The sequence below is a fragment of the Erythrobacter donghaensis genome (genome assembly GCF_001557325.1).
GTDB classification, from domain to species: domain Bacteria; phylum Pseudomonadota; class Alphaproteobacteria; order Sphingomonadales; family Sphingomonadaceae; genus Erythrobacter; species Erythrobacter donghaensis_B.
In genome coordinates, this window is record NZ_LSJS01000096.1 from 1 (window position 1) to 47,573 (window position 47,573).

Consider the following 47,573-nt stretch of genomic DNA (forward strand, 5'->3'; position numbering starts at 1 on the left):
GCTCGGCCCGCAAGAAGAGTCGCGGACAGAGCGCCGCCATGATCTATCCGATCGCACTCGAAGCCGTGCAGCGCCTCGACGCCCTGTTCGACATCGAGCGCGGCATCAATGGCAAGAGCCCGGCCGAGCGGCTCGCGGTCCGGCAAGAACTCAGCGCGCCGCTGATGGCCGAGCTCCACACCTGGCTCACCGAGCAGGTCGCCAAGCTGTCGCGCGGCCATGACCTCACCAAGGCCTGCTTCTACATGCTCAAGCGCTGGGACGCGTTCACGCTCTTCCTCGACGACGGCCGCATCTGCCTCACGAACAACGCCGCCGAGCGCGCGCTCCGCTGCATCCCGCTCGGCCGCAAGGCGTGGCTGTTCTGCGGATCAGATCGCGGTGGACAGCGTGCTGCCGTCATCTACACGCTCATACAGACCGCCAAGCTCAACGATGTCGATCCGCAAGCCTGGCTCGCCGATGTCCTCGCGCGCATCGCCGATCATCCCGTCACCACGCTCGATCAGCTGCTGCCCTGGAACTGGGCGCCGCGCTCCGAAGCAATCGCCGCCTAAACCGGGCTACGCGCCGACCAGCATCACACCGCGGCCTTCACCGGACGGATACCTCCCGGCGATCTGTGACATATGAGGAGAGATAGCGTCTGGCAAGGCGATTTCCGGTTGGAGAGAAGCCTATTTGGAAGGTTAACGAGCCACTTATAAGGAACGGAATATTCATGCGAAATAATCAATGCAAAAACTTTGCGATGAATTGTTCAAATATTTCCGAAATTTTGTTTCATGGATAAAATAGATTTATGTATCTATTAAAAATTGATGTTTCTCGTAAAAAATTTTTTCCTTATTTTACATATTACAATAATTATTTAAGTTTGTAAGGCAATAGGTCACAGATCATTGCATTCTGATTGGCAAGGATAGGTTCAATTTCGTCCTCGTCCGGCAGAAACCGGCGGATCAGGACGATTCCGGTATCGCTCGGAGACTCGATCATGATTGCGCCCTCTCTCTCTTGCACTTGTCGGCCTGCCGCGAAGATCACGACATCAAAACTGGGCGATCGCAGATCACGGTCGTTTAGAACGAATATGTTGTCAGAATTGTGCTGGAAGACAGACAGCGACCAATAGCGCGGGCTTGTCGTCACGCCGGTCAGCCGCACGGCACTTTGAGAAACATCGTAGGCCATTGTGGTCGGCAGAATATCAGGGTTCGGACGCCGGATCCTTCCGACCGTGGGGGTTGGATCGCGCCTGTGGACGCAAGTGTTTGCGCCGCCACCCGCCTGTCTCACCCTGCTCTCTATGTGTGTCATCACTTCGCGCGGTGTCTCATGAAGGATGTGCGAGCGCGTCGCGATGAACGCCACAGCAGAGGTGGCCGTAAAGGCCAATGCCGGCAAGATCCAAGATCTGCGCGTCAACACGATATGCGATCGAGTCTAGGCAGATTGATCTGGGGCAATTGAGCTCGAAGTCCATCGGATGGATTATAAAGGCGCAACAGAACCTCCGCATAGCCTTCATCATGCTCATGCAGCGGCAACCACGTCGGCTCTGCGCTAGGCGCGCCCGACAGCCAAATTTCCCAGTTCCCCTCTTCATCTTGCGGGACCTGCGTACTGTTCCAGCCGACCTTGCCCATCGGCTTGCCATCGTGTCCCGGAATGAAGTCCTTAGTAGTATCGTCATACACTGTGATCGACCACCACCGGGTGTCGAGCGCGGTCCCGCGGAGCCGGTAACGGCAGCGCGACGATATTCTCTCTCCCTCGCTGTCGACACTTGTAGCGAAATAAACGGTCTCGCTCGCCTGCAAGCCAAGCGGGCCAGCAAGCGCGAGCCGGGCGCGCTCCAGAGGCGTCATACTGCTTGACCCGACCGTTTGCGAGAACGCCCAATTGCGATGAAAGGCAAGGAACGCATCGGCATTGGGCCTATCAGGCGCAATTGTGCGGCTTGTGTGGATGACGCCAGCGCTTGTGCCAACAGCCAATCCTGCAAGCGCGCCCATCGCGGCGAATATCCAGTGCTTACTGCCAGCCACGTTCTTGACCTCGTCGTGCTTGCCAAGCCCTAAATCGCGACCCGATTCGCAAAAACGGACCCTACCATCTGAAACCAAGCTCGACACCGATCAGGCGGGGCTGGCTATAACGGTTGATCGTCGCTGTCCTAGCGACACGATAGACCTGATCGAAGACGTTGTTGGCGAACGCGGTGATCCTGACCGGACCGGTCTCCACGCCAGCGCGGATATTGACCTGCTCGAAGTCATCAAGATCGAACGATGTCGCGGTCAATTCCTGTGTGCCGCCCCATTGACCGCTAAACAAGATATTGCTGGTTAGAGTAACGGCATTTGAGACTGGGTAGCGGACATTAAGATTGGCGGAAGCCAGCCAATCCGGCACCTGAGCAAGATCAAGTCCGTCAAACCCTCCTGACGTGACTTCGCCATCCTGACGCGATCCACTCAATGCTAATCGCGCAGTCCCGCGCCCGATCGTGAACCGCTTATTTAACTCGGCTTCAATACCATAGCTTCTCGCGTCGCCCGCATTGGTGAGAAAGCTGACCGGATTGACCGGACAGACCGGACTGCCAATGAAGCATCCGTCGTCGACTTGCGCTATCAGGTCATCCTGCTGGGTGTAATAACCGGCGACGGCAAAATAGAAGCCCGTCCCGGGGGAGCCTTTGATACCAAGCTCGTAACTTGTCGAAGTTTCATTATCGAACAGCTCCTGTGCGGGCATCGGCGCGCGCTCATCGCTTAAGCGGGTATTGAAGCCTCCTGCGCGATAGCTGGTGCCAACCTTACCATAGGTGAGAACTTCGGGTGTGACTTCAAATGCGAGGGTTGCGTTGAAAGACAGGTTGTCGGAGTTGATTGAAGCATCGATGATCCGGCTTGGGCCGCCAAATGGCAGCCCTGTGCCAAGATCGAACGCCCTTGAGGATATGCTGCGATCGTCGTGAGTGAAGCGCAGTTCGCCCGTGAAGTTAAGGCGTTCTGTAATGTCGAAGCCTAGAGAGCCGTATGCGGCGTAGCTTTCGAATTCGAGCGAGGATGCGACGATATTGCCGATCGATGGGTTGGGTACGGTCGGCGTTCGGGTCGTTGTCACCGAAAAGTTGCTGTCGAGAATAAGCAAATCGACACCCAACAGCCAAGTCAACCGCTCATCTACCGCAGTGCCGGTAAGGTGCAGATCCTGGTTGAAGTTCGTGGTCTCGTCCACAATAAACGACCCACTTTCCGGATCGATTGGTGCTGTGACCAATCCGAGTCCGCGTATCCGAGCCAGTTCCGGAGCGGAAACGCCATCATTGTCGAAATCAAATTCCGAGTCTCGAACCCGATAGAGCGATGTCGATTTAAGCAACGCGCCGCCGAGATCGAGCTCGGCAATGGCCTGAAAAGAGTCGATATCCTGAATTGCACGAGGTGCAGTGCTCCACGGATAGGTGAACTGTTCCTGGGTATAGCCGCCGGGGAATCCGGGGCGACCCGCAGGAATGTCGACCTGGAAGTGGATATTGGGCGTAGTCAGGTCCTGCGTTTCCGCGAGCAATACAAGATCGAGTGGCCCGCGGTCGAAGCGAAGTTGACCGCGGATACCATAGCCATCTTGCTGATCGAAAAAGACATCGTTCACCGGATTGAAGAAGAAACCGCCGTTCTGTTCCACGACGTCGCCGGAAAAGCGCACGGCGACGCCATCGCTGAGCGGCAGGTTTATGGCACCCTGCGCCTGGAAGCTGTTATTTTCGAAACCGTAGCGCACGTTTGTAAAGCCGGAGAGTTCGAATTCCGGTCGGGCAGAAATGATGTTGATGGCGCCGCCCACGGCGTTGCGTCCATAAAGCGCCCCTTGCGTCCCGCGCAGAACCTCCACCCGATCGATGTCGACCAGATCGAGCCGAGAGAAATTTCGGCCTCCAAAGCCACCCCCGCCGACGTAAGATCCGTTGCGATACAGCCCGACACTCGGATCGCCATTGGTCGCCCGCGCCGTGGAAGAAGCACGGATCGAAACCTCCGATGTTATCGATGAATTCAGGTTGTTGAACCGGACACTCGGCTGGTCAGCGAGCAGTTCACCAGTCGTGAAGGCTCCGCCGCGATCCTCAAGTGACCCGATGCCAATGACCGAAGCAGCCGTCGGTACATCGGACAGGCGTTCTTCGCGACGCCGCGCGGTCACGATGATTTCGCCTTCTTCTTGCGCTTCATCGCTATCGCTTTGAACGGGTTCTGCGGTGTCCTGGGCGCTCAGCGAAGTTGGAAGCACAGCAATCCCTGCGGCTGCGGCTAGCAGCATTTTCCTCGTCACAATCATGTCATCCTCCCCTGATCCCAATTCTCATTATTATTGATAATTTCATTATTATCGATAATTCTCACGCAGCGCGAAGGATGTCAAGGCGGCCGATGGCCAACCGGTGAGTCCGAAACTGTCAAAAATGCGTTAGAGTCTCTTCGACCAGCGCGCGAAATCCGCGCGCGGCATCGCCAAGAGCGGATGGGCTGATTGTGCGCATATCGTCGCTCGCGACGTGATGGAATCGATGTGCGCCGAACACACCGGCAACCGAGGTATAGCCGGCCGCAATGATCTCAGCCAATTCTCCGGCTGCGCCAGATTCGAGCGAATAGGGGACTTCAAGGCCAGGCTGCCCGGTGAATATCCGCCTTGCCGACTCGATCACGTTGTCGGAAACCAGCAAGAAGCGTTGCGGATCGGCGCTTGGCAGAGGAAACAGGTCGCCGGGTACTTCGTGCCAGTCTCGCGTTGCTACATTGGCACCCAGATGCAGCCAGAACGCGGTTTCGCTCGGTGATGGTGCATGATCTCCAAGCACATGGCTCGCGCCAAGGTTTTCGTATTCATGCCCACTGTTGCACACAAAAAACAGATTGTGCCGCGTGCAGGCGCGCGCAGCCCATTCAGCCAATGCCAGCCAAATCACGATCCCGGGTCCGCGCTCGCCAACGCAGGCTGTCCATCCTGAGCGCGGGGTAGATACGGCCAGCCACGGGAGGCCTTCGGCGCGCTCAAGGCGCGCGATGATGTTGAACGCCGGTCGGCTGGCACGATGCGCATCAATCTGCAAACGCGCCGTTTCACCGCGTCTTGCGCCGTCGCGGACCGGATCGGCATTCTTTGGAGCCAGAATCGCAACCGGCCCCGCGAACATCGGGTCCCCGGCTGGAACATTAAGCGCGATCGCCTGTCCGGTTGGCCCGTTGGTGATAAGGATCGCTGCCGCACAGCCTTCGGAAAATGCCGCCCGCACTGGCTCGCGGATTGCGGGGATGTCAGCCTTGGACCAGCGCCGGTGAGGCAAATCAATTACGGCCAGCGCCCCTGGCCGTACGTCAGGCTCCCCGAGTTCCCGGAGTGGCCCCGCGATCCCCTCGCGCGGCGTAGTTAGTGAAAGCGCTAGAGGCAGAACCGGGATCTCTCGCGGGCCAATCTTGATTGCGCTGCGAGCGACCTCGAAATGAGGCACACGGAACATCTGGCGTTCGACCGCGTAACCGCTCCGCATCACGCGCTCAGTGAGCCAGTCACCCACCAGCGAATCTCCCGACCCTCCGGCTCGCTTGTCGCCGGCTTCATGATAGGTAGCCATATCGGCCATGAGGTCTGCCTCGGCAGCTTTGATGCCCGATGCGGTCTGACGATTGCTGACTGCGGAGACGGAGGCATTGGCAATCAAGGAGGCACCAAGCCCCACTCTCAGAATATTGCGGCGACTTGCCTTGACCATGGTCATTTTCGCTTCTTGCGGTCGGTGTTGCGTTTGGTCTGGGCGTGGGTGCGGTGATATTCGTCCAGAGCTCCTGCAAACATGGTTTGCGATACCCCGATCAGGTCGCGCGCCGCCTGTTCAGCGGCATCGGCGTCCCGCTCGACCAACTTCAAGCACAGCTCTTCGAAGATGTCGGCTGATCGCAGGCCAGCCGCGTTGTCCTGCCGGTCGATATATTGGTGCGTGAACACATTGTGTTGCCAACGGGCAAGCAGCGCCAGCCGATCGATCAATTCTAGCGCGAGTTCTCCGCCGCACCTCTTGGCGATGTATCGGCCAATCCGGTTTGAAACCTTGAGGTGTTCGAAAGTGTCGTTGGTGTTCTCCACGACCGCGCGGTATTGCTTGATTCGGTGCAGCAATTCGCGACCGTCTGGTTCGCTCATTTCCATGCTCGCAAGCCGACAGACTACGCCGAACAGAGCTTTCCACAGTTCGTAGACCTCGTTCGCAGCGTGCTGATTGATCTCGATGACATGAGCGCCCCGCCAAGGGACAATCCGGATGAGGCCAATCCGCGCGACATGGCGAAATGCCTCGCGCACCGGTGCGTGCGAGACGTCGAACCGCAAGGCGATTTCGCGCTCCCGGATCCAGGTGCCGGGCGGTATCCGCCATGCCACGATGTCGTCGATCAACATTCTGGCGATGTTCATATCCTGCGTCGAGGTTTCGGCAGGTGCCGGCGGGGTAGGAGCCATGAAGTCGATTTTCCCGAATTCCAGAAAGCTCTGGCCTGAGCTCGCTCGTTGTGTATTATTATCGATAATTCTTGAGAAGGCAATTGGGGTCCAGGGACATGATCGCAGCGGCAAATCGGTTACTGGCAATGCGATGCGGCGCAGCAGGTGCCCTGACGCTCCTGATTGCACCAGTAGCCAAGTCTCTTGCCGCGGACGCTGATGCTGCCGACGATTGTGCCGAGGCAGTAGCCTATTCGGACGAACATCGCGGCTTGTCGGTCCTTGTCCTTAAAGATGGCGAAATTGTGTGCCAGTCCGGCGGCGATACAATTGAGCGGCCCCATGAATTGTGGTCCGGCACCAAGAGTTTCGTGGGTGTGATGTTTGCTGCAGCGGTGCAAGAGGGGCTGCTCGCGCTTGACGAGAATGTTTCGGATACGATCGTCGAATGGCGCAATGATGAGAAGAAACGAGGCATCACAATTCGTCACCTTCTCTCGATGACCAGTGGTCATGAGAGCCGGATTGGCCGACCTCAAGGCTATCGCGCATCGCTTGGCGAGCCAGTGATCACCGCACCTGGTGCAAGTTTCCAATACAGCCCGACCCCGATGCAGATCGCAGGTGAGTTGCTGAGCCGCAAGCTGGAGGCGGCAGGCGAACCGTCGAACCCTATTGTTTATCTTAGGGACCGCATCCTCGGTCCGCTTGACATCAAAGTAGCTCAATGGCGTAGCGGCCCTGATGGTAATCCATTGATGCCGCAAGGCGCGGTGCTCTCGGCGCGGGATTGGGCCAAATTTGGAGAATTCATTCGCAGAGAAGGGAAAATTGCAGGTCGCCGTGTAGTCGATCCAGAAGCCTTCGCAGCCCTATTTCGCGGCAGTGACGCCAATCCTGCCTACGGACTTACATGGTGGCTGCCGCGAACGCCGCTGAGCCCTGATCGCATTACAGAGACCATCGATCTCACCCTACATACCGGATCAGTCCCAGCGGACGCCGTCATTGCAGCAGGTTTTGATGGTCAGAGGCTCTACGTGATCCCCTCCAAGGGACTGACGATCGTGCGTCAGGCAAGCATCGATCCTGCAGCGCTACGTCGCAGGAACAACGATAGCGAGGACAATGGTTGGTCTGACACAAAGTTTCTCAGCTTTTTCGTTGAGCCCTAGCGCCTTAGACAACCGGTGCTCAGCCAAGAGCGGTAACCTCGTCCACCACAGTGACTTCCCTGACCACTTTGTCCTTATCAAGTATTACCGAGCGCCTTAGAGAGGTCGGGATCGAGCCCTTGGTGGGCATCCATATGTACGACGAAGCCAGTGCCTTGGCCGAGACCACCAGTGAGGTTGACAAGGACGATTTGATTCACCGCCGCACGCCCTAGTGCTCGTCTGACACTATCGAATACGACACTCTCGAATGGCTCGACTGGTTCAACGAGAGGTGACCGCTGACGCATATTAACAACATCTGGCCTGAAGAGGCGGCAGCACGACGCTGTGCCATGCTAGACGAACGTCCAATGGCGGCACAATTCACGCCAAAGAGCCTCCAACAATTCGCGGACGGTTCATTTCGCTGATCAACTTGTGCGAGAGATTCTTCCTGCTGCAGCGGGCCCCGCAGAATTTCGTCCGATTGCTTCTAACTCTTATTCTCGGCGACGGATCGAACCCACTCGTTGATCTCCGTTTCTACCCAGACCGAGCATTTGGGCCCCAGGGTTCGGCATTTGGGAAAACGACCCTCGCTCATGCGCTGATAGATCGCCGAGCGGCGAAGTCCGACGCGGTCCATGACCTCAGGCAGACGCAGTAGACGCGGCGGTGGCGCGCACCCGCACCTGCCTCGCATCCGGAACAAGCGGAACACCCCGCGCCTTCGCCGGTCGCCGAGCTCAACGCCCGCACAGCGCGCCGCCAGAAGCTGCTTATGGGCGCAATCGGTGCTCTCGTTCTCGTGGGCGGCAGCTGGTTCATTCTTGGCGGCGACGACAAACCCGCCGGCAGTGATCCTGACGCTGCACAGACCATCGATACGGCCGGCGTCGTCAACCGCGACCTCGCCAACCGCGAGTTCGTTGCGACCTACAGCAACCGGATCGATGCAGTGACCCGCGAGCAGAAGGCGCTGCGCGATGCGAGCGTACCGCGCAGCGAGATCGAAGAGCAGCTGGCGGCGCTCAAGGCCGAGAACCAGGCGATGCGTACCGACGGTCAGGCGGCGATCGATGCAATCTCGGCCGAGAATGCCGAGCTCAGAACCCGGCTTGCCAGTCAGCCGCCTGCCCCGCTCCCTGCTGCTCCGCCGCCGGCCTACAGGCGGCGAACTCCAGAACATCGTAGCGACGCGGGACGTCACCACCAGTCGCGATGAAAGCCGCTGCGCCACCTTCGCAGCGGATGCCAGCTGCCGCGAGGCCACCGAGGCCTGCTCTGACAGCGATCCGGTCATCCGGATCATCGACGGTGTTGCCGTGACACAGCCCTGCTGGGCTTGGGAGCGGCAGTTCACCTGCGCACAATATGTCGAAGCACAGGACTGCCAAACCCTCGAGACGACCCCGGGCTGCGCGCTGGTCGGCGAGGAATGCCTCTCAGGCGAGCCCTGTCGCACCTGGGAGCGGGTCTATGACTGTCCGGTTCCCGATCAGCCCGGCAGCCCAAACCAGTTCATCTGTGACGGCGACGTCTATTGCATCGATGGCTCATGCGAGACGATCGAGCGCGAGGCGAACGACGAGTTCAAGGATGCCGTCGTCGCATTGAATGCGATGGACCAGGCGCGCCGCGAGCTCGACCCCGACACGCTCACCCTGTTCAAGGGCACCCGCAACACCTGCTCCTCCAAGGTCTTCGGCGTCCTCAATTGCTGCAAGGGCAAGGGCTTTCCGCTGATCCCCGGGATCCAGCTCCTTGTGAGCCTTGGCTGCAGCCGCGAGGAGATGCTGCTGCATGAACGCGATGCCAAGGGCCTGTCTTTTGGAGGCAGTCTTAGGCGAGCGGATCGGCGTTGCGGACGAAGAGTTGGAAGTGATCGGGCCGCTGTTGCCACCTGTCGGGTCAAGTCCTGCCGGTGACTGCCGACGGCCAGAGCCCCCTGCCATAGAGTTCCCGCCTCGCCAGGGTCCGCTCTGGCGAGGGAAAACCAAAGAGTTTGCGCTGCACAGCCCAGCTCGTGGGCACGTTGGAATTGAGCAGCGCCTTGCGGTCGAGGTCCGCTGGCTGCGTGCCATCAATGATCGCAGTTGCGATATCGGGCGCGAGATAGTTCAACCTTATCAGACGAGCAAAATGCGTCGGTCTGCATCCTTGCATCTTTGCGAGATCCTCGATCCCCAGTGCGCGATGTTCATCGACGAGCATCTGCGCGCGCCTTGCTTCTCTGATAAGTCCGACCAGCTTCGGGTCGGGGTTCCCTTGGCAGTCTCCTGAACGCGGATTGATGTGCAGCGAAGGCCATCGTTCGGCGGTAATGGCCCGGACATCTACCTCGAGAACGTAGCGGGCATCGCTGCACGGCCAGTCCGACGGCCTTCCTTTGAATGCCGTTTTGCAGTCCCATCCCATGAGTCGGCGCAGTTCAAGCGACCGAAAGGTGATCGCGACAGTCTCTTCAGCGACCTCAACGCGGTGCAAGAGAGCAGAAAACATACCTGGCAGCCATTCCGGACGTGCATTCTCGATCATCCTTGCGACCGCCTTCCCGCGATGGGCCAACTGGTCGAGGTCATCTCCGAAAATGCCGAGACCCTTGAATGCTGCCCTGAGCTTGGCCCTGTCACTGAGGAAATCGCCAACCGCAGCCAGAACAGTCCGGTCAAGATTATCCGCATTGCAACGATACGCACGGCGGAACTCGACCTGCGACCAGGCCGCATTGCTCGACACATAGGCACAATAGGTCCGGCCGCGCTGCCAGTTGAGATCGAGCAGCATGTGCCTGCCAAGATCATCCCACAGCAAGCCGGCAAGAAAGTGATGGGTCTCCTTGGCATGAGGCGAGCGCTTCTTGCGCTCCTCGCTCAATGCTTGGGCCGCCGCCCATGTTTCCTGGCTTATCAGCGGATCATGGACGCCCTGGTAGGTTGTGCTGTGGCCGCGGATCTGGCCGACATAAATCGGATTGCGAAGGATGCCGTATACGGTTCCGGGCGACATCGGGGTGCCGCCGCGCGCGAGACCCCCACGCGACAGCTTGACCGAGCTGCAATAGCCTGCCTCGCGCACGGCCGTCATCACCGAAGTGTATCGCCGGGTCCTCAGGAACTCGGCGAAGATGAAGCGCACGATCCTGGCCTCAGCTTCATCCACACGAAGGCCGTCCTTGCCAGCGACATAGCCAAATGGCGGCAGGCCGCCGTGGATGCGTCCATGACGTTTTCGGGTACGGATGCTGTCGCGGACCCGCTCGGCAATCAGTTCGCGCTCGAACTGCGAAAAGGTGAGCAACACGTTGAGAATCATCCGGCCCATGCTGTCGGAGGTGTCAAAAGCTTGGGAGATTGACACGAGCGTGATCGATTGCCGGTCGAACAATTCGACCAGACGGACGAAATCGAGCAGACTACGGGTAAGTCGGTCTATCTTGTAGACGACCACCGCGTCGACTTCCCCCGCCTCGACGTCCTGCATCAGACGGGATAGCGCCGGGCGCTCAAGTCCGCTACCGGAGTGTCCGCCATCGTCATAGTGCTGTGGCAGTTCAACCCAGCCTTTGTATTGCTGGCTCTTGATGTAGGCGCTGCAGATCTCTCGCTGGGTGACCAGCGAATTGACATCGTGCGCGAGACGTTGCGTTGTGCTCTTGCGGGTGTAGATCGCGCAGCGCTTGATCGGCAGGCTTTGCTCGGTGAGCATCTTCAGGTCTCCTGGTGCGTCAGGTCCCTGATGAACCCGCAGCGGCGTCGCGTCTAACCAAGAGATGATGGTAAAATCGCGGCAAGCCTAACGCGATTTTAAGCCCTTTGCGGCCATCACCCGTCCCGGACACCGGGACGAAGACCGCATGAACGCTCCTTTCGATGCCACAGCGGCGCTCGGGCGCAAGGCCCTCGCGCATCCCGCGCCCGATCATCAGGTCGCGGTGATTGGCCTCGGCTATATCGGCCTGCCCACCGCCGCGTTGCTCGCTTCCTACGGGTGGAGCGTGTGCGGGGTCGACGTGTCGCAGCGCGTGGTCGACACGGTCAACGCGGGCGGCGTCCATATCGAGGAGCGCGATCTCGACAAGCTGGTGCACGATGCGATCACCGCGCGGACGCTGGTCGCATCGACCGAGGTGCCGACCGCGAGCTTCTACATGATCGCCGTGCCCACCCCGCTGGGCGAAAACAACGCCCCCGACATCACCTATGTCGAGGCCGCCGCGCGCGCGATCGCGCCCAGGATCCTGCCCGGCGCCTGCGTGATCGTCGAGAGCACCTCGCCGGTCGGCACCACCGAGAGGGTGGCGCAGATCATCAGCGAAATGCGTCCCGATCTGGTCGTGCCCCAAGACGGCGGCGACGATGAGGCGGACATCGCGCTCGCCTATTGCCCCGAACGCGTGTTGCCCGGGCGGATCGTCAACGAACTCGTCCACAACGACCGCGTGATCGGCGGCGTCACCCCGGCCTGCGCCGAGCGCGCGGCGGTGCTCTATACCAGCTTCGTCAAGGGCGACTGCCTCTACACCACCGCCCGCGTCGCCGAGACGGTGAAGCTGGTCGAGAACTCGTTCCGCGACGTGAACATTGCGTTCGCGAACGAGCTTTCGATGATCGCCGACGTGATCGGGGTCGACGTGTGGGAGGTGATCCGCCTCGCCAACCGCCACCCGCGCGTCAACATCCTCCAGCCCGGCCCCGGCGTGGGCGGGCATTGCATCGCGGTCGACCCGTGGTTCCTCGTGGCGGGCGCGCCCTCGGCCGCGCGGCTGGTGCGCACCGCGCGCGAGGTCAATGACCACAAGGCGGTCCACACCGAAGGCAAGATCCGCGCATTGCTCGATGCGGTGCCAGGAGGCACGGTCGCGCTGCTCGGACTGGCGTTCAAGCCCGACATCGACGATTTCCGCGAAAGCCCCGCGCTGGAGATCGCCGAAGCGCTTTCCCATACCCACGGGGAGCGCATCCTGGTGGTCGAGCCCTTCACCGAAGAACTGCCCAAGGCGCTCGAAGGCACGGGAGCGCGGCTGGTCACCCTTGACGCAGGCCTGAGGCAGGCCGAGATTGTGGTGGTGCTGGTCGATCACACCGCCTTCAAGCATCTCGGCCACGAAGACCTGGTCGGCAAGCTCGTGTTCGACACGCGAGGCATGCTGCGGTTGTGAGCAGCGAGCGAACGCCGGGCGGGGGCAGGCCTCGCATCGTGGTCACCTTCGGCACCCGGCCCGAGGCGATCAAGATGTTCCCGGTGGTCTTCGCGCTGCGCGAGACCGGCCTGTTCGATGTCAAGGTGGTGGTCACCGCCCAGCACCGCGAGCTGCTCGATTCCGTGCTGGCGCTGTCCGGGATCACGCCCGACGTCGATCTCGACCTGATGCAGCCCGACCAGTCGCTCGACGGTCTGGCAAGCCGCATTCTGACGCGTTTTGGGGAGGTATTGGACGGGTTGTTGCCTGATCGTGTGCTGGTACATGGCGACACATTGACCACAATGATGGCAAGTCTTGCGTGCTATTTCCGGCGCATTCCGGTCGGCCATGTCGAGGCGGGCCTGCGCAGCGGTGACATCTATTCGCCCTGGCCCGAGGAGGTGAACCGCAAGGTCACCGGCGTGATCGCCGATTGCCACTTCGCCCCGACCGAAACCGCCGCTGCGGCCTTGCGCGCCGAGAACGTGCCCCAGAGCGCGATCCATGTCACCGGCAACACGGTGATCGACGCGCTGCTGTTCGCGCAGGCAAGGATCTCCGCAGACCCCTCGCTCGCCCCGATGATCGCACCCCTGAAGGAACGTTTCGCGGGCAAGCGGATCGTCGCGGTCACGGCGCACCGGCGCGAGAACTTCGGCGCCGGGATGCAGCAGATCGCGCAGGGACTTCAATCGCTTGCGACGCGGCCCGATGTCGCGATCATCTGCCCGGTACACCCCAATCCCAACGTCGGCGAGGTGCTCCGCCGGGCGCTGTCCGGGTTCGACAACATCGCGCTGATCGACCCGCTGAACTATCTCGATTTCGTTGCGATGATGGCCGCGAGCGACGTCGTCCTCACGGATTCGGGCGGGATCCAGGAGGAGGCCCCGAGCCTCGGCAAGCCGGTTCTGGTGATGCGCGACACGACCGAGCGCCCCGAGGGGGTTGCGGCAGGAACCGCGCGATTGGTGGGCGCGAATGCTGCTGTAATTGCAGCGGAAACCTCACGTCTTCTGGACGACCAAAGCGCTTATGATGCCATGGCCCGCGCGCACAACCCCTATGGCGATGGCATGGCAAGTGCACGGATTGCCGAACTTGTTGTCACCATGCACTTATGAGACAAAGCTTCGCGCGCGGATTACAGTGGTTACGCGATCTTCAGCCCTTCTGCCTTGCGAAAAGGTATCAGAAACTGAGCTGGTCTTTCACAGGCCTCAATCGTTTATGGCTCAATTGTCCTCCATAGGGGACCAATCAAAACGCGATTCGAGAACGCGATTCTCTTCTGAGTCATAATACGGGAAATTCGATATAAGCTCTTCGAATATGGCCTCTTTTTCTTGACGCCGATTATACTTAAATTCGATTTCTGCAAGAAAACTCCACATATGTATTCGCGAAACTTGCCTTGCTGAACGGAGCATACGGCGGACTGTCGACCAGTAGGCCTCGATATGGTTGGTGGAGTGGCCCCTAAAGTCATGAAAGGCGACGGAATGGTTGACTTGGACGTGATCAAAACCATGCTGGCCCAGCGTCCGGTAGCCTGGCAGCATGTCGGTCACGACCTTTGAACCGGGCATGACACGGGCGACAATGTTCGGAATGAGGGTTCCTGACGTTCGGTCTGGCACTATTGCCGACAAAACCTTACCCTCGCATGCCAATCCAAAAACGATAACGGCATCGTTCGGCTTCCCTGCAGTACTAGCAATGTAGCGGAGATGCACCTCATCAATATGGACGGTCTTGCCCTCGCCCCCAAGCTTATCTGGTCGCGCCATAGCTGCCATGTGCACCCTGATCATCCTGCAGAGCCGATGCGAGCTGTTGTGACCGATCCCAAGTTGCCTTCGGATAAATCCTGCGCGCATTCCGGTCGACGTGTTGGAGAACAGAAAAAAGGCATAAAACCATGCCATAAGCGATAGGTTGGACCGATACATAACGGTGCCCTTGAGCGGCGAAACGTGTTTTCCGCAGGCATGCCGCCATTTCTTGGTACCCTTGATCCGCGACCAGTGACCATGCTTTCCGCAGCCCGGGCAAGGCGGATGGGTCCCAAATCTAGCGTCGAAAATGTGCTGCAGACACGATTCTTCGTTCGGAAACCGCTCGAAGAACTGCGCAATTCCGAGGGGCTTTGACTTCCCTGCCATTTCAGTTCTCCCGGGTTGCTTGGGTGCCAAGCGGCAGGCCATACCCTATGGTCAAATCAGGGAAGGCGCTAATCATGTCCCAATAGGTCTGCGCCGACCGATTTCGACGATTGTAGCGGAACAGAAATTCACCGAGGTAGAGCCATAGATGCGTACGCGATGCATACTTGTGGTGCGTCTGGAAGGGCCAGAGGAAATAGGATAGGAAGCCCTTGATCGCATCTGACTCTTGAGGATGGTCCGTGAAGTAGCACGGGAGCATGGTTGCTCGCGGTGGCCGGGAACCATAATCGGAAAACAGCCGGTGCGTGCGGTAGCAGGTCGTGCGCAAATCGCCGTGACCAGGCACCATTTTCGCAACAGCCTGGAGCGCAAATCTCTGACGGGAAGAACCGATTACCTGACAATCGACCTTGCCGTCCCGTGCGGCGAACAGGATATTGGCACGATTTTGGCCGGAGGTGCCTGAGCGTACACGGCGCAGGTTCTCCACCCTCACTTCGATATCCTGTCCTGGCGAAGCAATTGGTGTCATGCGTCCCAACTCGGACATATGCCATCGGATCTTATGAGCCATGAGGAAGGCCGCGCGATAGCTAATCCCGAGATGGCGCTCGAGAAAACCTGCATTCACACCCTCGTGCGAATTGGCAAAGTGCAGCATCGCATAGAACCAGAGCCGAAGGGGCAGCCTGGTGCGATGAAAAACAGTGCCTGCAAGCGGCGAAACAAGTGCACCGCAGCAATCCAGTACATATTGCTTGCTCTTTCGGCGGTGCCAGCTCCTGACGCCGCCACACTTGTGACAAGGGAGGCCCTGGCCGAACCGTGTGTGCATCACATGTTCAAGACAAGCATCTTCTGAGCCGAAACGCAGTGCAACCTCCTGAAGACTGGTGCCATCGTAGCCTGGGCGTGAAAGGCGCGATCGAACCGGCGCGTATCCTAGATCAAATGGCATTGAGGGGATCCTCCACTGACTTTTCGATGGGCTCGCGCACCTGCTGCACCGGCCCGCTTCAAGAACCCGCGCGTACGCATCGCCTGAATCTGCTATGAGCCTTTTCTGCCATCTTTACATAGTCGTTAGGTGCCGTTCGTTCATTCATTAAGCCGCTTCATCAAGGGTGTAGGCGGTGCTGCACCTCCCGGGATTCGCCGCGCCCACAAGATCGCTCGCACGGCATCGATGCTGGTCACGCGCCTGCCCGGTCCAACTGCACCACCTTTGTACCGAGTGTCGGCGCTTTCACGCCAAACGCATCGCCGGTGCTCCTCGTGGGTGCACGCACTTTAGGGCCTCAAACAGGCTTCCGCGACGAACCCGCCCAGGCACTTCCCGCGCGAACAGCCTCAAGTGCTGTTCCAAGCCGACGAGAAGCCTCACCATCGGCAGACAAAGGCAAAATTGCTTGCCGCACGGACAGTAGGCTATAGCTGAAAGCCGATGCGCAGTCTGATAGAGATCGAACGGCTTTACGCCGATAGGTTACACTTTTCGCCCAAGGCCGAAGCCGAGGCGAAGAGTCCGTTGATGCTCGATTCGGTAAGCAAGAACTCATCGATGATGCAGTGTTCGGCCCGCAAAGGGCGCCACGCAGCGCAGCAGCCTTTTGCGATGCTGCACTTTAAAGACAGCCGGGATTTGACCGACCTGCTCGCCACCGGATCCGAACGTCAGGGCCGCGCGATCGACAAGGGGCAGTGGGCGAGCATGGAAGACAAGAAGCAGGAAGGTTACTTCTGATGAACACCCCCTCCAGCTTCCAGACCGACGCGCTGATCGCCGAGGACATCGACGCCTATCTCGACCAGCACCAGCACAAAAGTTTGCTGCGCTTCATCACTTGCGGCAGCGTGGATGATGGCAAATCGACGCTGATCGGCCGGCTGCTCTATGATTCCAAGATGATCTTCGAGGACCAGCTTGCCGCGCTCGAAAGCGACAGCAAGCGGCACGGCACCCAGGGCGAGGAAATCGATTTCGCGCTGCTGGTCGACGGCCTCGCCGCCGAACGCGAGCAGGGCATCACCATCGATGTCGCCTATCGCTTCTTCACGACGGAAAAGCGCAAGTTCATCGTCGCCGACACGCCCGGGCACGAACAATACACCCGCAACATGGTGACCGGCGCCTCGACCGCCGACCTCGCGGTGATCCTGATCGATGCGAGGAAGGGCGTGCTGCAGCAGACGCGGCGGCATTCCTACCTCGTCCACCTGCTCGGCATCCGCCATGTGGTGCTGGCGGTGAACAAGATGGACCTGGTGGACTACGACCAGTCCACCTTCGAACACATCGTCGCCGACTATCGCAGCTTCGCCAAGAGCATCGGGATCGCCGATTTCACCGCGATCCCGATCTCGGGCTTCAAGGGCGACAACATCACCACCGCGCCCTCGGCCAACACGCCGTGGTATGACGGACCGGCGCTGATCGAGCATCTCGAGACCGTCGAGGTCGATGCGGCAGCCGCGCAAGCCCAGCCGTTCCGCATGCCGGTGCAGTGGGTCAACCGCCCCAATCTCGACTTCCGCGGGTTCGCCGGGCAGATCGCCAGCGGCACGATCCGTCCGGGCGACGCGGTGCGGATCGTGCCTTCGGGCAAGACCAGCACGGTCGCGCGGATCGTGACCTTCGACGGCGATCTCGACGAGGCGGTGGCGGGCCAGTCAGTCACGCTGACGCTCGCCGACGAGGTCGATTGCAGCCGCGGCGACCTGATCGCGGCCGCGGGCGATCCGCCGCAGGCCTCCGACCAGTTCTGCGCGACCTTCGTGTGGATGGACGAGGAGGCGCTGAAGCCGGGCCGCGGCTACTGGCTGAAGCTCGGCACGCAGACGGTTACGGCCACGGTCCAGCCGCCCAAATACGAGATCGACGTCAACAGCCTCGAGCACCTGGCGGCCAAGACGCTGGGCCTCAACGCCATCGGGGTGGCCGAGTTCGCCACCGACCGGCCGATCGCCTTCGAATCTTACACCGCCAACCGGCAGCTCGGCGGGTTCATCCTGATCGACAAGTTCACCAACGCGACGGTCGCCGCCGGGATGATCGAGTTCAACCTGCGCCGCGCGGACAATGTTCACTGGCAGCCGGTCGCGATCACCCGCGAGGATCACGCGGGCATGAAGAACCAGACCCCGCGGGTGCTGTGGTTCACCGGGCTTTCGGGCAGCGGCAAGTCGACCATCGCCAACGAGGTCGAAAAGCAGCTGTTCCTTATGAACCGCCACACCTTCCTGCTCGATGGCGACAATGTCCGCCACGGGCTCAACCGCGACCTCGGCTTCACCGAGGCCGACCGGATCGAGAACATCCGCCGCGTGGGCGAGGTGGCGAAGCTGATGACCGATGCCGGTCTGATCGTGCTGACCGCCTTCATCAGCCCCTTCCGCGCCGAACGCGAGATGGTGCGCGCGATGCTTCCGCAAGGCGAGTTCATCGAGATCTTCGTCGACACCCCGCTGGAGGTTGCCGAGGCGCGCGACGTCAAGGGCCTCTATAAGAAAGCGCGTTCGGGCCAGCTCAAGAACTTCACCGGGATCGACAGTCCTTACGAAGCGCCGGAGAACCCGGAGATCAGGGTCAACACCGTCGACATGGCGCCAGAAGAGGCGGCGCAATTCATCATCCGGCAGATCCTGCCGTTGAAGTAGGCGCGGCAAAGGGGGCGGCGATGTTTTTGTTCAGTGGACGCGAAGCGCATAGTCGCTCGATCGCAAAGGCGGTCAGCTGGCGCGTGCTCGGCAGTATCGATACGTTTCTGCTCAGCTGGCTGTTTACCAGCTCCGCCAAGGCCGCCGGCGCGATCGCGCTGACAGAGGTGCTGACCAAGATGGTGCTCTATTACTTCCACGAACGGGCCTGGAGCGGCATCCACTGGGGCACTGATGTCAAACGCGGGCAGACGGCAGCGCCCGGAGGAATGAGTGAATGACCGATAGTGAACTGGCCGCGCGGCTCGCCGAAGCCGCTGGGCGAATCCTTCTCGACGTGCGCGCCAGCGAAATGTTCGATGGTAGGGTGCTCGGCGCTGCGGGCGACGCAACCGCCAACCAGTTCCTGTGCCACGCCATCCGGCACCTGCGCCCGGAGGACGGTCTGCTCTCGGAGGAGGAGAAGGACAACCCGGCGCGTCTCGGCAAGTCACGGGTGTGGATCGTCGATCCGGTCGATGGCACGCGCGAATATGGCGAGGCGCGGGACGACTGGGCGGTGCACGTCGCGCTCGCGATCGACGGCGTCGCCGCTGTCGGCGCGGTCGCGCTGCCGGGGCTGGGTGGCGGGGTCGTGCTGCGTTCCGACCGGCCGCAGGCGCTCCCCGCGATGGCCGGGCCGCCGCGCTTTCTCGTCAGCCGGTCGCGGCCCGCGCGCGAGGCCGAAGCAGTTGCCGCCGCGCTCGGGGGAGCGCTGGTGCCGATGGGCAGCGCCGGCGCCAAGGCGATGGCCGTGGTGCGGGGCGAGGCGGAAGTCTATCTCCACTCCGGAGGGCAATACGAATGGGACAGCTGCGCGCCGGTCGCGGTGGCGCTGGCGCACGGCCTCCACGCCTCGCGCATCGATGGCAGCCCGCTGGTCTACAATCAGGCAGACACCTACATGCCCGACCTGCTGATCTGCCGCCCCGAATGGGCCGCGCGGGTGCTGGCCGAGGTGGCCCATCTCATCGACTCCACCGATCAGGGTTTTGAGGCGTAGGCGAGCTGCTGCGAGAATTGGGAAGCTCTCGAGCTTATGGTTGGCCTGTGCGCAACGGGATGCCGGCGAAGCGCAATCAAGGAACGTGAACCGCGCGAGGATATGAGGAGGCCAATTGCCGACTATGCTCGCGAAGTCCCAGCGCTGCCCTAACGCAATTCGATTGCGCCCCTTTTTTGATCCGGCTAGGAACGCCTCCTAGATATTCGAAGATAACTTCCTAGACTGGCGCGATATGGGATGGCAGCATGGACGACGCACGCAAGGCTCTCGACGAGTTAATCAAGAAGCGTGGGTGCAACTATTCTGAGATCTCGCGGCTGCTCGGGCGCAACGCTGCCTACATTCAGCAGTTCATCCGGCGCGGTAGCCCTAAGCAGCTGGACGAACAGGACCGCACGGTCCTCGCCCGCTTTTTTGGGGTGGAGGAAAAGGTACTCGGCGGCCCGGCGCGCCGCTCAAGTCCTGACGTCGACCTCGTGCACATTCCCATCCTCGATGTGGAAGCATCAGCGGGATATGGTGCGCTCGCCGGGTCGGAAGGCAACTCTGCCCAATTTGGTTTCGATGAGAAATGGCTGCGCCGCCTCACAGCCAGCAAGGCCTCCAACCTGTCGATTATCGGGGTCCTGGGGGACTCGATGGAGCCAACCTTGCACGATGGGGATGAAGTGATGGTTGACCTGGGTGACGGTCAGGCGCGCCTGCGCGACGGGATCTATGTACTGCGCATGGACGACATGCTGAGCGTCAAACGGATCGCGATCGAGCCGCAGGGCAAGCGGGTACGCCTCGCCGTTCTGGATGACCTACAATCAGGCCAAATCGCTCGGCGCGCAGGTCCGCAAGGGCGAGAAGTCGACCATTGCAATCTTCTACAAGAGCTACACCAAGGAGGTTGAAGCGCCCGATACCGGCGAGAAGACCGACGAAGCGCGCAGAGTGCTCAAGGACTATCCGGTCAGCCTTGCGCTGTGCGGGTCGGCATAGAGGACATCGAAACCGTCCAGTGGATGCTCGTAAACGACCCGGATCGGGAATTCGGGCTGGGCCGGATTCTGCTGAAGAAAGTTCAACCTGGCCCCAGGAATTTCGCTTTTCAAATTCGCCGCAATGGCGGTGAAATCCGGTGCGCCATCGACGTCTGCTGGCTCCACCTGCATTTCCGGATGCATGGCCTGTTGAAGCTCGTAGCGGAATGTCAGAACTGTCCCGGACAGGGCGACGAGTATGAATACCGCGGCGAAAGCGATTCCGCTCCATCGATGAAACCACAGGAAGAAGGCGTTGGCGGAGCGGAGCATGGTGAGGACCGATCAATCGGGGAAACGGGCGGTGCTGAGCACCGCTGATCGCATTCTGATAATAACACTGATTTGCAATAACAACCCTGAATTCGTCCTGCAAAGCACGATTATTCATCCGCCAAGCCGGGAGCCCGACCCTTGGCGCAAGCTCCCGATGACTGGCAGGCGAACGTCCGCAATCCACCCGATTGTGTTGAAAAACCCGGCGCTGAGATCGGGGCTGACGCGAGCCTGAGCGTCGCGCGGAGGCTTCGCCCCCGCTTATGTGGGGGCTGGGGTGGCTGGCATTGGGATCAGTTTGGCCATCTTGCGGAGGTTTTGGGCGGTAGCGGCGAGGAGGAACTCGTCTCTTGCGCCGTTTGGACCTCGCAGGCGCACCTTCTTCCTGGTAGTCTCGGACCTTCTCAATAAACGCGGGGAACTCAACAAGTGGCAAGCGGCTCATGTGCTTTACCCTTGGCCGTGGCTTCAGGGCGCCGCGGAGATTTGCTGTCGGATCACTGGAGGCCAACCCGCAAGCAATGGCAAACTGAAAGACCTGACCCACCCCCTGCTTAGCACGCCGGCTGATATCGAGCGCGCCGCGTGACTCTATCCGGCGTATCATCTCCAGAACCTCTGGCGCGGTGATCTCCTGAATCGGTCTTTGGCCGATGTAGGGGAACACATCCCGCTCCATTCGGGACCAGACACGATCGGCATGCGCCGGATCCAGTGCAGTCTTTCGGTTCTCATGCCAGCGGTTCGCGACGGCGAAGAAGGTGTCCCCTCCCTCCGATATTACTTGGCCCTTGGCCAACATCGGGTCTCTGCCTTCCGCGAGGAGGGCTTTAGCCGCCCGACGCTTTTCTCTGGCAGCTGCGATCCCCAATGCCGGGTAGGCTCCGAAGGAGAGCAGCTTCTCCTTGCCTGCAAAGCGGTACTTCATCCGCCAGAGCTTCGCGCCATTCGGCTGGACGAGCAGAAACAGGCCTTCGCTGTCGGCTAGCTTGTAAGCGCGCTCCAGCGGCTTGGCGTTCTTCGCTTGGTTCTCTGTGAGAGGCATGGGGGTATCGCTCCTTTCCGATACTCCGCGAAAATACCCCCAAAATACCCCCACACCAAATTTGGCTGCATGTGGAAGGCCATGGACGCATGCGGACGCGAATCACCCGCAACCCTCTACTTTTTCAGCGATTTTCGGATGAATTCGGAAGCATCTGGAAGCTTCCGGAAAGGCCTATGGTAGCGGAGGAGGGATTCACACGAAAAACATAAGATACTGATTTATAACAACGTTCTTGATCGTCGTGCCGATAATTCCGCTCAATCCACCCCCAATTTTACCCCTTCGCGACAGGCCGTGCCGAAATATCGACAGGCCGACATGCGCGATCCCTGCTACGCCCGAGAACGCGGCTGTTTACAGTGTGATCGCAGAAAGGACCGCAGACTATCGACAAACACCACGGTTGCACGGCCGACCTTGGCTGCCTCGATGTCGCCGGAAGCGATGAGCTGGTAGATCTTGGATTTGCTGAGCCCCGTCATCCGTACTGCGTCGGGAATGCGAACGCTTATCGGCCCAATCGGGGGCGCGTCGTCGCCATTCGTTGCAGGCTGCCGGGCCGACATCGGACTATTTCTTACGTGCCCGGCTGAACGAGCGGTCGCTCGCCAGGAAGCCGCTAAGCATGAATGGAATGAGGTCCGGTACGGACTCGCGTCGGCCGTAGGCCGCCTCATAGGCCTCGGCGTAGTCGTTCAGCGCTTCGATGAGATCCGGCATGACGTTGATCGTGATCTTAGCCGGCGTCCGATCGGGCAGCCTTGGCAGCTTCAAATCAGCCATGACGGCCTCCCCAGGGTCCGGGCAATATGATGTCTTTGTGCACGACCACCCGTAGCGGCCAGCCGGGACGCACGCGCAAGGTCGGCTGGATATTGAGATTGCGCGTGACGAGCTGATCGCCGGCGCGCGCGCCGCTCTGCTGCGCTGACTCGCGGATCGCCCGGACAAGGTCGCTTTCGGTGCTGCCGAAGCTCAATTCAGTGCCGACGCCCAGCAGTGTCGACAGGGCGACGCCCTTCAGAAGTTGCCAAGTATGCCGGTCGATCCGGTCGGACAGACCCGCATAGCCCTGCGTATCGGTCGCCGGCACATTGTCGATACGAATCGACGAGCCGTCGGGCAGGATAATCCGCTGCCAGACGACCAGCGCACGGCTCTGCCCAAACGCTACAACGCTGTCGTAGCTGCCGATCAGCCGCGATCCTTGCGGAATGAGCAGACCGCGCCCGGTCACACTGTCATAGACGTTCTCCGTGATCTGCGCGGTGACGAGCCCGGGAAGATCCGAGTTGAGCCCGGTTATGAGGCTCGCGGCAATGATGCTGCCGGCCTGCAAGGTCCAAGGCGATACGGACTGCGCCAGCGCGTGCGGATTGATGTCGTCGTCGCGATTGGCGTGGCCGACCAATTCGTTCTTGCGCCCCTGGGCGTTAGGATCTCGGTCAGGGTCGAGGAGCGGCTTGGCAGTCTCGGCCGATGCTGGCGGAACACTTGCATCGGTAGTCACCGGTGCAGGGGCGGCGGCGCGACCGCCGCCCGCCAATTGCAGCATGACGCCAGACTCGCGTGCGGCCTTCTGCTCAGCGGCGATGCGCTGGCGCTCGGCTTCGGCTTCCTGCGCGGCCCGGCTCACCGCATCGGCAGCGGGGTCAGGGGGAACCATCCCGCCAAGCTGCCGCTGGCGCTCGAGGATCGGCCGCCCGAGATCACCGGGAAGCGGTAGCCCGAGCTTCGGCACGTCGCCATAGCTCGTCGGCGCGCCCGCGAGCGCATCAGGCGGCGCCTTCGCGCCAACCAGCTTTTCATCGCTTCGTGCGATCAGGCTCAGGGTCGCGGGCTTGAGCGCCAGCCAGGCGACGCCGATGATCGCGGTCGAGCCGGCGGCAGCGATGGCGACGATCGCACCGCGGCGAAAACGGGTGACGCGGCCCGGCGCCGCGCGCAGAACGAGCGTTTCGGGGTCGGCTTTGGGCGCCGCGATCGGCGCGGAAGAAGCGGTTGGATCGGTCACGCGCCCCTCCCGGCCTTGCGCTGCCGGCTCTTCGGCTGGGCGGCGGTGATACGGACAATCTGCTGTTTCTTGTCGCCAAGGCGCAGCTCGGCGACACCGAACAGGCGGTCGACCACATAATAGCGGCCGGCGACGCGATAGTTGACGAGCTGGGCCTCGCCATCCTCGCCAATCACGAACAGCGGGGGCGCCTCACCCACGGCGATCGCAGGCGAGAACTCGATGTAGGTCTGCCGCCCATCGTCGAACGCGCGCAGCGGCCGCCAGGCCGGCTTGTCGCCCGAGATCGCATAGTTGAAGTTGAGGCTTTCGACCGAGAGGCCCGACGCGATCGGCGTCGCCGCCACGGCTGCATCGCGCTGACGCCGGAGCGCGATCAGCTCGTCATGTGGATAGGTCCAGGAGATCGCCGCCATCGCGGTCGCGGGCGTGCTTTCGAGCTGGAGATGGTAGGTCCGGCGATCGGTAGCAATGACAAGGTTTGTGCGTAGGCCCGCCGAAAACGGCTTGACGAGGATGTGCACGCGCTTGCTTTCGCCGATGCCGCTGGTGGTATCGCCGACAGTCCAGCGCACGGTGTCGCCGGCGGCGACGGACACAATCGTTTCGCCCGGCTGCAAGGCAATGTCGGTGATGCGCTCGGGCGCGGCATAGAGCCGGTAGAGCACGCCTTCCGCCCAGGGATAGACCTGGACGGCATATATATATCCCGCGCTCGACGGCTCGCGCAGTGCCGCCCGGTTGGCGGCAGTGACGCGCGCGGTGGGTGACGCGGGTTCGCGGCTCTGCGCAGCGACGCCCATGGCAAGCGCCATCGCGCTCGCCGCCAGGATGAGGGCACGGATCATTGGTCGGTCCTTTCGGGGGATGGTGCGGCTGCGGGTTGAGCAAGGGTCGGATCGAGCGGCGAGCCCAGCGGAATGTCGGTGGGCGGCGCGACCGGGAGTGATTGTGCGGGATCGGGCACGGCCGATGGTTGCGGCGAAGGCGGCCGGTCCTGAGGCGTTTCCAGTTCGCGGCTCCAGTCGATCGCGTCAACATAGAGACCGAGCGGGTTTTTTCGGAGCACATCGGCCAAGCGCGGCGGCTTGATCTTCACCGTGAGCATCGCCGTCCAGCGTGACGTGCTGGCGAGGCTTCCCCGCTCATATTGCTGCTCGGTCCATTTGACCTGGAAGCTCGTATCCGACGCGCGGACGACGCTCGTCACCTGCACCGAAACCGTCTTGCGCCCGACATCGGCGAACGGATTGGAGGTGCGGGCATATTCGCCGAGGAACAGTGACGCACGTTCGGTCGCGAAATCATAGGCTGATAGCCAGTTTTCACGCATCAATACCGGATCGAGCGAGCGCGCTCGAACGCCGGTGATGAACCGGCCGAGGAACCATGCGATCTGCGGATCGGTCGGCCGATAGTCCTTGGCGGCAGGCGCGACGGCCTGTGCTTGCCCGAGTGCATCGACCTCGACCACATAGGGCACGACGCGGCTTTGCATCGATTGCCAGACCAGCGCGCCCGACAGACCAGTGGTCAGGAACAGGCCGCCGAAGGCCATCAGCCGCCAGTTCTTCGCCTGTGCGCGAGCCGAGCCGATACGCTCATCCCAAAGCTGGCCCGCTCGTTGGTAGGGTGTCTCGGGTTCGGGCGTTCGCCCATAGCGCTGCAATGCGCGTCGAAATTTCATCGCTCAGTCCCTTTCCTTGATGTCTGGAGTGGCGCCAGCGCCGCCGCGGTCGCCGCCCTGGATTGCGTGGATCGCCATCTGGCGGCGGTGGCGAGCATTCTGGCTGGCATGAAGCTTCTGCGCCCAGGCGGGTGTTCCTTCAGCTGCGCCTATCGGCGCGGCTGCGGGGGCGGCGCCGCCGGCACGGGTGCTTCCTGCTTCCCATGCGGCGCGCTGCCCACGATCGGCGGCAGCGCTAACGCCGAGACCGCCGCTCATCCGGTTGGCAGCCGCGCCGCGCATGGCGGTCGCAACGCCGCCGAGGCCCGCGCCGACGCTGGTCGAGCCCGAGGTTTCCTGCCCGAGCTTGTAGGCAGTGGATGCGGCAGACCCCATCGATGTACCGGCGCGGATCGCGCCGAGACCGGCCCCCGCGAGACCGCGTGCCGCGCCGACGGCGCCAGCGCCTGCCATCGCAAGACCTCCGCCGGCAAGCACGGTAGTGGCGATCACCGATCCGGCGCCGAGCTGCGGCGCGCCGGCGACGAGGCCGGATGCGATTCCCGGGCCGAAGATGGAGAGGCCAAAGATCGCGAGGCTCGCGAGCATCAGCGACACGGCCTGTTCGATCGACACCTCGTCGCCGGTGATCGCACTGGTGAAGTCGGCGAAATAGTTAGAGCCGATGCCGACGATGACCGCGAGCACCATGACCTTGATGCCCGAACTGACGACGTTCCCGAGCACCCGTTCGGCGAGGAACGACGTGCGGTTCCACAGCGCAAAGGGCACGAGCACGAAGCCGGCGAGCGAAGTAAGCTTGAATTCGAGGATTGTGATGAAAAGCTGGATCGCGAGGATGAAAAAGGCGGCGATGACGACGACCCAGGCGATCACCAGCACGGCGATCTCGATGAAATTGTCGAAGAAGGCGATCGGGCCAACCAACTCCTTCGCCTGCTCGAGGAGCGGCCATGCTGCCTCGAAGCCGGTCCCGGCCAGCTTGCCGGGTCGCAATAAATCGTCAGCCGTAATCGCGCTGCCCCCTGCGGTGAGGCCGAGGCCGGCGAAGCTGCGAAAGATGATATCGGACAGTGTCGAGAAGCTGTTGAGGATCAGGGCGAAGACGCCGACATAGAGGATCTTTTTGAGGAACTTGGCGATGACGTCGTCTTCGCCGCCGAGCGCCCAGAACAGCCCGGCGAGCGTGATGTCGATGCCGATCAGGATCGTGGTCAGGAAACCGACGTCACCGCCCAACAGGCCGAACCCGCTGTCGATGTAGGAGGCGAAGGCCTCCATGAACTGATCGATGACATTCAGGTCATCCATATGGGCGGGTTCCTGCTTGAAGTTGAAAGGTGTCGCGGGGACCGGCGGCCATGAGAGGGGCAAGCCCTACGGCCCCCGCGACGAGACAGGTTCGGACCCGGGGGGAGCTGGGGGCGCGGTCCTCGCCTGCCTCAGCTCATTGGCGTGGCGTGTAAGCCTTGCCGTCGCCGAGGAAGCGGCGCGTCGACTCGCGTGCCTCGCGCGCGATCTGGCCCCGCTGCGCCTGCTCGACCGATTCCGCCCGGAACTGCGCCGCCATCATTTGCTGAAGCTGGAGCTGCTGCTTGGCGGTGAGCGCGAGAAGCTGGTTCGTGGCCTGCTGCGCCTGAAGCGAGCCTTCCGCGCCCTGGCTGCGCGCGACGATGTCGGCGAGCGCCTGCGTGTCGCTCCGTACGTTGTCGACGATGCGGTTCTGGACCCCCATCGTCTGGCGAAACGCGGACATCGCGGTATCGAGTTGATCGCGTGCGCGAGCCACACGCTGATCGCGGCGGAACACCTGATCGAACTCCTGCGGGTAGAGCTGGCGGAAGCGCTCGTCGAGCTGATCGATGCGGAAGTCGACGCCCTGCGCCTGGCCCATGAGCTGGTCGATCTGCTGGAGGCGCTGGCGAAGCTCCTGAAGTTGCGGGAAATCGATCCGGGACAGGTTCTTGCCCTGGTTGATCAGCATCTGCGCTTCGTTCTGGAGACTCTGGATCTGGTTGTTGATCTGGGCAAGCGTGCGCGCGGCGGTGAGCAGGTTTTGCGAATAGTTCGATGGATCGAACACACTGAGCTGGGCCGCGACGGGCGTCGAGGTCAACGCGATGCCGATACCGAGCGAGCCGACGGCGCCGAGCGCGAGAGCGGAGAGGCACGCATATTTGCGGATAGGGATACGGGGCACGGGAAATTACTCCTTGTCTTCTGGGGGGCGGGCGGCAGGGTGACGCCCAAGCAGGTCGGCCGCCCAATCGAGGCCGGCTTGGGAGAGAAAGGTCGCGGCGAAGTCGGCCTGGCCCTTTTCGGCCAGCACCGCGTCTATGCGCTTCTGGCTGTCGGGATCGGACGCGCCGCACAACGCCAGCGCGATCGGGCCTAGCCCAAGCTCGAACAGCCGGTTGCCGCGCGCTGATTGCAGATAATATTGCCGCTTGGGCGTCGCGCGGCTGACCAGTTCGATCTGGCGCGCGTTGAGACCGAAGCGGACGTAGACCGTCTGGCCCTGCGGCTCGATCGCCCGATCATTGGGCAGCAAGATGCGCTGCGGACAGCTTTCGATGATGGCCGGCGCGATCGTGCTGTCGGCGATATCGGCTAGGCTCTGTGTCGCGAACACGACGCTGACGTTCTTCTTGCGCAGCACCTTCAGCCACTCACGGATGCGCGCGGCGAACAGCGGGTGGTCGAGGAACACCCAGGCTTCATCCAGTACGAGAAGCGTCGGCCGCCCGGTGAAGCGCTCCTCGAGACGATGGAACAGGTAGGTCAGCACGGGCGCAACGACGCCCGCCTGCCCCATCAGCGCTTCAGTCTCGAAGCACTGCACGTCGGCGATCGCTAGATCGTCTTCGGCGGCGTCGAGCAGGCGGCCGAACGATCCTTCGAGCGTATAGGGCGCGAGCGCCGATCGCAGCGGTGCCGATTGCAGCAGCAGCGACAGGCCGGTGAGCGTGCGTTCCTCGATCGGGGCGGTCGCGAGATTGGTGAGCGCCGACCAGACGGCCTCCTTGATCTCGGGTGTGACCAGTACTTTCTCATGGGCGAGCAGCGCGCCGATCCATTCGGTCGCCCAGGCGCGTGCGTTGGAGCGATCGATGTGGCGCAGCGGCTGGAAGGCGATCGTTCGCCCGCCCACGTCATCGGCATGACCGCTCTCACCGCCAAGCCCGAGCGCGTGATGCGCGCCGCCCATCGCCAGCACGGCCGCGCGCGCCGAAAATCCCTTGTCGAAGACATAGACCTGGGAGTCTGGATATCGCCGGAACTGAAGCGCGAGCATTGCGAGCAGCACCGACTTTCCGGCCCCGGTGGGTCCGACGATCAGCATATGACCGACGTCGCCGACATGCGTGCTGAGACGGAACGGCGTCGAGCCGCTGGTTTCCGCATAAAGCAGCGGCGGACCGTCGAGGTGCGGATTACGCGCCGGTCCTGCCCATACCGAGGACAGCGGCATGAGATGCGCGAGATTCAGGGTGTGGACGATCGGTTGCCGGACGTTCGCATAGACATGGCCCGGCAGGCTCGACAGCCACGCCTCGACCACATTCATGCCCTCGCGGATGCAGGTGAAGCCGAGCCCGTTGACGATGCGCTCGACCGCGCGGACCTTTTCCTCGACGCGGGCGCGGTCGATATCGGCAACGGTGATCGTCGTCGTCAGATAGCCGAACGCGACATGATCGCCGCCGAGCGCCTGCAAGGCGAGGTCGGCATCGACCACCTTGTTGTCGGCATCGCTGTCGAGAAGCTGGACCGGCTGGTTGTAGATGACTTCGCGCAGCAGCGCGGTGATCGACTTGCGCTTGTTGAACCACTGCCGCCGCAGGCGAGTGAGCGCTTTGGTTGCGTCGGTCTTGTCGAGCGCAATGAAGCGCGTCACCCAGCGATAGCCAAAATCCTCATGGTTGAGTCCGTCGAGGATGCCGGGACGGCTCGCGTTCGGAAATCCGAGGATGGTGAGCGTCCGCAGATGCTCGTCGCCGAGCATCGGTTCGAGCCCGCCGGTCAGCGGCGTGTCGGCGAGCAGCCCGTCCAGATAGATGGGCGTTTCGGGCACGGCGACGACATGGCGGCGCGCGGAGATCGCACCGTGGAGAAAGGTCAGCATTTCGCTGTCGCCGAGCGCGCGCACCTCGGGCATGAAGCCTCTGAACAGGTCAAGCGCACGATCCGTCTCGGCGATGAAGCCGGCAAGCGCTTGTCGCCAGTCGCGGCCCTTCGCGTCGTCGCTGCGCTCGATCAGCGCTCGGCCCGCCGTGTCCGCCTGATCGGGCGGAGGCAGGAGGGTGAGCGTCAGATAATAGCGGCTCTCGAAATGCGCGCCCGCGCTTTCGAACGCCGCGCGCCGTTCCTCATCGACCAGCCACGACGCCGCATCGGGAAAGCTGCTGTCGGGATAACCCAGCGCTTCGCGCCGCTCGGCCTCGAAATGGAGTGCCCAGCCCGAGCCGAAGCGCTTCAGGACATTGTTCGCCCGCGCGCAGGCGGCGACAAGCTCGGCTTCGGTGGCGGATTCTAGATCGGGGCCGCGGAACCTGAGGACGCGCAAAAAGCTGCCGTCCTTGTTGAGCACCACGCCGGGCGCGACAAGCGCCGCCCATGGAAGATGATCGGCGAGCCGGTCGGCCTTCTGACGGTATTCGCGCAGATTCAGCATGACAGATGCCCCTTCTGGCGAAGGTGGCGGACAAGGACCGGGGCGAAGTCGGGATCGCGCTTGGCGGCGAACACCGCGAGAGTGTGCCCGAACGCCCACATGGCCAGCCCGGCGATCCACTGCTGGAGACCGAGTCCGAGCGCGGCCGCGATCGTACCATTGACGATCGCGATCGCTCGCGGCGCCCCGCCAAGCAGGATCGGCTCGGCAAGCGCGCGGTGCATCGGCGCCTCGAACCCCTCGATATGGCTGGCGCCATAGGAATTTGGCGCGTTCACGAGATGAGCGCCCCGCCGCCGAAGCTGAAGAAGCTGAGGAAGAAGCTCGACGCCGCAAACGCGATCGACAGGCCGAAGATGATCTGGATGAGGCGCCGGAACCCGCCTGCCGTCTCGCCGAACGCGAGCGTCAAACCGGTGACGATGATGATGATCACCGCGACGATCTTGGCGACAGGACCCTGGACCGATTCGAGGACCTGCTGAAGCGGTTCCTCCCACGGCATGCCCGAGCCGGCGGCCTGCGCGGTGGCGGCGAGCGCAAGCCCGAGGCCGATGGCGGCGCCGGTGAGGAAGATGCTCCGACGATCGGGAATACGGGCAGGAATACGGGACAAGCGCATGGTCATTCTCCTTGGGGTTCGAGGGCGTGGTCGGGAGTAAGGTCGAGGACGGCGTAGCCGCCGTCGGGATCGAGGCCGGCGACGCGCGCGATCGTGTCGACGCGGCGCGCGAGGCCGCGCCCGGCGATGAACACGATCATGTCGATGGCGTCGGCGATCAGCCGGCGCGGAACGGTGACGACGCTTTCCTGCACGAGCTGCTCGAGCCGGTAGAGCGCCGACACTGCCGAATTGGCGTGGACGGTTGCGATGCCGCCCGGATGCCCGGTGTTCCAGGCTTTGAGCATGTCGAGCGCTTCGCGCCCGCGCACCTCGCCAACGACGATGCGATCGGGGCGGAGCCGCAATGTCGAGCGGACAAGATCAGCCATCGTGACGCCGCCGGCTCCGGCAGTGCCAATCGTACGCGTGCGCAGCCCCACCACGTCGGGCGCGGCGCATTGCAACTCACGCGTGTCTTCAATGATGATGACGCGTTCGTCGAGGTGCGCCATCTCGGCGAGCAGCGCGTTGGCAAGCGTCGTCTTGCCCGAACTGGTGCCACCCGCGACCAGGATGTTCTTGCGCTCGACCACGGCCATCGACAGCAGTCGCGCCGTGTCGGCGGGCATGATGCCGTCCCGCACATAGTCGAGCAAAGTGTAGATGCGCGCCGCGGGCTTGCGGATCGAGAAGCACGGCGCGAGGCTGACCGGCGGCAGGATACCCTCGAACCGCTCGCCCGCGCCTTCGCCGTGCGGTGGCAGCTCGGCTGACACGATCGGCGCATTGCCATGAACCTCTGTCCGTGCGTGGCTGGCAACCAGGCGGATGATCCGCTCGACCTGCGCGGGCTCATATTTGGTGCCGGTATCGATCCGGCCTTCGCCGAGTCGATCAAGGCGCAACACGCCGTCCGGGTTCACCATGATCTCGATGACCACCGGATCGGCCAGCGCTGCGGCGATGGTCGGCCCCATCGCGGTGCGCAGCATCGCGCGCCGACGCCCTGCGGAATTATCGGAGCCGAAAAGCGTGTCGCTCATCGCCCACCTCCATTGTCTTTCGCGGAGGCAGCAAGCGTGCGCTGGCCGCTGGCGAGCGCTTCGCCGACGCGGGCAATGAACGCCTCGAAGCGGTCTCGGCCGATCGCACGCGCCGCTTCGTCGGCTTCGGCCAAAGGGGCCTGCACCATCAGTTCATAGCGGATGAACAGCGCCAGGCTCTCGAGCAGCACATGCCCGTCACGCTCGACACGCCCCAGCGCGAGCGACATGCGATCGAGCCGCTGGCTGAACTTGTTCTCCAGCTCGCTCGCCGCCTGCCGGTTGAGCCAGGCGGTGAGCGCGTCGGTGAGGATCGCCGATTTGGACGCGCCGGGCTGGCTCGCCAGCGCCTCGAAGCGGTGGCTCAGATCTTCGGGCAGGAAGAGCTGGTAGCGGACGCGGTTGGGTTTGATCGCGGCCATTGTCAGAAGTCCGGCAGCATGTCGGCGCTGCGACCCTGATTGATCGCGTGAGCGCGGATCAGCGTGCCGGTGGCGCCGGCGCGGTCCATCGCGTGCTTGTCGGCGATCGTGTCGGTGTCGTCGCTGTCCAGGCCGAGCAGGTCGAGCTGCTTTGGCGGCTCGGGTTTTTTGGCGGGTTCTTCGCCGAGGCCGGGGTGGCGCTGCTGTTGCAAGCCGCCGTCCTCATCCGCCTTCGCATCGTCATCGGGCTTGCCGAGCCGGGTATCGGGCGCGCGGACCAGTCCGCTCCAGTCGTTGGGGCGTGCCTGCGGCCGGTCGGGATAGTCTCCGGGCGCGGGCTGCGGCGGCGGTGCGATCCGCTCGCGGAAATTGCGGTCCTCGTAATAGCGCAGCTTCCTCGCGCGGATCGGGGCCATGCCGGAGACAAGGACAAGCTCATCCTTGGGCGGGAGCTGCATCACCTCGCCGGTGGTCAGGAGTGGCCGGGCGGTCTCCTGCCGGCTGACCATGACGTGCGCCAGCCAGGGCGCGAGCCGGTGGCCGGCATAGTTGCGCATCGCGCGCTGTTCGGTGGCGATGCCGAGCGCGTCCGAAATCCGCCGCGCCGTGCGCTCGTCGTTGGTCGCAAACGCGACGCGGACATGGCAGTTGTCGAGGATCGAGTTGTGCTCGCCATAAGCCTTCTCGATCTGGTTCAAGGACTGCGCGATCAGGAAGGCGCGCACTCCATAGCCCGCGAGAAAGGCAAGACTGGTCTCGAAGAAGTCGAGCCGCCCCAATGCCGGGAACTCGTCGAGCATCATCAGGAGCTTGTGCTTGCCCGCCCTGGCGGGATCGGCATCGAGCTTTTCGGTGAGGCGGCGGCCGATCTGGTTGAGCACCAACCGCACCAGCGGCTTGGTGCGGCTGATGTCCGATGGCGGGATGACAAGGTAGAGCGAGACCGGATGGCCGGCCTCGACGAGATCGGCGATCCGCCAGTCGCAGCGCGATGTCACCGCGGCGACGGTCGGGTCGCGATAGAGCCCGAGAAACGACATTGCGGTGGAGAGGACGCCGCTGCGCTCGTTCTCGCTCTTGTTGAGCACCTCGCGCGCCGCCGAGGCGACGACGGGATGGATCTGCGGCGCATCCTTCGTGCCGAGGTGATTGGTGGTCATCATCCGCCGGAGCGTGGCGGTGAACGGCCGCTGCGGGTCCGACAGGAATGTGGCTACCCGTGCGAGCGTCTTTTCTTCCTCCGCATAAAGGACGTGGAGGATCGCGCCGACCAGGAGCGAATGGGAGGTTTTCTCCCAGTGGTTGCGCCGTTCGAGCGCGCCTTCGGGATCGACCAGGATGTCGGCGATGTTCTGGACGTCGCGGACCTCATGCTCGCCGCGCCGGACCTCCAGCAGCGGGTTGTATTTGGCGGAAGCGGGATCGGTCGGATTGAACAGCAGGACGTGGGAGAAGCGCGCGCGCCAGCCGGCGGTGAGCTGCCAGTTCTCGCCCTTGATGTCGTGAACCACGGCGCTGCCGGTCCAGCCAAGCAGTGTCGGTATGACCAGCCCGACGCCCTTGCCCGAACGGGTTGGCGCGAACGCCATGATATGTTCGGGGCCGTCATGCCGGAGATAGCGGCCGCGCGAGCGGCCCAGGAATACGCCGGCATCACCGTAAAGGCCGGCCCGCTCGATCTCGTTCGGCCTGGCCCAGCGCGCCGAACCATAGGTGGTGACGTGACGCGACTGCCGCGCGCGCCAGAGCGAGCCTGCGATCGCCGCGCCGCAGCCGATGAAACCGCTCGCGCCGGCGAGCGCGCCGGCCTTGTCGAAAACATGCGGCGCATAGGCATCGTAGTGATACCACCAGGGGAAGAGCGCCCAGGGACGATAGACCGGCGTGCTTCCAGCCATGAACCAGGCCGGACCAAGTTCGGGCTGGTAGGCGAGCATCGCCGCCGCCCATTGGGTCGCCGCCCAGAGGCCCGCGATCACGATTGCGAACACGACAAGGATCTGGCCGATGAGCAATTTGGTCGGGGTCACGTTGAAGCTCCCGCCCATACCGCCGGATGCGGTCGGGGCGCGGCTTCAAGACTCGGCTATGGGCCGCCCGAAATGAACGGAGCCGCTGGGGGCTGGTGGGTGACCGAAGGAGATCACTCGTCGGCGACTGACTCAATATTCCAGCTCTGTTCTTTTGATCGAGCTATGACCCGAGTTGATGATTCTGCCCTGTCGTTGTCCCTCGAGGTGGCACTGACCACCACACCGCACCGCCGATGACCCGCTACACCCTGCAAAAATCCGAGCTGCAAATTCGGGCTTGCGTGTCGGATTATCAGACATTATATCGCATTTAATGTAGTGAAATCGTGCGAGGCATGCATGGCGACAATCGCTCCTCCGCAGCCCGCGGCAACCGCGTTTCCCAAAGCCGACGCCATTAGGGCGTTGGTCGACGAACTGCTGCAAGTGGCCAGGGCTGAGGCACAGGTGCGCGGAATTGCCCTGCCTCCGGAAAACCCGAAGATCATCCAGGCGCCCGTGCCACTCGACTCCTTGTCCGTGGTCGACACGCTTTGCGCGGTGGAGCAGGTCCTCGACATCGAGCTTCGCGACAGCATCGTCCGCACCGGCGGCTACAATTCGATCGAGAAGGCGATTGACGACCTCCTCCCTAAGATCGAACGCGTCTGGGTTAAGAAGAAAGGGTCGAAGCCATGACCAATCTCGCACTCCGCCAGGAAGGCGACGAGCAGGAGCGGCGGCGCTTGGGCGACCGTCTGCGCGAAGCACGGAAATATCTCGGCCTCAAGCAGGAAGAAGTTGCTGCCTATCTCAAGATTCCCCGGACCGCGCTTACCGATATCGAGAATGGCCAGCGCCGCGTTGAAGCGATCGAACTGACGCGGCTTGCCCGTCTTTACCGCCAGTCGGTGGCCTATTTTACCGGCGAAGACGAGGCCTCCGCGAGCCTTCCCGCCGATGTCGCCCATCTGGCGCGACGCGTTGCGGCCTTGTCGACTGAGGACCGGGCCGAGCTGAGCCGGTTTGCCGAATATCTCCGCTCGCGGTCTGGCGGCGAACGGAGCTGATCGATGGCGTCGGATTATGCGAGCGCGGTTCGCGCTGGTACGATGGCAGCGGGCCGCCTGCATCGCGAACTCGATACGCGCGCACTGATCGAGACCCAAGGCGGCAGCGTCGATGTCTTCGGCGCGATCCATGCCGTGGGTCTACCCTTGCTGCTTCGTCCTCTGAAAGGCCTGCTCGGCGCCTATCTCAGCGCACCTGCTCCTGGCGTTCTCGTCACGACGGAACGACCGATGAGCATCCAGCGCTTCACGGCCGCGCACGAACTCGGGCATTTTTCGATGCGACACGAGCCGAGCCTCGACGATGAGAGCATCCTGCGCCGGATGCCGATGTCGCCCGAACCGGGAAACAACTTCGAGGAAACCGAAGCCGACGCCTTTGCGATCGCCTTCATGATGCCGAAATGGCTGGTGCTCGCGCACAGCGCGCGACAAGGATGGCAGATCGATCATTTCCGGCGCCCCAATGTCGTCTATCAGCTCTCGCTGCGGATCGGCGCCAGCTATGAGGCGACGTGCCGCACCCTGGTTCGCTACAATCTGATTTCGCCATCGGTGATGACCGACCTGCTCCGGACGCAGCCGCGCAGCCTGAAGGTCGATCTCCTCAAGGACTATCGGCCCGACAACTATCGCGGCGACGTCTGGCTGCTGACCGAGCGCGATGCCGGCTCGCGGATCGATGGCAGTCGCAATGATCTTTTCGTGCTGCAGCTCGAAGAACATAGCGGCGGTGGGTATCTCTGGGATCTCGACCAACTGATCGCCAGCGGCTTCGCCGTCGTTCGAGACGAGCGTGAGGCAATCGACGGCGATGGCATCGGTGGTCCCGTTGTCCGCCGTGTCACCGCGGCGCCCGATGCGCCGCGGCGCGGCCGCATGTCGCTCGACGAGCGGCGGCCGTGGCAGCCTGCGCCGGCCCTCACCAGCCTGACGCTCGATTTCGACCTCACCGGCCCGGAACAGACGGGCCTGTCGCGCGCCGAACGGCGGCACCTGCTCGAGGCCGCCTGACGCCCCATGATCGATATCGTCCGTGACCTTCGGCCGCTGTTCGGGCCTGCGCGCGATCAAGGCGCGCGGCCGACATGCCTCGCATTCGCCGCGAGCGACACCCACGCCGGGCTTCGCGACGGCTGGGCACCGCTGTCGTGTGAATTCGCCTTTTATGCCGCGCAGAAACGGGCGGGCAGACCGCCGACGAGCGGCGCACTGCTATCCACAATGCTGGACGCGCTACGGCTCGATGGCCAACCCGACGAGAAAGGCTGGCCGTATCTGGCAGCGGTTCCAGCCGATCATCGACTGTGGACGCCGCCGGCGACCGTTGGCCCGCTCTATGGCCGCAACGGACAGAGGGATGGAACCGACCTGTCATCCATCCTTGCCGCGCTGGATCGTGACACGCCGGTGCTCATGCTGACGATGCTGTCACGGTCTTTCTTCCAGCCGCGCGGTGATGGCGTCGTCGATCCGGCGAACGACGAACTCCCCGAGCCAGCGCAACGGCACGCGGTCGTCGCGGTCGGGCATGGAACCGTGGACGGCACCCCGGCCATTCTCATCCGCAACAGCTGGGGACCAGGTTGGGGCTTGGAAGGCCACGCCTGGCTTACTGAGCGCTTTCTAGCGCCGCGCCTTTTCGCCACGGCAAATTTGACGGAGGAAGTCGATGTATCTTCCCATACCGCCGCAGCCTGACTGCGTTGCTGGCTGGCGCGAGGCGGTCCGGCTCGTCGACCTCGCCACCGGACACCAGGCGCAGAATGTCGTCATCTCCGTGGCCGAGCCGACTGCGCGCGCAACACTCGCCGATCCCGTCGTGGCGGAAGTCGATGCCTTCCTTTCGGGCCATGGCAAGAAGCCCATCGAGACGGTCGCCAACACGATTTTTCCGGCAGCGCTGTACAGGCGCTACGGCGCGCCGCAATTCTTCGACCGGTTTCGCGACAACGTGCTGCCGAAGGTCCGGAGGTCGGGCGCTTGGTCGGGCTATTATTTCGAACGGATGATGGAATTGCCCCGCGCCGACGGCCAGCCAATCAATCAAATCTGGGGCATCGTCGAGCGCCTGCGCAACCCGAACGTCCGAGCGCTCAACAAATTCGAACTGCTGATCTTCGACCCCGCCCGCGACGTGAATGACTCGCCCTACGGCGGTCAGTGCCTGAGCTTTGCCAGTCTCAAGCTGATCGGCAAGGGCGACGATCGTCGCCTCGGCATGACCGCGCTCTACCGCAATCACTACTATATCGAAAAACTGCTCGGCAATCTGATCGGCCTCGGCCGTCTGCTCGAATTCATCGCCAAGGAAGGCGGGGTCGCGCTGGGTCCGCTCACGATCGTCTCGACCAACGCCACGGTCGACACCGCCAACTGGAACCGCGGCGATCTTAAGCAACTCTTTGAACGCTGCGATCAGGCGAGCGCACATCTCCGTGCTGCGGCGTGAGGCGCGCCCAACGGCAGTTCTAGCGGCTCATCGTTGTCATCCGCGACACCGTACAGGCTGAACATGCCCTCGATGAACTCGCGCTGCCCGCCGTAGCTCGGATGGCGGACCGCGGTGGTCGGAATGTCGAGACCGTCCAGCGCCAGGTGAGCGTCGCGCCCGATCGCGACGATCTGGCGGGGCCGGATCATTGACACGAGGGCTTGCAATATCGGCCAGGTCGCCTCGCGCTCGCTTCGCGTGTGGCATCGGTTCGACATCGGATCATCCGCTTCATGGGGATGGAACGGGAAAACGTTCCAGAGCATGACAGGCTGACCGATCCGCTCTAGCACACGCCAGACGATCGCCGCGGTGCGCTCCGCCACGGCGGGTCCCTGCGTCGCACGTTCAAATGCGATGCCGCCCATCAGCGTGCCGGCATGTCCGAGGTGAATTTCGTCGGTCAGCGGTACGCCCGTACGCCGCCCCCCGCGATAGCCGAGATCACGCGCGATCCAGATCGTTTCGACGCGATGATCAAGCGCCGCGGTGAGCAGCATTTCGAGATTGTCGCGGCGCCGGGCGGCGGCGTCGCTGCGGTCATGGACCGTGCAGCGATCGCGCCAGGGATTGAACACTGAGGGAAGTTCGGTCGCCGCCAGGGTGGACACAAAGGATTTCGGGGTCATGACGGCAATTCCTTGATACGCAGGCGGCGATTGGCGAAGTCGATCAGGACGCGGCCGCGCCGATGCTCCTGAAGGAAGCGGAAAGCCGTATAGCCCTGGAGGATCGCTTCCTCCCAAAGCCACAGCGGACAGCGTTCTGATTCGTAGCCGGCGACGAACTGGCGGACATGCTTCAGCATGTCCAGCGGAAGGCCACCGCGCTTCACGTTTTCAAAGTACCGGAGTTGCTGCGCTTGTCCGAAAATCCAGGAAGTTATGCCCTCTTCGATGAGAATCGCCCGAGCACCGTCTTCGGCGTCGTCGAGTTTCGGATCGCTCTTGCGCTTGAGACGGAGCAGCGCACGCAGCACTGGCGACCAGCCAAGCACCGCGACATAAGCGTAGTGAAAGACATCGTGGAAACGATAGTCGTCGGGTTCGAGCGCGTTGTCGGTGAGCCGGTCGCCGACATACACACCGCTTGAGCGTTGATACACGAATGTCTGCCCGCGAACGGTGCGTTCATAGACGTCGATCGCCATCCGCCGCGGCAATTGCTCTTCTGGGTCGAGCGCCGCATCGGTCGGCGCCGGATAGATGCGCTCGCGCGGCCAGCGATCGAAGATCTTGTGAAGATTCTTCACGGCGGCAGCCTCGATGGTAACACCGGATTCGTTTGCCGCCTGGATCAACCGGCGCATGACCGCGACCAGCCGGCCCGCGAGTGCTTCGCGGTCCTTCGCAAGACCGCCCGCCTGGAAATCGTTGATGAGCAGCCCAACGTCGCCTGCCAGCGCGAGCAGGCTATGCTCGAACTGCGGCATCGGTGCCTTGGCAAGCGGAATGTGCTGCGGCTGCAGCGCATGGAAACTGAGCGTTTCGTTGCCGCCCGTCTGCCATTGTCCGCCGTTTGTCGCCGCGGCGGCAGCGATGTCGCTGAGCGCCATGCGGCTGCGCCGTGCGATCGCCGCCAGATACCAAAGGACGTCACCAAGCTCTTCCGCGACGGCGTGAGCGTAACCCAGGTAGGAGGCATCGTCGCGCTGCTTTTTCTTGGCCTCACTGAGCAAGCTGCCGACTTCGCCGAAAAGGCCAAGCATCGAGAAGCCCAGTGCGCGGCCACCGCTGCGTTGATCAGTCCGCGCGGCCTGCTTCGCATAATCCGCAACAGTGAGAGCTTCGAAATCCTCGCTCATCGCCTGCCCTTCCGGCGATCCGATATCGCGTCTGCGGGGACGCTCACGCCATAGGCTTCAAGTGCCCGCAGTACGATCATCCGGATCGGCTCGCGGGAATCGAGCGACCGTTGACCGAGATCGCGTTTCGTAACGGCAGGAATCTGCACCTGAAGATGCTCGTCGCCGACATCGGTTTGCGCTGCGATATTTTTCATGAATCCATGAAAACATAATTTCATGAAAATAGAAAGCCCGAATCCTCCGGATCAGGAGACGCTCGGCCCGCTGCGCTGCCGCCCGAGTGTCCAGTTGATCCCGCCGTCGCGCATGATGCCCGAGACCGATTTACCGACATGGCGATCGAGAACAGAGCGCCACGGCACCAGCGTGAAATCGCGCGACCGTTCGATGAGCGCATGGCGACCACTCGTCATCTCGACTGCGCGCACGAGCCTGCCTTGAACAGCCTCCCCCTCTCTGGCCTCGGCGAACGGAACGCCTAACTTGTCGGAGAGCTGGCGGGCGACACGCAGCAATTCTCGCCGCTGGAGCGCGGCGAGCATCCCTCGCCGATAGACCGTCTGCCCATCCTGTTCGTCTGCAAGCTGTTCGGTGATCAGCCATTGCCGTCGCATCGCCTGCGCTGAACGAACCTCGTGCCCGAACCCAGCATCGCGCACTGGCACCGGCGCTTCGGCGACCAGCTCGCGATCGAGCCAGGTCGCGGCATCGGTTCCCGGTAATTTGTCGAGCGGGATCGCCGACAGGGTTTCAATGGCAACGGGGTGGTCGCGGAACTGCATGGCTTCGAACCTCTCGACCCTGGCGAGATGGTCCGGCGCGATGATCCAGCTTCCGTCGGGCTCGCGCTCGACGACGCCCGAGATTTTTCGCATCGCTTCAAGCCGCCGGACATGCGTTTCGGCGAAGCGTTCGCTGGCGGTCGGATCGTGCTTCAGATGGGCGTCGATCGAATAGCGCCCGCCGTTCGCCGCCGCGATCTCGTCGATCGTCCGATCGACGGCGCGAATGCCGCCCTCGCGTGGCGCGATCCGGACGATGGCATTTTCGGGGATCGTGTCGACCAGCTCGCCCTTGCCGATCTCGGCATAATGGGTGCGCCCGTCGATGCCGTCGACCAGCAGATAATGACGGTCTTCATGTTCGTCGGCGAGCCCGCGCATCACGACGCGGCCGATGATCGGCGTCGCCTCCTTCGCGACCGGGTCGTAGATGACGCGATCGACCGCAGCACGATCGAGCTTCCGCGCGGTCAGCTCGCGCTGCATGGTGCGGATGATGTCGCCGCGCTCGCCGATCTGGCGCAGTGTGTTCGCAAGGTCGGGCTCAAGCCGCCAGGTGCCGTTGCCGACATGCGAGGCGAGTCCCATGCGCCCGAGTTTCTGCAGGCGACCGACGCGAAGCGATTGCTGGAAGGGATCGCCATCGCTCGCGCTGACCAGCCGCGCGGTATCCATGTCGCGGATCAGCCGTCTGTCGATCGCGGTCAGCCGCTCGGCACCCGTATCGCTGCGAAGCCGCTCTTCGATTTCAAGGTCGGTGCGCGGCCCCAGGTCGAGGTTGACGATCTCGATCGCCCGCTGCCGGCTCCCGTGCGAGATATACTCGCGCGCGATCAGCAGATTCTCACCCCGATCGTTTACGCCGCGCACCACGATATGCGTGTGCGGATGGCCGGTATTGAAATGGTCGACCGCCACCCAATCGAGCTTTGTCCCAAGATCCTGCTCCATCTGCGTCATCAGCCGGCGCACGAACGGCTTCAAGTCGGGATACTGGTCGGCGTCCTCGGCCGACACGATGAACCGGAACTGGCGGCGGTCGCCGTCACACCGTTCGAGGAACGCCTTGCCATCGGCGACGTCGCTGTCGGGCGAGTAGAGCGCACCAGCCTCGCCCTCACGGGTCACGCCGTCGCGCTGAATATAGCGAAGGTGCGCCTTCGCACCGCCCATGCCTTTCCCGCCAAGGCCGACAGGCCGTATCTTGACGATCACGCGGCGCGACCGGAACGCGCCCAATCGGTCGCGCGATCTGAGCACCCGCGCAACACTCGCGCCGCGCCCGATCCGGCTGCCGTCGAAACGGCCGCGCCTGCCCGTTTTCATGCCGGCCCGCTTTGCCGCTTTCACGACGCGGCTCAGGTAGCGCTGCTCCTTGCCCCGGCCGCGCATCCGGCCCAGCTGCGGTTCGAACTCATCATCGCGCATAGCGGCGTCCTTCCATGCCGGAATGACGCTCCCCGCCGATAAGAATGGCGCGTCCTCGCCAGAGCGCAAGGAGTCTCGCGATTGGGATCGGAAAAGCCCAGAAAACCGCCACTCCTGGTAACCCTGTCTCGCACTCAAAGGGCGAGTCTCGCAAAAGCCTTCAAAAAACGATGTGCAGACAAACACTTACAAAATCGCGAGATTTTGCCTCTATCTTGCCATCGAGCCCGACTGCCACCTGCCGCCCCAGACGCCCGCTTTGCCTTCCCGCCTTCCCGATCAAAAAAGGGGAGCGGCGCCATGCGGCACCACTCCCGCGAACCTGCCCCTTCAACAGCGCATCGCCTTATTGCCAGCCTGCCTGTTCGGCCTGACGCAGCGCCCGATTGCACCGCTTCAGCCTCTTCTCAGCGGCCCTTAATTCGGCTTCGATCTGCCGCCGTTCTCCCGCGTCATCGCACCATGAAAGCTCCGCGCGAAGCTCCTCGATCTGTTGTTCAACCGACATCTCATCCTCCTGATACAAGCGAAAGATGAGCCATCGCCCGGCGGGGAGCGGGCGGGGTCAACCACCGCGCAGCGGCCGCGAAGCGGGCGACGGGGGAGCCGATTTTCTCGTCGCCGGAGTGGAGCGAAGCGGAACGCAGGTGGCGTGAAAATTGGGGGAACCGTCGATGGTTGAGGCGGTCCGTTCGCCGCCGGATACTCGGTGCTTGCTGAGCGGATTTCTTCCTCTCTGCAGGCCCGCAAGCGCGTTCCGGTGCAGGAAAAGGCCCACGCCAAGCCCTCAAGGCATGAGGAAAGCCCCGCGCCGGGTGACCGGCGCGGGGCCGATCCGGCTCAGTCGCCGGGGTTCCAGATAACGGCGAACGCGTCGTCGTCGTCCTGCCCGGCGGCGCGGCCGAGATTGGCGTAGAGGGTGCGGCCGCCAAGTTCGGGGGCCGACATGGCGAGGCGGACATATTCGCGCTGGCTCACCTCGCCGGTGCGGATCCAGCCGCCGCCCAGTTCGACGCCGTTCGACAGCACGCGGTAGTCGGGCTGGTCCCCGGTCTTACTGCGGTTGGGGATGATGGCGATCTCGGCATTGACCGAAAGCGTCTTCAAGGCGCCCCGGAACGAACCGTCGTTCTGGCGCTGGACATGACCGATTGAGGGCATTTCTCGTCTCCTTGCACATTCGCCCGACCCGATGCCGGGCGATGGGCGGACCGAAGGGACGGCCCTTGAGCGCGCTGCGAACCGCAGGCCGAAGCGAAGCGGAGGACCGGAAGCGCGGGGCTGATTTGGAGCGAAGCGGCCGCGAGGAGCGCCGCCAAAGCGGCGCGGGGAAATCAGTTCCGCGCGATGGTTTCGCGAGGCGCGCGGCCGTCCCAGGTCATGCGCCCAAGGAGCCGGCGACGGGTTGGTGAGACACGAAAGGACGAGATGCGCGCGCGGACAGGAAGCCCAGTCCGGCGTCTTTCCGGGAAGCCATGATTGCTTTCGCGGCCACGAGGCCGCGGCTATAGCCTCACGGCGATGAACGAAGGAACGACGATTGCGGGGCAGATCGAACGGCTGATCGTGCGGCTGGACGGCGCGGCGGTGTGCGATGCCTGCGTGACTGACCGGCTCAACCTGTCGGTTACCGCACAGGCCAATGTCGTCACCTGCGCGCTCGGCGGCACGCGCGGATTCGAGCGGCAGAAGGACGAATGCACGTTATGCGGAAGCGCCCGGACGGTGATCCGCCGCACCGCCCGGTAGGTCAGGCGGCAGGGGTTTTCGGCACGCGAGCGCGCAGTGCGGCGCGATTTGGGCTAGTTGCCGTCGCCCGCGAGCGCGCGCGACAGCGCCTCGTTGGTCGCGTCGATCTCGATGCGGTCTGCGAAAATCGCGCACCAGCCGCCACCGAACTCCCCGATGCGGGGCTTGGAACAGGTCATGGCCCATTCAAAGCCGATCGGCCCCTTGGCGAGCGTTTCGGGGCAACATCGCTGGATCACCACCGCGATGGCAGCGGCATCGAAATCGTCCATGCTGGCGAAACACACGATCCGCGCGGATGGATCGTCGGGGCAGGTTTCAGCGATGAAATCGGCTCCGATGGTGGGAAATTCGGGATCGTTGAACGCCTCGCGAAACCCGCTCCACCGCGCGTTCGCATCGTCCGGCGGAAAGGCTGCGAGCAGCGCCGCGCTCGGCGGATCGGGCGCGTCGTCATTCGCTAGCGCGTAGCCAGCGTTTGCGACTTCCTCGATCAGCGCGCACTCGGCGGCGGTGCAGCGAAAGGCGAAGCTGCCCTGAATCCAGATGTCAGCCATTGCTCGCCTCCTCCCGTTCGGGCGTGATGACAAGCGGGGGCACCGCGAAGTCGGCCGCATCGAAATGCGCGATGATCGCCGCATAGCTGCCCAATCGCTCGGCGGTGCAGCGCCCCATGAGGATATAGTCGTCCTCGTCGGCAGCGTAGCTTTGCGGTTCGCCGCTGCCGGTGAACACGGTGCGTTCCGCACCCCACTGGCAGGCATAGGCGCCCGACCAGCGCGCGAAGAAAAGCCCATGCGCGATGCAGAAGGCTTCGAGTCCCTCGAACCGCCCCCAGGCGACCTCGTGCGCCATGAGCGCCAAGGGCTCGCCCTCGGGCAGATCGCCGAGCGCGAAGGGTTCGCCGTCCCATTCGGTGGACAGCCCTTCGTTCGCGATGGCCTCGGCGAAGGCGGGAAGCTGGCTGGCGGGGAGCGTCCCGCCGATGGTGATGGATGCCGAAACACGGTCGGCCATGACAAGTCTCCTGTCTGAAATCCGCGCCGCGAGGGCCGCTTGCGGCCGAGCGGCGCGGCGATTTTATGGGGGACGGAACGGGCGGCGGGTGCGCCGCCGCCCGTCCAGTTTCATGCGGCTTCGCGCTCGGGCTGTTCCTGCGGCTCGGCCTTGGCAGGGGCCGGAAGCGCAATCACCGCGCCGGGGCCGGTCGGTTCCGGCTCGCGGTCGGGGCGCGCCGCGAGCACCTTGGCATGAGCCGCGACGGTGCCGACGCCGCCGCGCGCCGTATAGGTAGCGGGCGGGAACGCCATCCATTTCGGCACCCAACCCTCGACCTTGGGCCGCCCGTTCGCACCCTCCAGATGGTCGCGGACGATGCGCTTCAAGACCTTGCCCGGTTCCTTCGCATTGGCGGCGGCGACAGGTTCGCCCGCCACCTCGGCGACGATGCGGGTCAGCACCTCCTTGTCGCGGACACACTCGAAAAAGGCGTCGTCGGCCTGCCAGTAGCGGGCCATATCGACGCCGATCTCGCCGCCGACCGCCTCGATGGCGGCGCTGCCGCTGGCGAGCGTTTCGCCCATGACGATGACGATCACGTCCATTACGGCGCGGTCGGGCACGTCGAGCAAGCGCAGGAACACGCCGACCAGTCCGAAGTCGTCGCCGTTGCCGCCTGTGACGGTCGGTTCCTCGGGCGAGAAGCCGAGAAGGTCCAATACGGCGCGGCGCTTCGCGTCGAAGTCGGTTTCCGCGCGGCAAGTTTCGACGCTTTCGCGCACATCGTCGTTGCGCGCGGTCTGCGGCTCGGGCTTGACCGTCCACAGTGGCGACCCGACGATGACATGGGCGACCATCAAGCGCAGCGCGACCTTGGGATGACGGGTCAGCGAGGCGCGGACAGCGGCATGACGGTGCAGGTTGATATAGGTCTGCATCGTGCTCGTCACTTCGGGGCGCGGCACTTTGGGGCCGGTTTCGATTGCCTCGCCGCGTTCGAGCCGCTTGGCCTCCTTGCTCGTCACATAGCCTTCGTGGACCTCGACCTCGCCGCTTTCGCGCACATCTATATACACGCGCCCGCCCTTGCGCTTGGGTGCCTTGGCGAACTCATAGCGGTAGAAATATTCGCCGGGCGGGACGATCACCACGTCGAACCATCCGGCATCCAGATAGTCCTCCTTGCGCGCGTCGATTACGGCGTTCTGCGCGGTCCAGAACGCGTCGGCATCTGCAAAATAGCGGTCTTCGCCGAACAGATCGGCGACGATCGCAAGGCCGCTCGCATCGACGTCGAACAGGGCATGTTCGACCTTGATCGACTGCCCGCCGAACAGCCATGCCTTCAATTGCTGGCCGGTCGGGCAATAGGCGTCGTCATCGTCGTAGAGCGCCAGCCATGCCTTCTGCTGCTGCTTGCTCGCCAGCGTCAGATGCCGGACGGTCGCCGCGTTGATCTTCTCCTTGCGGTAAAGATCGCGGATGCGCGGAAGCAGGTTGCCGAGCGCTAGGATACGCTTCACGCCAAGCTCGGGAATGCCGAACGTCGCGGAGATATCCGCAATGTCGCGGCCCTCCTTGACCAGCCGTGCGAAGGTTTCCCATCGCGTCACCTCGTCGGGATCGAGCCGGGTGTTCTCGAGAAGCGATGCCTCGATGGCGTCGGCGTCGTCCCCGGCGTCGAGGATGGCGACGGGAAGCGGGCCGTGGTCGATGCCCTCGACAAGCGCGATGGCGTTCGCCGTCCAGCGCCGCCGCCCGGCGACGATTTCGTGGACGCCATTATCGTTGCCCGCCTGCGGGCGCACGATCAGCGGCACGATGACACCGCGCTTGCGGATCGAGGGCAGAATGTCGCCCACGTCCGGGGGCTTGGGTCCGTGCCGCATGTTCACCTTGGACGGAACCAGCTTGCTATGGTCGATAAAGTCGAGTTTCATTGGTCTGCTCCTTCTGGAGCGCCGGTCCCGTTTGTCTTGCTGGATGGGCGGGACCGGCACTCAATGCGGCGAAACGCGCCGCGCGTCATCCGGCCCCTCGATCATCAAGAGGCGGCGGAAGCTCGTTGCCGTTCCGGCTATCGGTGATGCGGCGAAGTTCGGCTTCGGCCAGAACGATTGCACCCATGCGCCGCGCGGTATCGGACCATAGCGAAAGCGGGGCCAGCGGCTCGAAATGCTCGTCGCGCTCGATGAACAGGCCGAAGGGCAAGCGGACGCCCGCAATCTCGGTAAGCGAGAACACGCCCATTTCCGGGCATCCGAACCCCAAGTCGGCGAGGCCGAACAGCGTGTCTCCATCGTCGTAAAGCTCGGTGGCGATCCACGTCGCCGCGCCGACCGGATTGAAGAATTTGACCACCGGGAACGGGTCGAACCGTTCGTCGCGCTGCTCGTGGAGGCGGCTGGCGCGCGCATTCGCGCGCAGCGCCGAAAGGATCGCATGGGGGAGCGTAATCATGCCGCTTCCCTCCCTTCGTCCTGCGTCTCGGCGTAGCGGGCAAGCAGCCAATCGGCGGCCTTGCTCGCCTGACTGGCCGCGCGAAAGATCGCGCGATTGTCCTCGCGCAGCACGTCGAGCCATGATGCCAGATAATCGGCGTGACGAACGGTCGGCACGATGCCGAGCGCGGCGCAAAGGAAGGCCGATCCCATCTCCGCGACATATCCTGACAGTCCAGCCCTAATTTGAATTTTTGGGGGTCGAGCGGAGG

At 63.0% G+C, this 47,573-nt stretch carries 49 protein-coding genes and 4 pseudogenes; 18 read left to right on the forward strand and 35 right to left on the reverse strand.

From position 1 onward, the window contains the following. Window positions 1–557 (forward strand): IS66 family transposase (locus tag AX692_RS04900; protein WP_155646260.1); only part of this gene is annotated, 557 nt, incomplete at its 5' end. Between the two features lie 310 nt (window positions 558–867). Here the strand turns inward: AX692_RS04900 and AX692_RS04905 are convergent. The 5 genes from AX692_RS04905 to AX692_RS04915 all read right to left on the reverse strand — a co-directional run bounded on the left by AX692_RS04905 (window position 868) and on the right by AX692_RS04915 (window position 6,468). Continuing rightward, window positions 868–1,431 (reverse strand): DUF1254 domain-containing protein, encoded by a 564-nt coding sequence (locus tag AX692_RS04905; RefSeq protein ID WP_067404477.1) that lies wholly within the window; start codon window positions 1,429–1,431, stop codon window positions 868–870. After that, window positions 1,425–2,051: a DUF1214 domain-containing protein gene (locus AX692_RS18860; protein ID WP_081095142.1), complete on the reverse strand. Its 627-nt coding sequence runs from the start codon at window positions 2,049–2,051 to the stop codon at window positions 1,425–1,427. The genes AX692_RS04905 and AX692_RS18860 overlap by 7 nt, the downstream gene beginning before the upstream one ends. Before the next feature lie 61 nt (window positions 2,052–2,112). Then, entirely contained in the window at window positions 2,113–4,350 is a 2,238-nt protein-coding gene (locus tag AX692_RS04910; RefSeq protein ID WP_073981421.1) for a TonB-dependent receptor, read from the reverse strand. Between the two features lie 118 nt (window positions 4,351–4,468). Then, window positions 4,469–5,791: a hypothetical protein gene (locus tag AX692_RS19500; protein ID WP_155644782.1), complete on the reverse strand. Its 1,323-nt coding sequence runs from the start codon at window positions 5,789–5,791 to the stop codon at window positions 4,469–4,471. Then, complete coding sequence (locus AX692_RS04915) at window positions 5,788–6,468, reverse strand: GntR family transcriptional regulator (protein ID WP_073977357.1); 681 nt, start codon at window positions 6,466–6,468, stop codon at window positions 5,788–5,790. The genes AX692_RS19500 and AX692_RS04915 overlap by 4 nt, the downstream gene beginning before the upstream one ends. A gap of 158 nt (window positions 6,469–6,626) precedes the next feature. On the opposite strand from AX692_RS04915, the gene AX692_RS18865 reads away from it, so the two are divergent. Then, complete coding sequence (locus AX692_RS18865; protein ID WP_067404494.1) at window positions 6,627–7,685, forward strand: serine hydrolase domain-containing protein; 1,059 nt, start codon at window positions 6,627–6,629, stop codon at window positions 7,683–7,685. Between the two features lie 475 nt (window positions 7,686–8,160). On the opposite strand, the gene AX692_RS18870 is transcribed toward AX692_RS18865, so the two are convergent. After that, on the reverse strand, window positions 8,161–8,370 hold the full coding sequence (locus tag AX692_RS18870) for a helix-turn-helix transcriptional regulator (protein WP_081095145.1): 210 nt from the start codon (window positions 8,368–8,370) through the stop codon (window positions 8,161–8,163). Between the two features lie 78 nt (window positions 8,371–8,448). Here AX692_RS18870 and AX692_RS04925 point away from each other — a divergent pair, with 78 nt between their 5' ends. Next, on the forward strand, window positions 8,449–8,892 hold the full coding sequence (locus AX692_RS04925; protein ID WP_230959510.1) for a hypothetical protein: 444 nt from the start codon (window positions 8,449–8,451) through the stop codon (window positions 8,890–8,892). Next, window positions 8,873–9,493: pseudogene (gene traN, locus AX692_RS04930) on the forward strand (conjugal transfer protein TraN); the annotation flags it as partial. The gene AX692_RS04925 and the pseudogene traN, both read left to right, overlap by 20 nt. Window positions 9,494–9,578: 85 nt before the next feature. On the opposite strand, the gene AX692_RS04935 reads toward traN, so the two are convergent. Then, window positions 9,579–11,375 (reverse strand): recombinase family protein, encoded by a 1,797-nt coding sequence (locus tag AX692_RS04935; protein ID WP_073973154.1) that lies wholly within the window; start codon window positions 11,373–11,375, stop codon window positions 9,579–9,581. A 148-nt stretch (window positions 11,376–11,523) separates the two neighbouring features. Here AX692_RS04935 and wecC point away from each other — a divergent pair, with 148 nt between their 5' ends. Next, complete coding sequence (gene wecC, locus AX692_RS04940) at window positions 11,524–12,828, forward strand: UDP-N-acetyl-D-mannosamine dehydrogenase (protein WP_230959511.1); 1,305 nt, start codon at window positions 11,524–11,526, stop codon at window positions 12,826–12,828. Window positions 12,829–12,866: 38 nt separating this feature from the next. Next, a complete protein-coding gene (wecB, locus tag AX692_RS04945) occupies window positions 12,867–13,976 on the forward strand; it encodes a non-hydrolyzing UDP-N-acetylglucosamine 2-epimerase (protein ID WP_067404530.1) in 1,110 nt (369 codons plus the stop codon). Window positions 13,977–14,087: 111 nt separating this feature from the next. Here the strand turns inward: wecB and AX692_RS18875 are convergent, their stop codons facing one another. After that, a complete protein-coding gene (locus tag AX692_RS18875) occupies window positions 14,088–15,017 on the reverse strand; it encodes an IS1595 family transposase (protein WP_196489946.1) in 930 nt (309 codons plus the stop codon). Window position 15,018: 1 nt separating this feature from the next. Continuing rightward, window positions 15,019–15,978, reverse strand: a complete 960-nt coding sequence (locus AX692_RS19505; RefSeq protein WP_155644781.1) for a hypothetical protein — start codon at window positions 15,976–15,978, stop codon at window positions 15,019–15,021. A gap of 693 nt (window positions 15,979–16,671) precedes the next feature. On the opposite strand from AX692_RS19505, the pseudogene AX692_RS20785 reads away from it, so the two are divergent. The 6 genes and pseudogenes from AX692_RS20785 to AX692_RS20465 all read left to right on the forward strand — a co-directional run. Then, window positions 16,672–16,764 (forward strand): annotated as a pseudogene (locus AX692_RS20785) (sulfate adenylyltransferase small subunit); the annotation flags it as partial. Then, window positions 16,764–18,677 (forward strand): sulfate adenylyltransferase subunit CysN, encoded by a 1,914-nt coding sequence (gene cysN, locus AX692_RS04960; RefSeq protein ID WP_067404541.1) that lies wholly within the window; start codon window positions 16,764–16,766, stop codon window positions 18,675–18,677. The pseudogene AX692_RS20785 and the gene cysN, both read left to right, overlap by 1 nt. Before the next feature lie 20 nt (window positions 18,678–18,697). Beyond that, on the forward strand, window positions 18,698–18,958 hold the full coding sequence (locus tag AX692_RS04965) for a DUF2061 domain-containing protein (protein WP_067404544.1): 261 nt from the start codon (window positions 18,698–18,700) through the stop codon (window positions 18,956–18,958). Continuing rightward, window positions 18,955–19,719, forward strand: coding sequence for a 3'(2'),5'-bisphosphate nucleotidase CysQ (locus AX692_RS04970; protein ID WP_067404547.1), 765 nt, complete (start codon window positions 18,955–18,957; stop codon window positions 19,717–19,719). Before AX692_RS04965 ends, AX692_RS04970 begins: the two co-directional genes overlap by 4 nt. A gap of 248 nt (window positions 19,720–19,967) precedes the next feature. Next, window positions 19,968–20,621, forward strand: coding sequence for a S24 family peptidase (locus AX692_RS04975; RefSeq protein WP_155644780.1), 654 nt, complete (start codon window positions 19,968–19,970; stop codon window positions 20,619–20,621). Beyond that, window positions 20,551–20,709, forward strand: a pseudogene (locus tag AX692_RS20465) (ArdC-like ssDNA-binding domain-containing protein); the annotation flags it as partial. The gene AX692_RS04975 and the pseudogene AX692_RS20465, both read left to right, overlap by 71 nt. Here AX692_RS20465 and AX692_RS04980 read toward each other — a convergent pair. The 15 genes and pseudogenes from AX692_RS04980 to AX692_RS05040 all read right to left on the reverse strand — a co-directional run bounded on the left by AX692_RS04980 (window position 20,673) and on the right by AX692_RS05040 (window position 34,549). Then, window positions 20,673–21,023 carry a PepSY-associated TM helix domain-containing protein gene (locus AX692_RS04980; protein WP_073973150.1) on the reverse strand — a complete coding sequence of 117 codons (351 nt, stop codon included), beginning with the start codon at window positions 21,021–21,023 and terminating at the stop codon, window positions 20,673–20,675. The pseudogene AX692_RS20465 and the gene AX692_RS04980 sit on opposite strands and share 37 nt — an antisense overlap. A 487-nt stretch (window positions 21,024–21,510) precedes the next feature. Next, window positions 21,511–22,071, reverse strand: a pseudogene (locus AX692_RS20790) (tyrosine-type recombinase/integrase); the annotation flags it as partial. 335 nt (window positions 22,072–22,406) lie between these two features. Then, window positions 22,407–22,640, reverse strand: a complete 234-nt coding sequence (locus AX692_RS20660; RefSeq protein WP_051035681.1) for a helix-turn-helix domain-containing protein — start codon at window positions 22,638–22,640, stop codon at window positions 22,407–22,409. Window positions 22,641–22,644: 4 nt separating this feature from the next. Continuing rightward, window positions 22,645–22,857 (reverse strand): DUF2274 domain-containing protein, encoded by a 213-nt coding sequence (locus tag AX692_RS04985; RefSeq protein WP_017499928.1) that lies wholly within the window; start codon window positions 22,855–22,857, stop codon window positions 22,645–22,647. After that, on the reverse strand, window positions 22,850–24,088 hold the full coding sequence (locus AX692_RS04990; RefSeq protein ID WP_017499929.1) for a TrbI/VirB10 family protein: 1,239 nt from the start codon (window positions 24,086–24,088) through the stop codon (window positions 22,850–22,852). Before AX692_RS04990 ends, AX692_RS04985 begins: the two co-directional genes overlap by 8 nt. Continuing rightward, complete coding sequence (trbG, locus tag AX692_RS04995; RefSeq protein WP_073973149.1) at window positions 24,085–24,936, reverse strand: P-type conjugative transfer protein TrbG; 852 nt, start codon at window positions 24,934–24,936, stop codon at window positions 24,085–24,087. Before trbG ends, AX692_RS04990 begins: the two co-directional genes overlap by 4 nt. After that, window positions 24,933–25,775, reverse strand: coding sequence for a conjugal transfer protein TrbF (gene trbF / locus AX692_RS05000; RefSeq protein WP_026108910.1), 843 nt, complete (start codon window positions 25,773–25,775; stop codon window positions 24,933–24,935). Before trbF ends, trbG begins: the two co-directional genes overlap by 4 nt. 3 nt (window positions 25,776–25,778) lie before the next feature. Beyond that, on the reverse strand, window positions 25,779–27,086 hold the full coding sequence (gene trbL / locus AX692_RS05005; RefSeq protein WP_017499931.1) for a P-type conjugative transfer protein TrbL: 1,308 nt from the start codon (window positions 27,084–27,086) through the stop codon (window positions 25,779–25,781). A gap of 136 nt (window positions 27,087–27,222) precedes the next feature. Beyond that, window positions 27,223–27,975, reverse strand: coding sequence for a P-type conjugative transfer protein TrbJ (gene trbJ, locus AX692_RS05010; RefSeq protein WP_017499932.1), 753 nt, complete (start codon window positions 27,973–27,975; stop codon window positions 27,223–27,225). Window positions 27,976–27,981: 6 nt separating this feature from the next. Beyond that, window positions 27,982–30,450, reverse strand: a complete 2,469-nt coding sequence (trbE, locus tag AX692_RS05015) for a conjugal transfer protein TrbE (protein WP_017499933.1) — start codon at window positions 30,448–30,450, stop codon at window positions 27,982–27,984. Continuing rightward, on the reverse strand, window positions 30,444–30,674 hold the full coding sequence (locus AX692_RS05020; protein ID WP_051035683.1) for a VirB3 family type IV secretion system protein: 231 nt from the start codon (window positions 30,672–30,674) through the stop codon (window positions 30,444–30,446). The genes trbE and AX692_RS05020 overlap by 7 nt, the downstream gene beginning before the upstream one ends. 50 nt (window positions 30,675–30,724) lie before the next feature. Beyond that, complete coding sequence (locus AX692_RS05025) at window positions 30,725–31,078, reverse strand: TrbC/VirB2 family protein (protein ID WP_017499935.1); 354 nt, start codon at window positions 31,076–31,078, stop codon at window positions 30,725–30,727. Next, window positions 31,075–32,097, reverse strand: coding sequence for a P-type conjugative transfer ATPase TrbB (trbB, locus tag AX692_RS05030; RefSeq protein ID WP_017499936.1), 1,023 nt, complete (start codon window positions 32,095–32,097; stop codon window positions 31,075–31,077). Before trbB ends, AX692_RS05025 begins: the two co-directional genes overlap by 4 nt. Continuing rightward, the gene (locus AX692_RS05035) at window positions 32,094–32,519 is read right to left on the reverse strand and encodes a hypothetical protein (RefSeq protein WP_017499937.1); all 426 of its coding nucleotides are present in this window, start codon (window positions 32,517–32,519) and stop codon (window positions 32,094–32,096) included. Before AX692_RS05035 ends, trbB begins: the two co-directional genes overlap by 4 nt. A 2-nt stretch (window positions 32,520–32,521) precedes the next feature. Continuing rightward, window positions 32,522–34,549 carry a conjugal transfer protein TraG gene (locus AX692_RS05040; RefSeq protein ID WP_038292469.1) on the reverse strand — a complete coding sequence of 676 codons (2,028 nt, stop codon included), beginning with the start codon at window positions 34,547–34,549 and terminating at the stop codon, window positions 32,522–32,524. A 342-nt stretch (window positions 34,550–34,891) separates the two neighbouring features. On the opposite strand from AX692_RS05040, the gene AX692_RS05045 reads away from it, so the two are divergent. From AX692_RS05045 to AX692_RS05060, 5 genes are read left to right on the forward strand one after another with little or no spacing between them, the layout of a single operon-like run. Continuing rightward, the gene (locus AX692_RS05045; protein WP_017499939.1) at window positions 34,892–35,230 is read left to right on the forward strand and encodes a hypothetical protein; all 339 of its coding nucleotides are present in this window, start codon (window positions 34,892–34,894) and stop codon (window positions 35,228–35,230) included. Then, entirely contained in the window at window positions 35,227–35,601 is a 375-nt protein-coding gene (locus AX692_RS05050; RefSeq protein ID WP_017499940.1) for a helix-turn-helix domain-containing protein, read from the forward strand. The genes AX692_RS05045 and AX692_RS05050 overlap by 4 nt, the downstream gene beginning before the upstream one ends. Before the next feature lie 3 nt (window positions 35,602–35,604). Then, the gene (locus tag AX692_RS05055; protein WP_017499941.1) at window positions 35,605–36,615 is read left to right on the forward strand and encodes an ImmA/IrrE family metallo-endopeptidase; all 1,011 of its coding nucleotides are present in this window, start codon (window positions 35,605–35,607) and stop codon (window positions 36,613–36,615) included. A 6-nt stretch (window positions 36,616–36,621) separates the two neighbouring features. Then, entirely contained in the window at window positions 36,622–37,302 is a 681-nt protein-coding gene (locus AX692_RS18895; RefSeq protein WP_017499942.1) for a C1 family peptidase, read from the forward strand. Next, window positions 37,274–38,053 (forward strand): hypothetical protein, encoded by a 780-nt coding sequence (locus AX692_RS05060; RefSeq protein WP_017499943.1) that lies wholly within the window; start codon window positions 37,274–37,276, stop codon window positions 38,051–38,053. The genes AX692_RS18895 and AX692_RS05060 overlap by 29 nt, the downstream gene beginning before the upstream one ends. Here AX692_RS05060 and AX692_RS05065 read toward each other — a convergent pair. The 6 genes from AX692_RS05065 to AX692_RS05090 all read right to left on the reverse strand — a co-directional run bounded on the left by AX692_RS05065 (window position 38,020) and on the right by AX692_RS05090 (window position 43,273). Next, window positions 38,020–38,724 (reverse strand): uracil-DNA glycosylase, encoded by a 705-nt coding sequence (locus AX692_RS05065; RefSeq protein ID WP_017499944.1) that lies wholly within the window; start codon window positions 38,722–38,724, stop codon window positions 38,020–38,022. The genes AX692_RS05060 and AX692_RS05065 overlap by 34 nt on opposite strands. Then, window positions 38,721–39,899, reverse strand: a complete 1,179-nt coding sequence (locus AX692_RS05070) for a nucleoside triphosphate pyrophosphohydrolase family protein (RefSeq protein ID WP_017499945.1) — start codon at window positions 39,897–39,899, stop codon at window positions 38,721–38,723. Before AX692_RS05070 ends, AX692_RS05065 begins: the two co-directional genes overlap by 4 nt. Further along, window positions 39,896–40,096: a hypothetical protein gene (locus AX692_RS05075; protein WP_017499946.1), complete on the reverse strand. Its 201-nt coding sequence runs from the start codon at window positions 40,094–40,096 to the stop codon at window positions 39,896–39,898. Before AX692_RS05075 ends, AX692_RS05070 begins: the two co-directional genes overlap by 4 nt. A gap of 51 nt (window positions 40,097–40,147) precedes the next feature. After that, a complete protein-coding gene (rlxS, locus tag AX692_RS05080; protein ID WP_017499947.1) occupies window positions 40,148–42,112 on the reverse strand; it encodes a relaxase/mobilization nuclease RlxS in 1,965 nt (654 codons plus the stop codon). A gap of 346 nt (window positions 42,113–42,458) precedes the next feature. Further along, window positions 42,459–42,620 carry a hypothetical protein gene (locus AX692_RS20010; RefSeq protein WP_168196079.1) on the reverse strand — a complete coding sequence of 54 codons (162 nt, stop codon included), beginning with the start codon at window positions 42,618–42,620 and terminating at the stop codon, window positions 42,459–42,461. Window positions 42,621–42,952: 332 nt separating this feature from the next. Next, window positions 42,953–43,273 carry a DUF736 domain-containing protein gene (locus tag AX692_RS05090; protein ID WP_017499949.1) on the reverse strand — a complete coding sequence of 107 codons (321 nt, stop codon included), beginning with the start codon at window positions 43,271–43,273 and terminating at the stop codon, window positions 42,953–42,955. Window positions 43,274–43,633: 360 nt separating this feature from the next. Between AX692_RS05090 and AX692_RS05095 the strand changes: the two genes are divergently transcribed. Beyond that, entirely contained in the window at window positions 43,634–43,861 is a 228-nt protein-coding gene (locus tag AX692_RS05095; protein ID WP_017499950.1) for a hypothetical protein, read from the forward strand. Window positions 43,862–43,914: 53 nt separating this feature from the next. Here the strand turns inward: AX692_RS05095 and AX692_RS05100 are convergent, their stop codons facing one another. From AX692_RS05100 to AX692_RS05120, 5 genes are all read right to left on the reverse strand, one after another. After that, window positions 43,915–44,418 carry a hypothetical protein gene (locus tag AX692_RS05100; protein ID WP_017499951.1) on the reverse strand — a complete coding sequence of 168 codons (504 nt, stop codon included), beginning with the start codon at window positions 44,416–44,418 and terminating at the stop codon, window positions 43,915–43,917. Continuing rightward, window positions 44,411–44,878, reverse strand: coding sequence for a hypothetical protein (locus tag AX692_RS05105; protein WP_017499952.1), 468 nt, complete (start codon window positions 44,876–44,878; stop codon window positions 44,411–44,413). Before AX692_RS05105 ends, AX692_RS05100 begins: the two co-directional genes overlap by 8 nt. Window positions 44,879–44,988: 110 nt before the next feature. Next, window positions 44,989–46,800, reverse strand: coding sequence for a ParB/RepB/Spo0J family partition protein (locus AX692_RS05110; protein ID WP_017499953.1), 1,812 nt, complete (start codon window positions 46,798–46,800; stop codon window positions 44,989–44,991). An 85-nt stretch (window positions 46,801–46,885) separates the two neighbouring features. Further along, window positions 46,886–47,320: a DUF2958 domain-containing protein gene (locus tag AX692_RS05115; RefSeq protein ID WP_017499954.1), complete on the reverse strand. Its 435-nt coding sequence runs from the start codon at window positions 47,318–47,320 to the stop codon at window positions 46,886–46,888. Next, window positions 47,317–47,573, reverse strand: a 257-nt coding sequence (locus tag AX692_RS05120; protein ID WP_269143353.1) for a zincin-like metallopeptidase domain-containing protein, incomplete at its 5' end; no start/stop codon positions are given. The genes AX692_RS05120 and AX692_RS05115, both read right to left, overlap by 4 nt.

What these genes read in the sequence shown, in the direction of transcription:
- AX692_RS20660 (WP_051035681.1), bottom strand. Translation starts at nt 22,640, where the DNA reads ATGTCGGCCCGGCAGCCTGCAACGAATGGCGACGACGCGCCCCCGATT.
- AX692_RS04975 (WP_155644780.1), top strand. Translation starts at nt 19,968, where the DNA reads ATGGACGACGCACGCAAGGCTCTCGACGAGTTAATCAAGAAGCGTGGG.
- AX692_RS05065 (WP_017499944.1), bottom strand. Translation starts at nt 38,724, where the DNA reads ATGACCCCGAAATCCTTTGTGTCCACCCTGGCGGCGACCGAACTTCCC.
- AX692_RS05035 (WP_017499937.1), bottom strand. Translation starts at nt 32,519, where the DNA reads ATGGCCGCGATCAAACCCAACCGCGTCCGCTACCAGCTCTTCCTGCCC.
- rlxS (WP_017499947.1), bottom strand. Translation starts at nt 42,112, where the DNA reads ATGCGCGATGATGAGTTCGAACCGCAGCTGGGCCGGATGCGCGGCCGG.
- AX692_RS05025 (WP_017499935.1), bottom strand. Translation starts at nt 31,078, where the DNA reads ATGACCATGCGCTTGTCCCGTATTCCTGCCCGTATTCCCGATCGTCGG.
- AX692_RS04980 (WP_073973150.1), bottom strand. Translation starts at nt 21,023, where the DNA reads ATGCTCCGCTCCGCCAACGCCTTCTTCCTGTGGTTTCATCGATGGAGC.
- cysN (WP_067404541.1), top strand. Translation starts at nt 16,764, where the DNA reads ATGAACACCCCCTCCAGCTTCCAGACCGACGCGCTGATCGCCGAGGAC.
- AX692_RS05110 (WP_017499953.1), bottom strand. Translation starts at nt 46,800, where the DNA reads ATGAAACTCGACTTTATCGACCATAGCAAGCTGGTTCCGTCCAAGGTG.
- AX692_RS04915 (WP_073977357.1), bottom strand. Translation starts at nt 6,468, where the DNA reads ATGTTGATCGACGACATCGTGGCATGGCGGATACCGCCCGGCACCTGG.
- AX692_RS05055 (WP_017499941.1), top strand. Translation starts at nt 35,605, where the DNA reads ATGGCGTCGGATTATGCGAGCGCGGTTCGCGCTGGTACGATGGCAGCG.
- AX692_RS04965 (WP_067404544.1), top strand. Translation starts at nt 18,698, where the DNA reads ATGTTTTTGTTCAGTGGACGCGAAGCGCATAGTCGCTCGATCGCAAAG.
- trbE (WP_017499933.1), bottom strand. Translation starts at nt 30,450, where the DNA reads ATGCTGAATCTGCGCGAATACCGTCAGAAGGCCGACCGGCTCGCCGAT.
- AX692_RS05045 (WP_017499939.1), top strand. Translation starts at nt 34,892, where the DNA reads ATGGCGACAATCGCTCCTCCGCAGCCCGCGGCAACCGCGTTTCCCAAA.
- AX692_RS05050 (WP_017499940.1), top strand. Translation starts at nt 35,227, where the DNA reads ATGACCAATCTCGCACTCCGCCAGGAAGGCGACGAGCAGGAGCGGCGG.
- AX692_RS05115 (WP_017499954.1), bottom strand. Translation starts at nt 47,320, where the DNA reads ATGATTACGCTCCCCCATGCGATCCTTTCGGCGCTGCGCGCGAATGCG.
- AX692_RS05105 (WP_017499952.1), bottom strand. Translation starts at nt 44,878, where the DNA reads ATGGCCGACCGTGTTTCGGCATCCATCACCATCGGCGGGACGCTCCCC.
- AX692_RS20010 (WP_168196079.1), bottom strand. Translation starts at nt 42,620, where the DNA reads ATGTCGGTTGAACAACAGATCGAGGAGCTTCGCGCGGAGCTTTCATGG.
- AX692_RS04925 (WP_230959510.1), top strand. Translation starts at nt 8,449, where the DNA reads ATGGGCGCAATCGGTGCTCTCGTTCTCGTGGGCGGCAGCTGGTTCATT.
- AX692_RS18895 (WP_017499942.1), top strand. Translation starts at nt 36,622, where the DNA reads ATGATCGATATCGTCCGTGACCTTCGGCCGCTGTTCGGGCCTGCGCGC.
- wecC (WP_230959511.1), top strand. Translation starts at nt 11,524, where the DNA reads ATGAACGCTCCTTTCGATGCCACAGCGGCGCTCGGGCGCAAGGCCCTC.
- trbB (WP_017499936.1), bottom strand. Translation starts at nt 32,097, where the DNA reads ATGAGCGACACGCTTTTCGGCTCCGATAATTCCGCAGGGCGTCGGCGC.
- AX692_RS05090 (WP_017499949.1), bottom strand. Translation starts at nt 43,273, where the DNA reads ATGCCCTCAATCGGTCATGTCCAGCGCCAGAACGACGGTTCGTTCCGG.
- AX692_RS05095 (WP_017499950.1), top strand. Translation starts at nt 43,634, where the DNA reads ATGAACGAAGGAACGACGATTGCGGGGCAGATCGAACGGCTGATCGTG.
- AX692_RS05075 (WP_017499946.1), bottom strand. Translation starts at nt 40,096, where the DNA reads ATGAAAAATATCGCAGCGCAAACCGATGTCGGCGACGAGCATCTTCAG.
- trbL (WP_017499931.1), bottom strand. Translation starts at nt 27,086, where the DNA reads ATGGATGACCTGAATGTCATCGATCAGTTCATGGAGGCCTTCGCCTCC.
- AX692_RS18865 (WP_067404494.1), top strand. Translation starts at nt 6,627, where the DNA reads ATGATCGCAGCGGCAAATCGGTTACTGGCAATGCGATGCGGCGCAGCA.
- AX692_RS04985 (WP_017499928.1), bottom strand. Translation starts at nt 22,857, where the DNA reads ATGGCTGATTTGAAGCTGCCAAGGCTGCCCGATCGGACGCCGGCTAAG.
- AX692_RS04935 (WP_073973154.1), bottom strand. Translation starts at nt 11,375, where the DNA reads ATGCTCACCGAGCAAAGCCTGCCGATCAAGCGCTGCGCGATCTACACC.
- AX692_RS18875 (WP_196489946.1), bottom strand. Translation starts at nt 15,017, where the DNA reads ATGGCAGGGAAGTCAAAGCCCCTCGGAATTGCGCAGTTCTTCGAGCGG.
- AX692_RS04910 (WP_073981421.1), bottom strand. Translation starts at nt 4,350, where the DNA reads ATGATTGTGACGAGGAAAATGCTGCTAGCCGCAGCCGCAGGGATTGCT.
- AX692_RS05020 (WP_051035683.1), bottom strand. Translation starts at nt 30,674, where the DNA reads ATGCACCGCGCGCTTGCCGAGCCGATCCTGCTTGGCGGGGCGCCGCGA.
- trbF (WP_026108910.1), bottom strand. Translation starts at nt 25,775, where the DNA reads ATGAAATTTCGACGCGCATTGCAGCGCTATGGGCGAACGCCCGAACCC.
- AX692_RS18870 (WP_081095145.1), bottom strand. Translation starts at nt 8,370, where the DNA reads ATGCGAGGCAGGTGCGGGTGCGCGCCACCGCCGCGTCTACTGCGTCTG.
- AX692_RS19500 (WP_155644782.1), bottom strand. Translation starts at nt 5,791, where the DNA reads ATGACCATGGTCAAGGCAAGTCGCCGCAATATTCTGAGAGTGGGGCTT.
- AX692_RS05070 (WP_017499945.1), bottom strand. Translation starts at nt 39,899, where the DNA reads ATGAGCGAGGATTTCGAAGCTCTCACTGTTGCGGATTATGCGAAGCAG.
- AX692_RS19505 (WP_155644781.1), bottom strand. Translation starts at nt 15,978, where the DNA reads ATGCCATTTGATCTAGGATACGCGCCGGTTCGATCGCGCCTTTCACGC.
- AX692_RS05060 (WP_017499943.1), top strand. Translation starts at nt 37,274, where the DNA reads ATGTATCTTCCCATACCGCCGCAGCCTGACTGCGTTGCTGGCTGGCGC.
- AX692_RS05100 (WP_017499951.1), bottom strand. Translation starts at nt 44,418, where the DNA reads ATGGCTGACATCTGGATTCAGGGCAGCTTCGCCTTTCGCTGCACCGCC.
- AX692_RS04970 (WP_067404547.1), top strand. Translation starts at nt 18,955, where the DNA reads ATGACCGATAGTGAACTGGCCGCGCGGCTCGCCGAAGCCGCTGGGCGA.
- trbG (WP_073973149.1), bottom strand. Translation starts at nt 24,936, where the DNA reads ATGATCCGTGCCCTCATCCTGGCGGCGAGCGCGATGGCGCTTGCCATG.